A 57,671-nucleotide genomic window follows, 5' to 3' on the forward strand; every position below is an offset into this window, starting at 1 on the left:
CAACCTCGCCAATGCCGCGGTGAAATATGACGACCCAGCAGTGAAGAACAAGATCACCCTGGGCAACGCCGGCACGCCGGTGACGATTACCAATGTCGCCAATGGCGCCTTGACGGCAGCTTCGACCGATGCCGTCAATGGCTCGCAGCTCCTCGCCGTGCAGCAGACGGCCAACAAGGGTTGGAACCTCTCCACCAACAAGGGGGCGACGACCAGCAACATCGCGCCGGGCGGCACGGTCGACCTCAACAATTCCGACGGCAATGTCGTCATCGCCCAGAGTGGCCCGAACGCGACCTTCAACCTGGCGAGCAATCTCAATATCGCCAGCAGCATCACCGTCGGCAATTCCAAGCTCGACACCACCGGCCTGACGATCACGGGCGGGCCAAGCGTGACGACTGCCGGCATCAATGCCGCCAGCAAGGCAATCACCAATGTCGCCGCCGGTACCAATGCCACCGATGCGATCAATCTGGGTCAGCTCAACACTGTCTCCACCTCGGTGACGAACCTGGGCAACAACGTCAACAATCTCGGCAATTCGACAGCCTCGACGATCGGCAGCGGCACCAAATATGATCCGGCGACCGGCACACTGTCCGGCTTCAGCCAGAACATCACCGCCGTCGACAACAAGGGCAACGCGGCGGCTGCACCGACGGCGACGACGACGGTGGGCGCTGCGCTGACGCAGCTCGACAAGAATACGAGCAATCTCGCCAATGCCGCGGTGAAGTATGACGATCCGCTGACGAAGAACAGCATCACCCTCGGCAATGCCGGCGCGCCCGTGACCATCGGCAACGTCGCCAATGGCATTGCCGCCAATGACGCGGTGAACGTCAGTCAGTTGACCGCCGTCAGCACCATTGCCAACAAGGGCTGGAACGCCAATACGGGCACCGTGGCGGGCAGCACCGGCACGGCTTCCGGCAGTGCCTCGACCAAGATCGCGCCCGGCGACACCGTAACCTATCAGGCCGGCAACAACATCGCGATCACCCAGACCGGCAACACCATCGCCATCGCCACTTCGATGACGCCGACCTTCACCAGTGTGACAGCGGGCGGCAACAAGCTCGATGCCGGCGGTTTGACGGTCGGTAACACCACGGTGACGACGACCGGCCTGACCATCACCGGCGGTCCGAGCGTAACCACGGCCGGCATCAACGCTGCCAGCAAGGCGATCACCAATGTGGCTGCCGGCACCAATGCCACCGACGCGGTCAATCTGAGCCAGCTCAACACTGTCTCGACCTCGGTGACGAACCTGGGCAACAACGTCAATAATCTCGGCAATTCGACGGCCTCGACCATTGGCGGCGGCACGACGTTCAACACCTCGACCGGCACGTTGTCTGGCTTCAGCCAGGGCATCAAGGCTGTTGATGCCAAAGGCAATGCGGCGGCGGCTGCCACCAACTTCACCACGGTGGCCGGCGCGTTGACGCAGCTCGACGCCAACACCACCAATCTTTCAAACGCCGCGGTGAAGTATGACGACCCGGCGACCAAGACCAAGATCACCCTGGGCAATGCCGGCACCCCGGTAACCATCGGCAATGTCGCCAATGGCGTGGCGGCCAATGACGCCGTCAATGTCAGCCAGTTGCAGGCGGTTGGCAACAACGCCAATGCCGGCTGGAATCTGTCGACCAATGGCGCTACGGGCGCCAAGAGCAATGTCGGCCCTGGCGGGACGGTCGATCTGAGCAACAATGACGGCAATGTCGTCATCGCCCATAGCGGCCCGAACGCGACCTTCAACCTGGCGAGCAATCTCAATATCGCCAGCAGCATCACCGTCGGCAATTCCAAGCTCGACACCACCGGCCTGACCATCACGGGCGGTCCAAGCGTGACGACGGCCGGCATCAATGCCGCGAGCAAGGCGATCACCAATGTCGCCGCCGGCACCAATGCTACCGACGCAGTCAATCTCAGCCAGCTCAACACCGTCTCCACCTCGGTGACGAACCTGGGCAACAACGTCAACAATCTCGGCAATTCGACAGCCAGCAATCTCGGCGGTGGCTCGACCTACAATTCGACGACGGGCACGGTAAGCGCGCCGAGCTACAATATCGGCGGCACCACCTACAACAATGTCGGCAACGCCTTCAACGCGGTGAATACCAGCGTGACCGCGCTGCAGACGGACGCCTTGCAGTGGAACAAAACGCTCGGCGCCTATGATGCCAGCCATGGCAGCGGCTCGCCGCAGAAGATCACCAATGTCGCCAATGGCGCGGTGACGTCGACATCCACCGATGCGGTCAACGGCCAGCAGCTTTTCGACGTGCAACAGACGGCCAACAAGGGCTGGAACGCCAATACCGGAGCGGTTGCCGGCAGTACGGGCACGGCTTCGGGCAGCGCGTCGACCAAGATCGCCCCCGGCGACACCGTAACCTACCAGGCCGGCAACAACATCGCGATCACCCAGACCGGCAACACCATCGCCATCGCCACTTCGATGACGCCCACCTTCACCAGTGTGACGGCGGGCGGCAACAAGCTCGATGCCAGCGGTTTGACGGTCGGTAACACCACGGTGACGACGACCGGCCTGACCATCACGGGTGGTCCGAGCGTGACCACGGCCGGCATCAACGCTGCGAGCAAGGCGATCACCAATGTGGCTGCCGGCACCAATGCCACCGACGCGGTCAATCTGAGCCAGCTCAACACTGTCTCGACCTCGGTGACGAACCTGGGCAACAACGTCAACAATCTCGGCAACTCGACGGCCTTGACCATCGGCAGCGGCACCAAATATGATCCGGCGACCGGTACACTGTCGGGCTTCAGTCAGAACATCACCGCCGTCGACAACAAGGGCAACGCGGCGGCTGCACCGACGGCGACGACGACGGTAGGCGCTGCGCTGACGCAACTCGACACCAACACGACCAACCTTGCCAATGCCGCGGTCAAGTATGACGACCCGGCGACCAAGTCCAAGATCACGCTCGGCGGGGCCGGCGGCACCACCATCGGCAATCTCGCTAATGGCATTGCCGCCAATGACGCTGTGAATGTCAGCCAGTTGCAGGCGGTTGGCAACAACGCCAATGCCGGCTGGAACCTGTCGACCAATGGCGCGACAGGCGCCAAGAGCAATGTCGGCCCCGGCGGCACGGTGGATTTCAGCAACACCGACGGCAACATCGTCATCGCCCATAACGGCCCGAACGCAACTTTCGATCTCGCCTCCAATTTGAAGATCGCCAGCAGCCTGTCGGTCGGCGCCGTCACCATCAACACCTCAAGCGTGGTGGTGGGCGCCTCCAAGCTCGACGCGGCCGGCTTGAGCATCACGGGCGGTCCGAGCGTAACCACCGCTGGCGTCGATGCGGGCGGCAAGAAGGTCACCAATGTTGCCAATGGCGATGTGACGGCAACCTCGACCGATGCGATCAATGGTTCGCAATTGTTCGGTGTCGTCAGCAACGCTACCGCCAACGCGGTGCAATATGACGATGCGACCAAGACCAAGATCACCCTCGGCGGTGTCGGTGCGACCCAGCCGACCCAGATCACCAACCTTGCCAATGGTGCGGTGGTCGCGGGTTCTACCGACGCGGTCAATGGCTCGCAGCTCTATGACGTGCAGCAGACCGCCAACAAGGGCTGGAACCTGACTGCCAATGGCGCCGATTCTTCCAACGTCGCGCCCGGCGGCACGGTCGACCTCAACAATATCGACGGCAATCTCGCTATCACCAAGACCGGCAACGCCGTCACCTTCAACCTGTCCAAGGACGTCACGGTCGACACCCTGACGGCGGGTAATTCCAAGCTCGATACCAACGGCCTGACCATCACCGGCGGCCCGAGTGTGACTTCGGCCGGCATCAATGCTGCCAGCAAGGCGATCACCAATGTGGCCGCCGGCACCAACGCCACCGACGCGGTCAATCTGGGGCAGCTGAACACCGTCTCCACCTCGGTGACCAACCTGGGCAACAACGTCAACAATCTGGGCAATTCGACCGCCTCGACCCTTGGCGGCGGCACGACCTATGATCCCAATACGGGTACATTGACGGGCTTCAATCAGAACATCACGGCGGTCGACGGTAAGGGCAATGCGGCCGGTGCGCCGACCAAGTACACCGCGGTGTCCAACGCGCTGACGCAGCTCGACACCAACACGACCAATCTCGCCAATGCCGCGGTGAAGTATGACGACCCCACGAGCAAGACCAAGATCACGCTGGGCGGCATCGGGGCTGGCGATCTCACCCTGATCACCAACCTCGCCAAGGGCAATATCAGCGCGACCTCGACCGACGCGGTGAACGGCAGCCAGCTTTACGGCGTGTCGAATTCGGTCGCCAACAATTTCGGTGGTGGCTCGGTAGTGAATCCGGACGGCACGGTGAGCGCGCCGAGCTATAATATCTCGGGCAACACCTACAACAATGTCGGTAACGCACTTTCGGCCCTGGATACTACGGCGAACAAGGGGTGGAATGCCAATACCGGCACGGTAGCCGGCAGCACCGGTACGGCCACGGGAAGCGGCTCGACCAAGATCGCTCCCGGCGATACGGTGACCTACCAGGCCGGCAACAACATCGCGCTGACCCAGACCGGGAACACCATCGCCATCGCCACTTCGATGACGCCAACCTTCGACAGCGTCACGGCGGGCGGCAACAAGCTGGACTCCTCCGGTCTGACGGTCGGCAACACCACGGTGACCACCAATGGGCTGACCATCGCGGGCGGGCCAAGCGTGACCACGGCCGGCGTTGATGCGGGGAGCAAGGCGATCACCAATGTGGCCGCCGGCACGAATGCGACGGACGCGGTCAATCTGGGCCAGCTCAACACCGTCTCCACCTCGGTGACCAACCTGGGCAACAACGTCAACAATCTGGGCAATTCGAGCGCCTCTACCATTGGCAGCGGCACGACCTACGATCCCAACACCGGCACGCTGTCCGGCTTCAGCCAGAATGTCACGGCCGTCGACAACAAGGGTGACGCTGCCGGAGCACCAACCAACTACACCACGGTCGGCGGCGCGCTGACGCAGCTCGACACCAACACGACCAATCTCGCCAATGCCGCGGTGAAGTACGACGACCCGGCAGTGAAGGACAGGATCACCCTGGGCAATGCCGGCACGCCGGTGACCATCGGCAACGTCGCGAACGGCGTGGCCGCCAGTGATGCGGTCAATGTCAGCCAGCTGCAGGCGGTGGGCAACAATGCCAATGCCGGCTGGAACCTGTCGACGGGCGGCGATACGGCGGGCAAGAGCAATGTCGGGCCCGGTGGCACGGTGGATCTGAGCAACACCGACGGCAATATCGTCATCGCCCATAACGGCCCGAACGCGACCTTCGATCTCGCCAAGAGCATCACCCTGGACAGCATTACGGCAGGCGGCAACACGCTCGACGCCACTGGCCTCACGGTGGGCGGCACCACGGTAACAACCACGGGGCTGACCATCGCGGGCGGTCCGAGCGTGACCGTCAATGGTGTGGACGCCGGCAACAAGGCGATCACCAATGTCGCAGCAGGCACCAACGTCACCGATGCGGTGAATGTCGGCCAGTTGCAGACGGTCAGCAACGCCGCCAACAATCTGGGCAATTCGGTCGCCAGCAATCTCGGCGGCGGCTCGACCTATGACCCGACCACCGGCACGGTGAGTGCGCCGAGCTACACTATTGGCGGCACGGACTACAACAATGTCGGCAATGCCTTCAACGCGGTGAACACCTCAGTGACGGCCTTGCAGACAGATGCCCTGCAATGGAACTCGGCACTGGGTGCCTATGACGCTAGCCATGGCAGTGGCTCGCCGCAGAAGATCTCCAATGTCGCCAACGGCGTCGCTCCGAACGATGTGGTGAACGTCAGCCAGCTGGATGCTGTAAACCAGACCGCCAACAAGGGCTGGAACCTCACCGCCAACGGCGCCAATTCGTCCAATGTCGCTCCGGGCGATACGGTGGACCTCAACAACACCGACGGCAATATCGCCATCACCAAGTCGGGCAACGCGGTTACCTTCAACCTTGCCAGCGATGTCACCATCGCCAACAGCCTGACGATCGGGGCCGCCAAGATCGACACGACCGGCCTTGTCATTGATGGCGGCCCGAGCGTGACCACCAGTGGCATCGATGCCGGCGGCAAGAAGATCACCAATGTCGCCAAGGGCGACGTGTCGACGACCTCCACCGATGCGGTCAACGGCTCGCAAATCTTCAGCCTGGGCAATTCGGTGGCGAGCGGCCTCGGCGGTGGCTCGAGCTTCGATCCCGGCAGCGGCACGGTGATCACCAGCCTGAACTATGGCGGCAGCACCTTCACCTCGGTGCAGAGCGTGCTCGACAAGATCGGCGGCTCCATCAATGGCGGCGGCATCAAATATTTCCATGCCAATTCGACGGGGCCGGATTCCGTCGCGTCCGGCACGGATTCGGTTGGTATCGGTCCGCGTTCCGTGGCGAGCGGCGACAGTTCCGTTGCCATGGGCAATGGCGCTCAGTCGAGCGGCAAGAATGCGATCGCTACCGGTACCCTAGCCAGCGCAAGCGCGGACAATGCAATCGCCACCGGCAATGCCGCCGAGGCGAGCGGAGCATCCTCGGTTGCCACGGGTAATGGTGCGAAGTCGAGTGGCGAGAGCTCGATTGCGACCGGCACCGGGGCAGAGGCCAGCGGCAACAATTCGATGGCATCGGGTACCGGCGCGAAGGCCAGTGCCGATGGTGCGATAGCGAGCGGCAATGGGGCCGAGGCCAGTGGCACGGATTCCATCGCGACCGGCACGGGCAGCAAGGCGACGCAGGCCAACTCGGTCGCCATGGGTACGGGCGCCGATACTTCCGGCGGGCAGGCCGGCGACGTGGCGCTGGGTGCGGGCTCGAAAACCTCGACCGTGGTGCAGACGAAGAGCGGCACGGTCAACGGGACGACCTATGATTATGCGGGCGGTTCGCCGACCAGTACCGTCAGCGTCGGCTCGGCGGGCAATGAGCGTACGGTGACCAATGTGGCCGCAGGCCAGGTGACCGCGACCTCGACCGATGCCGTCAACGGTTCGCAGCTCTATGCCACCAATCAGGAGATCGGCAAGGTCGGTCAACAGGTTGCCAATCTGGCCGAGAATGCCGTGCAATATGATGCGGGTACCGACAAGGGCAGCATCACCTTAGGTGGCAAGAACGGTACGACTATCACCAATGTCGCAAACGGGGCGGTAAACGCAGGATCCTCGGATGCGGTGAATGGCTCGCAGCTCTACGACGTGCAGCAGACTGCCAATAAGGGCTGGAATCTGAGCACAGCTGGCGACACGGCGAATGCAAGCAAGGTTGCGCCAGGAGCGACGGTCGATTTCAGTTCCGACAACAACATGGTGGTCACCAAGACGGTTACCCAGACCGGCGACGTCAACGTGCAATATGCTTTGGCCAAAGACATCAAGGTGGACAGTGTCACGGCGGGCGGGAACACGCTAGACAAGACCGGCCTGACGGTTGGTGGCACGACGGTGACCTCGAATGGTGTCAGCATCGCGAATGGCCCGAGCATGACCGTAGACGGCATAAATGCTGCCGGCAAGAAAATCACCAACGTTGCCGCAGGTACGGCTGCAACAGATGCTGTGAACTTTGGCCAGTTGACGAGTTCCGCGCAATCCGTTGCGGATGCTCTGGGCGGTGGTTCCACGGTCAACCCGGATGGGACGGTCAAGTTACCCAACTATACGGTCGGCGGAAACAGCTACACTAATGTCGGCGGCGCTATCACTGCCCTCGACAAGCGTATCGACAGCATCGGCGGCAACATCGCCAATCTGCAGAGCCAGGTGTCCAACAATCTCAAGGAAGCCCGGCAGGGCATTGCCTCTGCCATGGCGGCCTCGGCCCTGCGCTATGACGACAGGCCGGGCAAGGTCTCGGTTGCCGGTGGCATGGCGGTCTATCATCGTCAGGTCGGCATGGCGGCGGGCCTGGGCTGGACTTCGGAGGATGCCAAGTGGCGCGCCAATGTCGCCGGCACCTATTCGCCCGGTGGACGCAAGCCTGATTTCGGCGTGATGGGCGGCCTGTCCTACACCTTCAACTGAGGCGACAGACATCGGACGTCTCTGACCGAGGCCCTGGGCAACCGGGGCCTTTGTCGTGTCATGGGTCAACCGAGAGCGGCGAGATCCTGCCTCAGGCGGATGGCGTGGCCGTCGGGCATCCCGGCCTCGAGGCGGGCATGGCTGTCCTGCCAGATCGGTATGGCCCGGGCGAGGAGCTGCTTTCCAGCCTGCGTCAGCGCCAGCAGGCGCGAACGCCGGTCCACGGGATCGCGCATCACCTGCACCAGGCCACGGGCTTCGAGCCGCTTGAGCGCGGCGGTGAGGGTGGTGCGATCCATGGCCAGAAGTGCCGCCACAGGGCCCATCGGTGGGGGGGAGGGGCGGTTGAGCGCCATCAGCAGCGAAAACTGGCTGTTGGTCAGCCCCAGCGGCCGCAAGGCATCGTCGAAGCGGCGCGCCAGCGTTCGCGCTGCCCGCTGCACATGCAGGCATAGGCAGGTATCGCGCACGATCAGGGTCGTTGCAAAAGCAACCAGAGGTTGCGGCTCGCAGTCCGAAGCGGGAGGCTCTTCGGCATCGAGCCCTATCTTGGAGGAGAACCGCTCATGGGAAAGGTGTTTTGACATGATCTAATAATGTTGATATCAACCTATTTAGTCAAGCAATACAAATCCGAGCGAGGGAGGTCGACATGCCGGCCCATTCAGTCGTGTCCCGGGAAGAGTGGCTGACGGCGCGCAAGGCGCTTCTGATCAAGGAAAAGGAGGCGACGCGGGCGCGCGATCGCCTCAATGCCGAGCGCATGGCTCTACCCTGGGTCAAACTCGACAAGGCCTATCTGTTCGACACGCCCGAGGGGCGGCGCACGCTGGCGGAGTTGTTCGACGGGCGCAGCCAGTTGATCGTCTATCATTTCATGCTGGGCCCCGATTGGAAGGCTGGCTGCCCCGGCTGCTCCTTCCTGGCGGATCATCTCGACGGCGCCCTGGCTCATCTCAACCATCACGACGTCACGCTCACGGCCGTCTCGCGCGCGCCGCTGGAGAAGATCGAGGCCTATAAGGCGCGCATGGGGTGGCGTTTCCCCTGGGCTTCGGCCTTCGGCAGCGATTTCAACTTCGACTATCACGTCTCCTTCAGCCGGGAGGACCTGGCGGGCGAAGAGATCACCTATAATTTCACCAGCCAGCCGAGTGCCCAGGGCCATGACGAACTGCCCGGGCTGAGCGCCTTCTACAAGGATGAGCAGGGCAAGGTGTTTCACACCTATTCGAGCTATGCCCGTGGTCCGGAGGAACTGATCGGCACCCTGATGATCCTCGACCGGGCGCCCAAGGGGCGCAACGAGGCGACCACCATGGATTTCGTGCGCCGGCACGACGAATACCAGGACTAAAGCGTTTTGCGATGAGACGGCGTCACCAAGAATTGCAAAGACGCTCCAGCCAATCCGTTGGATTGGCTTGGAAACAAAGAGCTGGAGCAAAGCGTGTTCAGTCATGAATGCGCTTTGCTCCAGGTTGCCGCGGTCGAGGCGGTTGCATTCATGAGCAGCGGAGGCCTGTCGCCAGGCCGCCCTGTCGTTCGCCTATCGTTTCTTCCAAGAACAGAAATCCGGCATCGGGGAGCCGGCATCCAAGGGAGCCTGTCATGGCGGTCACACACGGAGACTTCGTCTGGTATGAATTGATGACCACGGATGTGAAGGGGGCCGCGGCCTTCTATGCCGCCGTGCTGGGTTGGGAGGCGGCGGATTCCGGCATGCCGGGCCCGGCCTATATGCTGTTTTCCAACAAGGGCGCGCTGGTCGCCGGCCTCATGGACATTCCGCCCGATGCCGCCGCCCGCAACACCCCGCCGAACTGGAGCGGTTTCGTCGCAGCCGACGACGTTGACGCTTCGGCGGCCGAGGTGACCAGGCTCGGAGGCAAGATCTACCGCGCTCCGGACGATATTCCGGGCATCGGCCGTTTCGCCATTGCGGCCGATCCCGACGGTGCCGTGTTCGGCTTGTTCAAGGGGCAGGGCGAGGCGCCGGAGATGCCGGGCCTGGGCACGCCCGGCCATATCGCCTGGCGTGAGCTGCATGCCGGCGACGCGGCGGGCGCTTTTGCATTCTATTCCAAGCTGTTCGGCTGGGAGAAGCGCGAGGGCCTCGATATGGGGCCGATGGGCGTCTATCAGCTCTATGGCAAGAAGGGCGCCGACTATGGTGGCATGATGACCCGGACTGAGGACATGTGCGGACCGATGTGGGTCTACTATGTCCAGGTCGAGGACATCGACGAGACGGCCCGGCGCGTTGCCGCCAATGGCGGCACGATCACGCTGGAGCCGATGGAAGTGCCCGGCGAGATGTGGGTGATCCAGGCCCGCGATCCTCAGGGTGCGCTGACCGCCATGGTCGGACCCCGACCCCGGTCCTGATCACGACACCCGATTGGGGATGATGAAGGCTCCGCAGGAAGTGGCTGCGGAGCCTTCGTCATACACCAGGTCCCATCGCAAACGCTCTCGCTCAATTTGTAAGACAAGAGCTTGCCTCGCTCTGGCAAAGGCCTTATCGCTACAAGGAGAAACGGCGGATTCGAGCCGTCCTTCGGGCCCGCAACGGGCATCATGAGACAAAAGGTGCGACGCGATGCGCGGGGCTTCGGCTGACGGTTTTCGGTCGCGGGGAAATGACGAGGCGAGGCGATGAAAGTCCTGATTCTGGGTGCGGCCGGCATGGTTGGCCGCAAATTGCTGGAGAGCATGAGCCGCGACGGCAAGCTTGGCGGCAAGCCCGTAAGCGAAGCCCTGCTCAGCGACGTCGTGCTGCCCGAGGTCCCCGCCGGCTTGCCCTTCGCCTGCAGCGCCAGCCAGGACGACCTGCCCGTGCCCGGCACGGTCGAGCGCCTGATCGATACCCGCCCGGATGTGATCGTCCATCTCGCCGCCATCGTATCGGGTGAAGCCGAGGCCGATTTCGAAAAGGGCTATCGTATCAATCTGGAAGGCACCCAGCGCCTGTTCGACGCGATCCGTCAGGCCCATGGCGATGCCAGGCCGGGCGAGGGCTATTATCCACGCGTGATTTTTTCCTCTTCGATTGCGGTGTTCGGCGCGCCCTTCCCGGAGCGTATCGGCGACGAGTTCTTCAACACGCCTCTGACTTCCTATGGCACGCAGAAGGCAATCGGCGAATTGCTGCTGGCCGACTACAGCCGCCGCGGCTTCTTCGACGGCATCGGCATCCGCCTGCCGACCATCGCGGTGCGTCCGGGCAAGCCCAACAAGGCGGCCTCCGGCTTCTTCTCGGGCATTCTGCGCGAGCCGCTGAACGGGCAGGAGGCGATCCTGCCTGTCTCGGACGACGTGCGCCATTGGTTCGCCAGCCCGCGCTCGGCGGTCGGTTTCCTGCACCATTCCGCGGCGATCGACACGGCCCGCCTGGGCGCTCGGCGCAATCTTTCCATGCCCGGCCTTTCCGCAACGGTGGCCGAGGAGATCGAGGCCCTGCGTAGGGCGGCCGGCGACAAGGCGGTGGCGCTGATCAAACATCAGCCCGATCCCGTGATCGAGAAGATCGTGGCGGGTTGGCCGCGCGATTTCGATACGGCACGTGCCCTCGAACTCGGCTTCATCGCGGACCGCGACATGGATGCCATCGTGCAGGCTCACATCGAGGACGAACTCGGCGGCAAGCTGACAGCTCTCTGACCGAGGCGTGTTTGGGCAAAACGCCTCCTTGCGGCTGGCGACTTCACCAAACCGCAAAACGTTTTGGAGCGCCGGGCCGAAAAATAGATGCTGATTTTCGGCAAAAACCACGCGGCAACAACAACCTGCAGCATCAGGCCCAATTCCGGAATCGGACCTGATGCTGTAGGCGTTGGCAGCGCCCTTCGATCAATTCCGTTCCGCGAGAGTATTCCGGCATGTCCGCACCCGATCTTCTGATGCCCAAGCCCATGCTTGCCCAAACGGTCGAGGCCCTTGACCAGGCCTTCACCGTGCACAAGCTCTGGCTGGCCGAAGATCCCGAGGCCATGCTGGCCGGAATTGCGGACCGGGTGCGTTTCCTCGCTGCCGGCGGTCACGCCCATGTCGACGAGGCGCTGCTCGCGGCCCTGCCCAAGCTCGAAATCATTGCCAATTTCGGCGTCGGCTATGATTCCGTCGATGCCGCGGCAGCCGCGAGGCATGGTGTCATCGTCACCAATACGCCCGAAGTCCTCAATGAGGATGTCGCCGATCTCGCCATGGCCTTGCTGCTGGCGACCATCCGCGAAATACCGCAGGCGGATCGCTTCCTGCGGCAGGGCAAATGGTTGAGCGAGAACTATCCGCTGACGAAGGCAACGCTGCGCGGGCGCACGTTGGGTATCGTGGGCCTGGGCCGGATCGGCAAGGCGATCGCTCGCCGCGCCGAGGCCTTTGGCCTGAAGATCGCCTATTACGGACGCAGCCGCCAGGCGGATGTGGCCTATGCCTATCATGCCAGCGTGCGGGCGCTGGCGGAGGCGGTGGATACGCTGATGATCATCGTCCCCGGCGGGGCGGAAACGCGCAATCTGGTCGATGCCGATGTGCTCAAGGCACTTGGCCCCGAAGGCGTGCTGATCAATGTCGCCCGCGGTTCGGTGGTCGATGAGAACGCCCTCATCGAGGCATTGCGCAATCGCACCATTCTCGCGGCAGGGCTCGACGTCTTCGCCGACGAGCCGCGCGTGCCCGAGGGGCTGGCGGCGCTCGACAATGCGGTGTTGTTGCCGCATGTTGGCTCGGCCACCATTCATACCCGCCGAGCCATGGGCCAGTTGGTGGTCGACAATCTCGTTTCCTGGCGCGATGGCAAGGGCCCGCTGACGCCGGTGGCTGAAACGCCCTGGCCGCGAAAGACGACCTGAGGGCCGGCGGCTGCATCTGCGTACACGACTGTCGAGTCCCGCCGGACCCCTGGTCCGGCGTAGGTGTGCTCGTGCCTGATCCAGGAGGAGCTCTCCATCTCGTTGCATGGCAACCGTGCCTGCAAGCAAAACGCGATGCCGGATAGGCATTTTTGCGAACTCGTTCCGGCGTCCCTACGCGTCGGCAGCGGACCTGCAAGTCTTATATTACCACACGGAAAATGATTTGCCCGTGGTGGGAGTCGTATTTCGACTTTTGCCTGATGGGTAGAGATAATATGTGTTTATTTAATATGTTCCAATTATAAAACACCAATATAGACTTACAATATGCAGATTTATAAATTATACATACCGAAATCGGTAGTAATTTATTCAGCGGAAGCTCGTGTATCCGGGTTGTGTCTTTTGAGTGACACATATTCGCCAAAATGTTTTCTGTCGGTTCCGAGACGTGGGAATTCTATTGTAGCATTTTCTAGAATATCGCACCCTTACTGCGACGATTCACGTGGCGGCCAAATGCTTCTCAAGCATGCGCCAAGTTCGGTCGGCTGTTGCGAGTGGGGTGTCATGTCAAGAAGTCCCCTCGTGCAAGTAAAATAATGTCCCGGAGGGGGTTCTGATGACGATGAAATCCGCACTTCTCGGCGCTGCTGCAGGCATTGCCGCCATTGGCGCCGCGCAGGCTGCCGACCTGCCCATGACCAAGGGCGAAGCCGTTGAATATGTGAAGGTCTGCTCGGCCTTCGGGCCTGGCTTTTTCTACATTCCCGGCAGCGACACCTGCCTCAAGATCGGCGGAGAGATCCGCGCCGATTATCGTGTGTTCGGCGGCGACCGGGTAGGCATCAATTCAGCTCCGACATCACTTAACAATGTCTTGACCAATGTCGGGCAGAACCGGAACGATGATCGCTCGGCCTTCAACACTCAGGCCCGTATCTGGTTCGACGCCCGCACCGAGACCGATTGGGGCTTGCTGCGCTCCTATTTCCAGATCAATGCCGACTCGCATCCGATTTCGGCTCAAGGCCGTGGCGGCATCTACAACGGCAACACCTTCACGATCGACAAGGCCTTCATCCAGTTCGGTGGCCTGACGGCTGGTTACGCCCATTCGTTCTTCGGCTTCTACGATAACGAGTATGGCGATACGATCTGGGCGCCCTATTACGCAGAAACCAGCACGGTGAACCTGCTCGCCTACACTGCTCAGTTTGGCGGTGGCTTCAGCGCCACGCTATCGATCGAAGATGGCCGCGACCACCGTGTCAACGACGTGGGCATCAGTGGCACGATCACCGGCTTGGGTCCTGCCGGCGTGGACATCAATCTGCAGGGCGGGCAGCAAATCCCGGATGTCGTTGGTCAATTGCGTTATGACTCGAGTTGGGGATCCTTGGCCCTCCAAGGAGCTCTCCACCAGTTGCGCGCACCCGAGACTGTCGACGGGACGCTGACGTTGGGCGGCACCAACATCCCCTTTTCGATCCCTACGACTCATGACAACAAATATGGCTACGCCATCGGTGGTACTGCCCTCATTAAAATACCGGTTATCGATGGCGGGCATTTTATCGTTGAAGGTCAGTATGCTGATGGCGCCACCGAATATCTCGGTGTCAAGAACAGCCTCGGCACGCTCATCGGCTTGTCGGACCTCTTCCCCTCGTCGATCGGGCCAGGAGGTATTTCGGGCTATGGCAGAACCAAGGGCTGGTCGATCGTGGCCGAACTCGGTGGCAATATCACGCCGCAGCTCAACGCCAATCTTGTGGGTAGCTACATCGACGTGAAGGCCGACGGCATCCTGCGCAACGTTGTCCCGGGTATCGATATCTCGCTCAAGGAATACTCCATCGCGGGCAATCTGACCTATATGATCGTCAAGGGCCTCTCAGTGGCTGGCGAAGTATCCTATACCCACACCAAGCAGGAAGTTGGCATCGGGCCGTTGGGGTCTCTGGATGGCTCCGCCAACTCCTGGCAGGGCGGTGTTCGCCTGAAGCGCACCTTCTGATCCGAACTGGACGATCTGAAAGCGGGGCCCGGCGTGAGCCGGGCCCCGCTTGGCCTATTGTGCTTGTTGCCACGAAGTTGTGCTGTGCGTTTTTGCAGTGCCCTCAAGAAAATGTGATGTTACGTTTTTTAGATGTAACGCTAAATGTATTTCGATATGGTAACGTATATTGGAATACCTTACGTATAGCTGTTGAAGTGCAGTGCATTTTGCGGAGTCTTCCCAGTCCTGGGGAAGTCGCGATGGAATATTTCAAAGTGTTTGCTGAAAGAGTGTCAGGCAATGTAGCGCGATCGAACCGGGCGTGAAGTGAGTGAAGAAATGCAGGAAAGAGCGAGCCGTCCCTTCCAGAAGAACGCCACATCGCTACAGATCGATTGGAAGCGATTTGGCGACGATTTGCGGAGTGTGCGCGCAACGCGCGGGCTGACCTATCGGCAATTCGGTGCGCTCACGGGCGTGACCTTCAGCACGCTGGCGCGCCTTGAATCCTCCTATCTGCCTTGCAATGCCGAAACTTTCGTGACTCTCGCGGTAGAGATGGGCCGAGATCCGCTGACTTATGCGATCCGCGGCAGTGCTGGTGTGAGCGGCGTGCTCGCTCAGGAAACCGACGCGGCTTGATCGCCGGCGCGGTTGACACGCTGGGCAAGGAGGGGCAGGCGCGCCTGTTGCTCCGGCGGTAAAGCTGATAGGGTCCTTTGGTCCCCTTTGCCGATTTGCCCGCTCCCTTCATGCTTGATCGCTCCACGCCGGTTCCCCTCTATTTCCAACTCGCCGAGACCTTGAGAGATGGAATTTCGCAGGGCCTCTACGCAGCGGGCGGGAGGCTTCCTTCCGAACATGAGCTCTGCGCCCGCTACGACGTCTCGCGCAGCGTCGTTCGCCAGGCACTGCAGTCGCTGGCGCTGCAGGGGCTGATCGAAACCGAGCGGGGCCGCGGTGCCTTCGTGCGCGAGCGCAAGGTGCCGATCAATCTAAGCCAACGCCTTGACCCGTTGCGCGAGGATCTGGCGCGGGCCGGCTTCAAACTGAGCACAAAAATCCTGGCGCAACGCCTGATCGACACCCCCGTGGCCATCGCCGAGCGTATCGGCGACACCAAGGCCGTGTTGATCGAACGCCTGCGCTATGCCGATGGCGAGGTGCTGCTGCTGGTGCGCAACTACCTGCCCTATGGCCGGGTGCCGGGATTGCTGACCCATCCGGGGCTCGAGCAGGTCTCGCTCTACGAATGCCTCGAACGGGATTTCGGCGTGATCGTTTCCAGCGGCCAGCGCACTGTGGAAATCGGCACGGCCGATGCGGAGATTGCCGGCCATCTCGGGCTCGATCCCGGATCGCATGTGCTCTTCAACCGTGAACTTACCTATGATCAGGAAGGGAGGCCGGTGGAATATTACGAATCCTGGCACCACCCCGATCGTACGCGCCTGACCATCGAATTGCATCGGGCGCGCTGAAGGACGGTTCTTAAGAAGTTGCCGGGAGCAAAGCTCTCGCTTTTGCCGCGATCGCTTCGGGCGTGAGGCCGAAATGCCGGTAAAGTTGCGGGCCGGGCGCACTCTCGCCGAAGGCGTCGATGCCAACAACCGCGCCGGGACCGCGCAGGAATTGGTACCAGTAGATCGACGAGGCAGCCTCGACGAACAAAGTGGGCGTGCCGGGCGCCAGCACCGCGTCGCGATAGGCCGCGGGCTGGCTGGCAAAAATATTGGCGTTTGGGATCGATACCACCCGCGTGCGGATGCCCTCTGCTGCGAGATGCGCTGCGGCTTCGGCGACGAGTCCCAGCTCGGAGCCGGTTCCGGCAAGGACGAGATCAGGGTGCTCAGCCGGTTCGGAAAGCACATAGCCGCCACGCCGGATCGCCTGCCGGTGTTCAGGGACATGGGCAATCGCCGGAGCGTCCTGGCGGGCCGCGACGATGACGCTGGGGCCCTCACGGCCCACTGCCGCTTCCCAGGCAAGAAGCGCTTCGAGTTCGCTCCCGGGGCGCCATAGCGACAGGCCGGGAATGGCGCGCAAGGCGAGGAGTTGTTCGGCGGGCTGGTGAGTCGGCCCGTCCTCACCGACGCCGATGGAATCATGCGTGTAGAGGAAGATCGCCTTGAGTTTCATCAGGGCGGCGAGGCGCACGGCGTTGCGGGCATAGTCGCTGAAGACCAGATAGGTCGAGCCGAAGGGGATCAGACCGCCGTGAGCAGCCATGCCGTTCATCACGGCGGACATGCCGAATTCGCGCACGCCGTAGTGGATGAAATTGCCGGCGAAATCCCCGGGCAGGATTGATTTGGAAGCCGGCGTCCAGGCCAGAGTGGACTGGCTGAGATCGGCCGAGCCGCCGATCAGCTCCGGCAGCATCGCGGTGAAACGGGCAAGCACCTTGCTGGAGGCCTTGCGCAGAGGCTGGCGGGCCGGCGGCTCCCTCACCAGGGCATCGGCATAATCGGCCACGGCCGTGGCGAAAGCTGCGGGCGCTTCGCCGGCCATGCGACGCTGCAATTCCGCGGCAAGATCTGGATAGGCTGCCTGATAGCGGGTGAACAGCGCCTCCCAGGCCGCCTGGCTGTCAGCTCCACGACCGTGCGCATCCCAGCCGGCGCGGATGGAGGGCGGCACCTCATGCGGCGGATAGGGCCAGCCCAGTGTCTCGCGGGTCGCGGCGGCCTCGGTGGCACCCAGCGGGGCGCCGTGGACTTCTTCCTTGCCCTGCTTGTTGGGGGCGCCGAAACCGATGATGGTGCGGCAGCAGATCAGGCTCGGCCTGTCATGCACGGCGCGCGCCTCCTCGATCGCCGCCTGCACGGTGCCTGCATCATGGCCGTCGACATCGGCGACCACGTGCCAGCCCAGCGCCCGGAAGCGCGCCGGCGTGTCGTCCGCGAACCACGCCTTGACCTCGCCGTCGATCGAGATGCCGTTGTCGTCATAGAAGGCGATCAGCCTGCCGAGGCCAAGCGCGCCGGCGAACGAAGCAGCCTCCTGCGCCACGCCCTCCATCAGGCAGCCGTCACCGAGGAAGACATAGGTGTGGTGATCGATGACAGGAAAGCCATCGCGGTTGAATTCGGCCGCCAGCTTGCGCTCGGCAAGCGCCATGCCGACGGCATTGGCGAAACCTTGGCCGAGCGGGCCGGTGGTCGTCTCGACCCCCGGCGTCATGCCATGTTCGGGATGGCCCGGCGTCTTGGATCCAGGCTTGCGATGGGCCTTCAAATCTTCCAGCGAGAGATCATAGCCTGACAGATGCAGCAGGGAATAGATCAGCATCGCGCCATGGCCGTTCGACTGTACGAAGCGGTCGCGATCGATCCAGGCCGGGTCGGCCGGATTGTGCTTGAGGAAGCGGTTCCACAGCACCTCGGCGATATCGGCCATGCCCATGGCGGTGCCGGGATGACCTGTCCCAGCCGCCTCGATGGTATCGACGGTCAGGAAGCGGATGGCGTTGGCGAGGTCGCGCGGGGAGAGGGCGGGGCGTTCGTCGAAGCTCATGGCGTTTCCCAGATGGTTCGTATCTTGTAATCCTGTCCGTACAAGTAGGACGCATAAGTTATGCTGTCAAATGCCGCGGTTTCCTGGCCTGGATTGCCTCGCTCAGCGCGCAATGACGAAAGCAGGAACTGGCCCGGTCGAAGCCGCCCTAGCCCTTCACATAGCGCCGCCAGGGATGTTCCTCCCGGAAGCCCAGGAGCTCGCGAGCCTTCTTGTTGGAAAGCAGCGTCTCATATTCGCCGAGCGTGCCTTTCACCGGCACATCGGGATAGAAGCGCCGGAGCAGTTCGGCGGTCGGCAGATTGGACGAGGTGTCGTCGTTGACGGCATTGAAGACCTGGAAGCCGAGGCCGTCCTTCTCAATGGCGAGCCGGGTGATCTGGCCGAGGTCGCGCGCATCGATATAGCTCCAAGCGATGCGCTTGCGGAAGCCTGGATCGGCGAACCATTTGGGGAAGTTTTCGGTGTAGTCTTCGGGGATGAGGACGTTGCCGATGCGGAGCGCATAGATGTCGGTGGCTTCGCGCAGCGCGAAGGCGCGAGCCGTCTTCTCGTTGACGACCTTGGAGAGGGCGTAGCTGTCCATCGGGTCGACGTCATAGTCCTCGTCGAGGGGAAAATAGGCGGGACTGCGATGTTCATGGGCGAAGACGACGCCATAGGTCGTCTCGCTCGAGGCAATCACGACCTTGCGGATGCCGAGCTTGGTCGCTGCCTCGATGACGTTGTAGGTACCGAGCGCATTGACGCGGAACACCTCGTTGTCAGGCACGATCATGATGCGCGGAATGGCGGCGAAATGAACGACGGCATCGACCTTCTGCGGGCGCAAGGAGGCGTCGAACTCGTGGGTGCCCATATAGCTCGACAGCGCATTGAAGACCTGGCCGGCATCTGTGATGTCGGCGATCAGCGTGCGTACGCGCGGATCGTCCAATGGCCGGGTGTCGATATTGAGCACCTGGTAGCCGTGATCGAGGAGATCCTTCACCACATGGCGCCCGGCCTTGCCGCTGCCGCCGGTGAACATGATGCGCTTGGCCATGCTCGCTGTCTCCCACTATTGTCATGTTATTTTGTATGACAATAGTGGGAGAGCGCCGAAGTGCAAGAGCAAGATTCTGCCCTGGCGATATGCCTCGACAGGGGAAGAACTCACCCCTTCTTGATGATCACATAGCCGAGCACCAGCGAGATCGCAGTGGCGATGTAGATCGACAGCGACTGCTCCAGAAAGCGCATCCAGAACAGATGGATGGCGATCAGCAACACCACGGCGATGAAGCCGCGGTCGAAGCCGTTGGTGTGGATCGGCAGGAAGCCCGTCTTCTCGGCGACTTTCTTGGCCTCTTCGTTCTGTTCGTCGAGATTCGTAAACTGGTTCATGGCCTCATCCCTTCACGGCGCCGAAGGTCAGGCCGGCGACGATATGGCGCTGCACGACACCGAGGATCACCAGGGCCGGGATCAGCGTCAGCATGGCGGTGGCGGCGAGTTGGCCCCAATTGGTACCGGTGACCGAGACATATTCGGCGAGCAGCGTGGTGATGGTGCGTGCCTCCACGCTGGTGAGGGTGGCTGCCAGCAGATACTCGTTCCAGGCGAAGATCCAGGTGAGGATCATGGTGACGGCGAGGCCCGGGCGGGCCAGCGGATAGATCACCTTGGTCAGAAGCTGGAAGGTGGAGGCGCCATCGATGGTGGCAGCCTCGTCGAGTTCCTGCGGAATGGCGTCGAGCACCGGGCGCAGCGTCCACACCGCGAAGGGCAGATTGAACACGCAATAGAGCAGGATGAGGCCGATGCGGGTATCGTACAGCTTCCAGTCGCCGATGGCGAAGACCTGCGTATAGAGCAGGAACAAGGGCAGCAGGAATACCGCCGGTGGCGCCATGCGGTTGGTGATGGTCCAGAAGAAGACGTTTTCCTTGCCGACCAGCTTGTAGCGCGTCAGCGCATAGGTGGCCAGGAAGCCGAGCAGGGTCACCAGCAGCGCGTTGGAGGTGGCGACGATGACCGAATTCAGCATGTATTTCTGCAGGTTCGGATCCGTCAGGGCGTTGGCGTAATTGTCCGGAAAGAACGAGGTCAACAGGAAGCTCGGCCTGCCGAACAGCTCGACACGGCTTTTGGCTGAGACGACGAACAGCCAGTAGATCGGCGCCAGCGTGATCAGGCTGAGCACGATCCAGAGCAGCAGGCTTACGAAGACATTGGGCTTGCGCATCACTCGGGCCTCCTGAGGTCGCGCCGGGCTACCAGGGCCGAATAGAGCAGCCAGCACATCACGATGGTGAGGTAGAGCACGAGCACGGACATGGCGCCGCCATAGCCGTAATCCTTCTTGGGAAACACCACGCGGTAGATGTAGAGGCCGACGAAGCGGGTGGCGTCGCCCGGGCCGCCGCTGGTCAGCATGAAGATCTCGTCGAAGGTGCGCAAAGCGTCCATCAGGCGGATGAACACGGTGGCGAGGATGGCTGGCTTCAGCATCGGCAGGGTGATGTGCCAGAAGATCTGGAAGCGGCTGGCCCCGTCGATCTGCGCCTGCTCGAAAGGATCCTTGGGCAGGGAAGAAAGGGCCGCGAGCAGGGTCAGCGTCACCAGCGGCGTCCAGTGCCAGATGTCCATGATCACCACGGCCGCGAAGGCCTGGTCCGAGAAGCGGCTGATATTGAGGTCGTAGCCGAACCAACTGCGCAGATAGCTCGGCACCGGGCCGAGACCCGGCGTGAGCAGCAGGCGCCAGATCGCGCCCACGGCAATGGGCGCGATCACCAGCGGAAGGGTATGGATGGTGCGGAAGAAGCCCTTGCCCGGAAAGTCGCGCATGAAGAGCTGGGCGAGAAAATAGCCGAGCACGATCTCGCTGACCACGGCAAAGAAGCCGAATTTCAACGTCCCCCAGATCGACTTGAGGAAGTCGGTGTCGAAGACCAGGGCGCGGAAATTGTCGAGCCCGTTGAAATGCATGGCCGGATCGGCGGCGAAGCTGTTCCACTGCGTGAAGGAGACCACCATCACGTAGATGAACGGCACGATACCGAATAGAGCGAGGATGAACAGCGTGGGTGCCAGCAGCAGCCAGCCGGTTGTCGACGATCGCATGGGGATTCCTTCACCCGCGAGGCAGTAAAGGACAGCGGCGCGGCTCCTGCTAAGCCAGGGGCCCCGCCGCTATTTCCGGTAAATCGGAACCGCCCTGGGCGGCTCCGGCAGGCCCGCTATTTGCGATAGCCCAGCTTCTTGAGTTCAGCCTCCGTCGTGGCCGCCATCTGATCGAGGGCGTCGGACGCCGAGAGATCGCCCGTGATCGCCTTGTAGAAGATAGAGGCGGTCGCTTCGCGCACCTGGGCATGGAAGGGGTAGGGCGGTGCGCCGGCGAAGAGCTTGCCGTCCTTCTTCATCAGCGAATAATAGCCGTTGGTCTTCTCGTCCTGCGCCTTCACCTTGGGATCGTCATAGGTCGAGTTATGGGTGATGCGCGAGCCGGCGACGGCCCAATCGGCTTGGACGCTCTCCTGGGCGATATATTGCAGGAAGAGCAGGGCCGCCTCCTTGTTCTTGGAGGCATAGGAGATGCCGAAGGCGCCGCCGTCATAATAGCCGATATAGCCCTTGCCGGCTTCGGCGGCCTCGATCACCCCCGGAGAGGTCGGAGGCAGGGCGACGCCGACCTTGCCCACCACCTTGGACTTGCCGGCATCGGTGGCGATCCAGGCGGCATTCTCGCCATAGACGAGGCCCTGTGCGGCGCGGCCGGCGGCGAAGGTGGCCGCAACTTCGTCCCAGGTGCTGGCGGTGGATTCGGGCGGAGCGTCCGGCAGCAGGCTCAACCAGTATTCCAGCGCCTTCTTGGCCTCTGGGCTGTTCATCGAGCCGCCATTGGCGACGGTGGCGGCATAGTTCTTGGAGGCGTCGATGCCCCAATTATAGACGCCGAAGGTCGGTGCGACGCTTTCGAAGAATTCGTACCAGGAGGCGGGATGCCCGGTATTGGCCTGCACCGTCGAGCCCCACAATTCCTCGCCCTTGTCCTTGCCCCATTCGGTGAAGAAATCGGCGATGGCCTTGTAGTCCTCGTGGGTCTTGGCGGGGGCGAGATCCTTGCCGGTCTTCTTCTTGTAGGCTTCCTTCACCGCCGGATCATCGAACAGATCCTTGCGATAGAGATAGATCTTGATGAAGGCCTCCATCGGCACGCCGTAGAGGTCACCCTTGTCGTCCTTGAAGTAGTTGGCGAAGGTGGTGAACTTGGCGGGATCGTAGTCCGGTGCCTTCAGCGCCGGCTTGTCGGCGAGCGTCTTGGTGATGTCGACCAGGAAGTTGCGGGCCAGATAGCTGTAGATGATGTCCTGCTCGATATAGACGAAGTCATAGACGCCGGTCTTGGCCTCCATGTCCTTGATCGCCTTGTCGTACATCTGGTCCCAGGAGGTGGCTTCGAACTCCACCTTGATGCCGGTGGCCTTGGTGAAAGCCGGGCCCAGCACGTTCTTCACATAGTTGGAGGGCGGCGTGCTCTCCGAGATGCCGTGGATGGTGACGCCCTGGAGGTCCTTGGAGGCGTCGGACCAGAAATCGGCATAGGCGGAGGTGGTGGCGAGCAGGACGCTGACCGTCAGTGCGGCGAGGCCGGCTCCTATCTTCCTGTACATCTGGTTTCTCCCTGGAAATGGCTTGTTTCTTTTTGCCCGCGTGGCGACGGGATAGGCGCCCGAGCCACATCATGGGGGCGCCCTTCATTTTGTTGCGCATTTCCACAAACTGAGTCAATGGGCAAGGTCACGCGCAAGGTGAAGTTGTATGAAGAATCTTGCGCAAAGTCATCCCTAAAATATGACGAACCTTCTCCAGGTGATGAAGAAGGTTCGTCGACGACTGTTTGCCTGGGAGAATGAATGCCGCGACCAGCCTCAATCCGGTAGAGGAATATGTTCGGCGCGATCATCCGGGGGCAGATCGAACAGGCCCTGGCCCCACTTCTGCGCCTGCCACTGGGTCTTGGCTTCCTCGATGCGCTCCTTGGAGGAGGCGACGAAGTTCCACCAGATATAGCGCGGCCCGCCGAGGGTGGCGCCGCCCAGGATCATCAGGCGGGCCCCCTGGTCGCCGGCCGCCACGGTGATGGCATCGCCGGGGCGGAAGACCATCATCTGCCCGGCCGCGAAATCCTGGCCGGCGATGGTGACGGAGCCTTGCGTGATATAGAGGCCGCGATCCTCGTGCTCGTCCGGCAGCGGCAGTCTGGCACGGGGGGCCAGCACGACGTCGCCATAGAAGGTTTCCGAGAACAATGTCGCCGGCGCCTTCTCGCCATAGGCATTGCCGAGGATGAGTTTCACGCTGACGCCGTCGCTCTCGATCACCGGCAGGGTCTCCTTGCCGTGATGCTCGAACATCGGCGCCATGTCCTCATGCGTTTCAGGCAGGGCGATCCAGGTCTGGATGCCGAACAGGCTGTTGGGACCCTGGCGGGCTTCCGCAGAGGTTCGTTCGGAATGGGTGACGCCGCGCCCGGCCACCATCCAGTTCAGGGCGCCGGGCTGGATGACCTGGTCGGTGCCCAGACTGTCGCGATGGTGGAAATCGCCGCGATAGAGATAGGTGACGGTGCCCAGGCCGATATGGGGGTGCGGGCGTACGTCGACACCCTGGCCGGTCAGGAATTCGGCGGGGCCGGCCTGGTCGAAGAAGATGAAGGGCCCCACCATCTGGCGCTTGGGGGCGGGCAAGGCGCGGCGCACTTCGAAGCCGCCGAGATCGCGCGAACGCGGCACGATCAAGGTTTCGATCGCGTCGATGCCGATCGCATCGGGGCAGCCGGGTGTCAGGGCGGGGTTCCAGCTCATTCGATCCTCCGGGAGGTTGTCGGCCGTATCCGGCCCATGGCTCAGCATAAACAGGGAGCTGTTCGCCCAAAACCTTTTTGCCGTTCGTCAATCGAGAACGCCGAATTCGGCATCAGTGGCTTGGACGGATGGAAACGATCATGCGAGGTTTGCCAAATCACCAGCGGGGAAGACGAGGCGAGCTCATGACGGCAATTGCCGCGAACGGTATCCATCACGTCACCTTGATGACGCGCAACGTGCAGGCGAATGTCGACTTTTATGTCGGCTTCCTCGGCTTGCGCCTGATCAAGCGCACGGGTGGTTACGAAGATGCCCAGCAGCTCCATCTCTTCTATGGCGATCGTCTCGGCTCGCCCGGCTCCATCGTCACCTTCCTCGTTTGGGAGGACGGTGCCCCGGGCCGTGTCGGCAATGGCCAGGTTTCCGAGATCGCCTTTGCCGTGCCTTCGGCCAGCATCGGCGATTGGATGACGAGGGCCCTGAGCCATGGCGTGCCCATGACGGGGCCGTCGCAGGAATTTGGTGAATCCGTCCTCAGGCTGAAGGATCCCGACGGTGTCATCGTCAAGCTCGTCGGCGCCGACCTACCGGCGGCCGCGCCCTGGGGCGACGAAGCGATCGCGCCAAGGCGCTTGCGCGCCGTGACCCTGCTGACCGACCAGCCTGAGGAAACGGCGGCCTTCATCGCGCGGTTCGGCTACCGGCCAGGGCCGCGCGAGGGCAATCTCCAGCGCATGTTGTCGGACACGGATGTCGTCGACGTCCGCGATGCCTCCGGCTATGTGCCGGGTATTCCCGGCACAGGCACGGCCGACCATGTCGCCTTTCGCGCGGCGGATGTAGCCGAGGTGCGCAAGCATGAGGCTGCGCTGTTGCGTCTCAATTCGTCGCCGACCAATTTCCACGATCGCAACTACTTCACCTCGCTCTATGTGCGCGAGCCGGGCGGCACATTGATCGAAGTGGCGACGGATGGCCCAGGTTTTGCCATCGACGAGGCAGCCGATCATCTTGGCGAACGCCTGTTCGTGCCGCCGGGCGATGCCGAGCGGGCGGACGACCTGAAGGCGATGCTGCCGCAATTCTCCCTGCCAGGAGAGCCGCGCCTGCCGCGCCGGGATCTGCCCTTCGTGCATCGCTTCCATACGCCGGACCAGCCCGACGGCAGCACATTGGTCCTATTGCACGGCACCGGCGGGAACGAGGCCGATTTGATGCCGCTCGCTCGGCAGATCGCACCCCATGCGACCTTGCTCGGCGTGCGTGGGCGGAGCCATGAGGAAGGCGTGCTGCGTTGGTTCCGGCGCATTGGGATGACGAAGTTCGATCAGGCCGACATCGCCTTCGAGGCGAAGGCCTTCGCGGCTTTCGCCGAGGGGGCCATGGCGGGCTATGGGCTCGACCACCACCGCCTGACCTTTCTGGGCTATTCCAATGGTGCCAATTTCATTGCCGCCGTGATGGGGCTGCATCCCGGCATCATCACGCGCGCCATTCTCCTGCGGGCGATGCCGGTGCTCGAGACCTTGCCCGATGCCGATCTTGCCGGGACATCGGCCCTGATCTTGACCGGGGCACGCGATCCCTTCGGACAGGAGGCGCCCCGGCTCGAAACCTGGCTGCGGCATCAGGGCGCTGACGTCGCCGCCCACAGCATCGAGGCCGGCCACGAATTGTCATCCGCCGATCTGTCGGCGGCGCGTCATTGGTATGAAGAAAACAGTGAGGGAGGCCGGAATGGCTGACATCGATATTCGTCGCGAAGAGCTTGCCGAGCCGCGCGGGCGCTATGTCGCGCGCATCGACGGCGTGGAAGGGGAGGCCGAGATCGTCTTCACCAGGCGCGATCCCGCCCTGATCAGTGCCGACCACACCGGCGCGCCCGAGACGATGCGCGGCACCGGTGCTGCCGCCGCGCTGGTGGCTTACATGGTGGAGGATGCCCGCAGGGACGGATTTCGCATCCTGCCGCTCTGCCCCTATGTGCGGGCGCAATACCGCAAGCATCCCGACTGGGCCGACGTGATGACGCTGGCGCCGGGTGAGGATCCGCCGGCGACGGCGTAGCTCCACGGCTTCTCTTCTTGGCGAAAGATCTAACGGAACTGCTCAAGCTGGGGCGATCGGATCTGGCCTGATTGCCTCCCGAGCACAGTTGCGGCACCGTGCGGGGATCGAACCTCGAGGTCGTCATGCAGTCTCCCGAGACAATCGCTACGCACGCCTATTTCCGACAGGTCACGGCGGACGGGTGGGATCTCATCTTCCATCCGCCTGACAATCGCTCCGACGTCGCCTACAGGGCGGCGTATATGTGCCATCCGACGCGTGAGCATTACGAGGCGCTCTTACTGCGCCTGCCGGCCTTCGAAGCCTTCTGCCGCAATCTGGAAGAGAATGACCGGCGCGTTCGCGATCATTTTCGTTCCTGGCCACCCTCCGTGGGGGCATTCGAACTCATCTGCGCCATGATGGGCGGCGGCGATGAATTGCTTCCATCCTCGCTCACGCCTTACCCCTATGAACAGCGGCCCTTCGCCTTGCAATATCGCGCGCTTGACCAAGCTGCCTGGGAGTTTGCCGGCGTCACCTGGTGGCCGCCGGTTTTTGCCGCTCTCTTCGATGTGGCCGGAAATTTCTCGGGTATCGAGTACCAGGTCGAACAGGCGATGCGCGACCTGCCGGATTCAATCGCACCATCACGGTGGGAGGCGGGATATCGCCATCCCTATTTCGGGCGACGCAAGCTGTCGGATTTTTCGCGCCTGACAACGTCGACCGTTGCGGGGCGCAAGATTCCGCTCAATCTCTTCATGACCAAGAAAACCATGGCTGCCTTCGAGCCGGAGCATCTGGATCCGTTCGTACCCCTGGTCGAGAAACTGGACAGGCTGGATGCCGGCGTGCGGTTGGGCTTTCCCGAGGCAATGCGCTTGGAATGGCTGGAGGAGCGTTTCACATATGGTACCCCGACCCTGCGCCGGGCTCTCGATCAGATCTTTCCCGATGCAACGGATCCTGGTGCCGTCTCTCCACAGGCCTTTGCCGCGGCGCTCGTTCTCAAGCGCGGATGCTTTTCGTTTTCGCCCGAGAAAAGCGGCGGCGCGGCGCTGACCCTCGACTATGCGATCCTGCCGGCCCGTAACGACAACGAATTGTTTGCAGCCAAGTTTTCTCTCGGTGGCGAGTTGCTTGACGTGGTGGTCGAGAGTTGAGGCAGAGTGCGCTGCGATCTCAGGCCCAGACGTCGTTTTGGGCGGTGCGCTCGCCGCCTTTATGGCCGGTGTTGAGGGTGCCGCGTGGTTCGATCAGCAGGAGATGGACCTCGCTTTCCGCATAGGGCTTGTGCTCCAGCCCCTTGGGCACCACGGCCATCTCGCCAGGGCCGATGACAACGGCGCCATGGCGAAAATCGATGCGCAGGCGGCCGCTGAGGACGATGAATGTCTCGTCCGTCTCGGGATGGTCGTGCCAGATGAAATCACCCTCGATGCGCACCAGCTTGAACTGGTAGTCGTTCATTTCGGCGATGACGCGAGGCTGCCAGAGATCGTTGATCCTTGAGATTTTCTCGGCGAAGTTGATCGCTTTGGGTGTCGTTTCCATGCTGCTTTGCTCCATTCTCGAATGGCGCAATCTATGGGGCCTTCAGCGGCAGCGATCTTGAACGATTGTGCGTTTCCGTTGTGGCGTGGCTTCGAGGCCTGCCCTCAGCAAAAAACCAGCGCCGGGGCATGCCCCGGCGCTGGCTGTAGATTTGCTGATTGTCGCCGTCCTGGTGCTTCTACAGAGGCTGCAGGCCGGCTTCGATGGCGGCGCGGCGGCCTTCGAGGAAGGGCGGCAGCGACAGGCGTTCGCCGAGGGTCTCCAGCGGCTCGTCGACGGCGAAACCGGGGCCATCGGTGGCGATCTCGAAGAGATTGCCGCCGGGCTCGCGGAAATAGAGCGAGCGGAAGTAGTAGCGTTCCACTTCGCCCGAGCTCGGAATGCCGAACTGGCCGAGCCGTTCGGTCCAGGCATGGATCCCCGCCACGTCGGGGGTGCGGAAGGCGACGTGATGCACGGCGCCGGCACCCTGCCGGGCAGTGCCGAGCCCTGGCTGCACCGCGACATGCAACTCGGCGGCCGCACCGCCTTCGCCCATGCGGTAGACATGCACCCGGCCCTCGCCGTCGGGCGAAGCGTAGTCGCGCTCCTCCTTCATGTTGAGCACGCGGGTGAGTATGGCATCGGTGGGCTCCTTCTTCGGCACCGAGATGGTGATCGGACCAAGGCCCCGGATCTGGTGTTCCGACGGCACGGGGCTGCGGCTCCAGGGGTGCAGCGTACCGTTGCCGCCATCGTCCACCAGGCGGAAACGCTGGCCCTCCGGATCCTCGAATTCGAGGCTGGCGCGGCCGTCGATCAGGCCGACGTCACCGGCGGCAGCGCCCAAATCCTTGAGACGGGCGGCCCAGTAGTTCAGGCTATCCTCGCCGGACACACGCAGGCCCGTGCGGCTGATCGAATGGGTACCGCGGCGCTCTGGCGCCACCGGCCAGTCGAAGAAGGTGAGGTCGCTGCCGGGCGTGGCCTCGCCGTCGGCGTAGAACAGGTGATAGGCGCTGGTGTCGTCCTGGTTGACGGTCTTCTTGACCAGCCTCAGGCCGAGCGTATCGGTGTAGAAGCGCTTGTTGCCGGGGGCGTTCGCGGTGATTGCGGTGAGATGATGAATGCCGGTGAGCTGCATGGCAGGCTCCTATGTGTTGCGTTGTCCGTAATATCGCCGCGAACGGTTGGGCCGTGTAGCGTGATCTCTGCACACGCTGCGTTCGAAAATTTCGAACGGCTGGGCTTGGAAAGGCAGGGCTGACGGGGTAGGCAGAGGTGGGACCGGCCCACCGATTTGGACGCTCGCCATGAAATGGACCATCGACGAGATCAAGACCTTCCTGGATGTGATGGAGGCCGGCACGGTCTCCGGCGCGGCGGCACGGGCGAACCTGTCGAAATCGGTGGTCAGCAAGCGCATCACCGATCTGGAGCTGGCCTTGGGTGCGCCGCTGTTCCAGCGCCATGCCGGGCGCATCCTGCCCAATGAGACGGCGGCCGAACTGGCCGTGAGGCTGCGGCCGGCTCTGGCCGAGATGACCAATGCGGTCGAGAGCGTGGCCTGGGGCATGTCGGGCCTGCGCGGTTCGCTCGCCATCTCGGCGCCGATGAGTTTCGGCATTCGCCATCTCAGCCCGTTGCTGGCAGCCTTCGCCCTGCGCCACCCCGATCTGGAACTGGTGGTCGATTACGAGGATCGCTTCGTCGATCTGGTGCGCGGCGGCTTCGACCTCGCCGTGCGCATCGGCCAGATGTCGGATTCCGGCCTGATCGCCCGCAAATTGTGCGACGATCCGCGGGTGGTGTGTGCCAGCCCCGACTATCTGGAACGGCGAGGGACACCGAAGGATCTTGCCGGCCTGCCCGATCATCCCGCGATCGGCTATCGCAACCTGCAGGCCACCCAGGTCTGGCAGTTGGCCGATGGCTCTGGCGGTGTCGTCAGCGTCCCGATGCGCGGGCGCATCGCCGCCAATAATGGCGAGGTGATGCGGGACATGGCGATTGCCGGCCTGGGACTGGCCCTGCTGCCGATGTTCATCGCCCATGAGGCGCTGGCCGATGGCCGGCTGGTTGCCCTGCTGCCCGACCATCCGCCGCTGCCCCTGCCGATCGCCGCGGTCTGGCCGCCGGTCAAGCCGATGCCGCGCAAGCTGCGGGCCATTGTCGATCACCTGGTCGAGGGTTTCGGCGAGGTCCCGGACTGGCTGCGCGGACCCGTGTGATGCCCGATCCCTGCCTGCGGATGTGTCGATGCCGATAGAACGATATGAGGAGCCGCGCGAGGCCTTGCTGGCGCTGTTCGCTCTGGCCGATGATTCACCCGTTCAGGTCGCCACCTATATCGGACTGGGCGATGTGCTGGTAGCCCGCCAGGGGGAGGCCATCATCGGCCATGCCCAGATCCTCGCCACCGACGAGTCCGGCGTGCTCGAGCTCAAGAGCCTGGCGGTGCTGGCCGAGCATCGGGGCGTGGGTATCGGGCGAGAACTGGTCGAGGCGGCCATCGCCTTCTGCCGGGAGCGCTGCGCGCACTCGCTGGTCGTCTCGACGGCAACGGCCGATATTGCCAATCTGCGCTTCTATCAGCGCCGGGGCTTTCGCATGACCCGAATCGTGCCGGATGCCTTCCGGCCGGAGACGGGCTATCCCGAGGGGATACTGATTGATGGTATATTCTTACGCGATCAGGTGTTTTTCGAGTTGAAACTCGACTGATGAGACACCGAGGGCCTTATTTCCTTTGTGAAAAAGCGACGTGATCTGGAATAATGCAGCGTTGCTTTCGCGAGGAAGCCGTCATGGATCAGCAACTGGTCGATCGGATCTACGAATGTGCCTTCGTGCCGGAGCAATGGCCGGGCACGCTGGACGCGCTTTCGGACATGACGTCGGGCGCTGGCGGCAGCCTCTATGTCTTCGGCAAGGACGCCACCATGCTCACGGCGTCGTCCGGCGCCCGGGAGCGGGCCAAGGCGGCGCTGGCCGGCGGTTTCGCGCAGCGCGGCCATGGGCTGAACCGGGTGCTGGCGTCCTCGCGAGCGGGCTTCATCACCGAGCGGGACATCATGACGGAGATCGAGCTCGAGCAGGAGCCGCTCTATCGGGATTTCTGGCGCCCCTCCGGCATCGGCTCGATGATCGTGACCACGGTGGAATTGCCGACCCGGGAAATGCTGCTGCTCTTGTTCACGCGCTGGCTCGCCCAGGGGCCGGCCGAGCGCGCCCTTGTCGATCGTTTCGACACGCTGCGCCCCCACCTTGCCCGCAGTGCGCTGATGACCGCCCGCCTGCAGCTCGAGCGCGCCCGCGTCGCCAGCCAGACCCTGGCCGCGCTCGGTCTGCCGGCGCTGGTGCTCGACCGGCTGGGCAAGGTGCTGGCCGCCAACGACCTGATCGAGGATCTCGGCGATTTCGTGCATTGGCGCGCCTTCGATGGCGTCTCCTTCGTCGACAAGGCGGCTGACAAGCTCCTGCGCGATGCCATCATCACCATCGATCAGCCGCATGGCGCGAGCGTACGATCCTTCCCGGTACGGGGTGAACCGGAGGCCATGGTTGCCCATATCGTGCCGATCCGCCTGAGCGCGCGCGATATTTTCGTGAGCAGCGCGGCGACCCTGATCCTGACGCCGGTGACGGCGCCGCAGGCACCGCCGGTGGAGCTGGTGCAGTCCCTTTTCGATCTCACGCCGGCGGAGGCCCGTGTCGCCCGCAGCCTCGCCACGGGCGACAGCGTGGAGGACATTGCCCAGCATAGCGGGGTAACGTCGAATACGGTGCGCACCCAGGTGCGCGGTGTGCTGGAGAAGACCGGTTGCAGGCGCCAGGCCGAAGTGGTCGCCCTGCTCGCCGGGCTGGCGCCGCTGCCGCGCATGGCGTGAAGCCGGCTGGATCTTCCCTTCAATCGCTCGAAGGGCGTCGTGGTCGTGGCAAAACCGGCTTTCTCTCATCTGTTTTGGTGATGTTTCATTCGCAATAATAGCGAAACTGGACCTGCGGCTGAGACAGTCGGAGGCTTCCTGCAAATCCTCCTGCGCTTTCTCGGCGGCACCAGATCAGATGGAGCAGGGGCAAACCCCGCCCGGACCCACTGCCGAGAGAGTAGAGACATGGATCAGGAGCTGACATACAGGCTCGGCGAATCCGTTCTGGATCTCAGCCGAGGTACATTGCGCAAGGCCGGTGCTCGCGTGCCGGTGCGTTCCAGAACCTTCAAATTGCTGAGCTACCTTGCCCGCAATGCCGGGAGGGTCGTCCGCAAGGACGAATTGTTCGCGGCGGTCTGGCCGCGCGCGGTGGTCACGGAAGCAGCCCTGCTGCGCTGCATTCGCGATGCGCGGCAGAGTGTCGGAGACGAGCGGCATCGCATCATCCATACCGTACCGGGCCGGGGCTACATGTACATGCCGTCCGGCGGCCTCACCGATTCGCCGGAGGCACTGGAGCAGGCGCCCGACGACGTTGACTTAGATGGTGGTGCGGCGGAGGCCAAAGTGGCGGTGATGCCATTCAGCCTGCGTGGAGTGGATGGCGCGATGAAGCTTGCCTTCGACACCATCGTGCAGGAAATCAGGGGGGCGATCGCCAATTCGCGCGTGATCCTGGTGCAGCCGCCGGCGCGGCGCAAGACATCGTCCAGATCCGTCGCCGGTATCGACTATCTGGTCGAAGGCCAGGTCGTGGCCGGCGTGCCCCACCTCAATGTCATCGTGACCCTGTCCGATGCCCGATCGGGCCATCGCCTGCTGACGCAATCCTTCTTCATCAAGGCCGAGAGCGTCATGGCCTTCCACCAGAACGTCGCCAGGCAGGTCGTCAGCGCGCTCATCTTCAATATCGAGACGGCCTCCTGGTGCGGTACGGCGCAGGGCACGACCTCCCTGCATATGTGGTAATGGCCTTGAGCAAAGCGCGGTCATGACTGAACGCTGGTTTGCTTCGCCTCCTTGTTTCCAAGCCAATCCGACGGATCGGCTTGGGCGCCTTTGCGATTCCAGGTGAAACCGTCAAATCGCAAAACGCTATGGAAACAGGCCTTCATCGCTCGACAATACGTACATCGAAGCGCTTTTCGCCTGCCGGTGGCTTGCTATTGTGGGTTGTAGTCACACATGAAGATGTGGGGATCTCGCAACGGGCGGGAGGCGGCTTTTGTCCAACAATGGCGATCCGGACAAATCCGGACTGTTTTCCTTCGTCTGGCGCCATAGCAGGCGGCATCAGCTTTTGTTGCTTGCCGCGACCGTGGCCTCCTTTCCGGTCCTCTATCTATCGCTGGAGCTGCCCAAATACATCCTGAACGGGGCGCTTCAGGGGCATGCCACGCCGCTCAACCGCCTGGGTCTTCATCTCGATCAGACCACGCTCCTCGTGGTGCTGTGCGTTGCCTTCCTGATCTGCACCTTGGCCAATGGCGTCATCAAGATGCAGCTCAGCATCTACAGGGGCGTCATCGGCGAACGCATGATCCGGCGGCTGCGCTACAAGCTGATCGCCCAGGTGCTGCGCTTTCCCCTGCAGCGCTTCGATACTGTCTCGCAGGGAGAGGTCGTTTCGATGGTCACCGCCGAGGCGGAGCCGTTGAGCGGAGTGATGGGCGATGCCTTCGCCCAGCCGGTGTTCCAGTTCGGCCAGATCCTGACCATCGTCGCCTTCCTTTTTCTCCAGAATGTCTGGCTCGGCGTTGCCGGTATCGGCCTCATCCCGGTCCAGGCCTACCTGATCCCACGTATGCAGCGCTATGTGAACAGGCTTCATCATCAGCGCGTCGGCAGGGTGCGCGCCCTGTCGGAGCGCATTGGGGAAAGCGTCGCCGGCGTCGCCGATCTACGCCAGAATGGCGGTTTGCGCTACCGGCTTGCCGAATTCAGCAAGCAGCTGGGTGAGCTCTATACGATCCGGTTGCTCATTTTCGAGCGTAAATTCCTGATCAAGTTCGTCAACAATTCGATCACCCAGCTCACCCCCTTCCTGTTCTTCCTGATCGGCGGCTATCTGGTCATCCATGGCCAACTCAGCGTCGGCGCCCTGATCGCGGCGCTCTCCGCGTCCCGCGACATTGCCGATCCCTGGCGCGAATTGCTGACCTACTGGAACCAGGCCCAGGAGGCATCCTCGCGCTATGACAGCCTGCTGGAGCAGTTCGAAGTGCCGGAGGCGCTGGCTCCCGTGGTGGCGGATGCCGACGCCCCCCGCCTGAACGGGGCGATCCATTTGCGCGACGTCACCATGCCGGGCCTTGGCGGCGTGCCTCTGCTCGACCAGGTCGATCTTGTCATACCCGGCGGGTCGCTCGTTGCCATTCAGAGCGCGGACATGCTGGTACGACGGGCCCTGTGCGATCTGCTCTCTGGTGCTTCGATGCCCAGCGCTGGGCAGGTGACCATATCCGGCCTCGATCTCGCCGGCGCCAGCCCGACTATGCTGGCCGCGCGTATCGGCGTCGCCAACAGCACGCCCTATCTGTTTCGTGGCACCATCGCTCAGAATACCCGGCTGCCGCTTTATCTAGAGCCGGAGTCTTCCGGCGAACCGTCGGGCGAAGCGGCCAAGGCCCTGGTCGAAGCGACGGAGACCGCCAACAGTACCGATCGCCTCGATGTTTCCTGGAGGGATGGCGGGCTCGTCGGTTTCAAGAACGACAGCGAGGTCGACGCCTGGTGGCTCGATGTCATCGAGGTGATCGGCCGTTCGGAAATGCTGCTCGATCGCGCCCTCGACGGCTATCTTGTCGCGGGCCAGCATGACGATCTCGCTGGCCGCGTCCGCGCCCTGCGGGAAGAGGTGACGCTGCGCCTCCAGGCCGAAGGGCTGGCCGAGCAGATCGACCGTTTCGACCCCGGTTCCATCAATCCCGGCCTGACCATCGGTGAGAATCTGCTCTACGCCGTACACCATCACAGCGAGACTGAATCAAGCCATCCGGGTGAAGCTCTCCTGGCTGACATCGCGGGACTCGACATCGCCGAACAGCTCCTGGCCTTCTCGATCGATCTCGCTTCGACGTTGGTCAGGGCCTTCGGCGAAGTCGGGCCGCGGCATCCGCTGCTGCGTCGCTTCACCACCATCGGCCCCGAGCTGTTCGAACGCTTGAGGTCGGTCGCGTCCAAGGAGCAGGCCCATGATGTCGCCGGCATGAACGTCGCCGAGCGTGGCACGCTGCTGTCGTTGCTCTTCAACATCGCGCCGAGTGATCTGGGTACCGATTTTCCTGCCGAGCTTGCTGCGGCCATCCTGGCGGCGCGCGCCCGCCACGGCGCGCGCCTGAGGGAGCTGGCGGGCGGGACCTTCTCGCCGATTGAGGCCGGAACCTATAATTATGACCTGACCGTGCTGGAAAACCTGGTGTTCGGCCTGTCCGTGGCGCCGTCGGAGGCGACCCGCCGGCAGATTCATCATGTGCTGATGGAGGTGGTGGAGGCACAAGGGCTGGCCGGTGCCTTGCGCCTGCTGGTGGGAGACGTGCGCACCGCGATCGCCGGCACCAATCTCTCGCCGGCGGTGCGCGAGCGCATCGGCCTTGGCCGGGCCCTGATCCGCCGGCCCGATCTCGTCTTGCTCGATCATGCCATGGCGAGTGCCTCCGAGGCGGACCGCCGCGCCATCTGGCTCAGGCTGCGGGGCTTGCTGCCCGAGAGCACCATCATCGTGCTGGAGCCACAGATCGCTCAGAGCGAGGATTTCGATCTGGTGGTTACCATCCGCGATGGCCGCCCGATCAATGGGGCGAGCCGCCCACCGGTCCCAGCCTATCACGCTTCGATGTCGGGCGATCTGCAGGCCAAGGTCGAGGTGCTCTCGGCCGTGGAGAGCTTCCGCGGCCTGAAGCGTAGCCAGATCGAGCTGCTCGCCTATGCCTCACGCTGGATGTCGACCAAAGCCGGCGACTATGTCTTTCGAACCGGGGAGGTGCCCGATGGTGCCTATGTCGTCGCCTCCGGCAGTGCCGAGCTGCGCTGGATCAATGTGGTGGGTGAGGAGGAGTTGATCGACACCATCCTGCCGGGACGCCTGATTGGCGACCTCGCCGTCATCCTCGGCCAGACGCGCATGGTGTCGATGATCGCGATAGCCGATCTGACGGGCCTGCGCATCGGCACGCGCGAATTCCTGGATATCGTCGAGAGCGACATCACCGTCGCCCTGCATCTGTTGCGCACCGTCGGGCACCATCTGGTCGAGGTCGGCGAGGAGGTGATCACCAAGGGCCAGTATCGACCCAAACAGCCCGGCGAGGTTGCCGCCGATCAGCCGTGAGGCTTTCTTGGAGCGCGGACTTCTCAGCGACATGAAGACATGTCGCGATGTCCGCTTTTGCAAATGCCGCGCTTGCAGGATGGCAAGGGCGGACTGGAAGTCCGCGCTCCAAAGGAAGTGCGGGCCTCACTCGCCGTAGGGCACCCAGATGTTCTTCACCTGGGTGGCATGGCGCAGATAGTCGGCGCCCTGGGCCTGCGCGTCCTTGAGCCAGTCGAGGGGCCGGCCCTGATTGGTCCAGGTCGCCTTGAGGTTGCCGGCCGATGCCTTCTCGGCGGCCGCGGCGCCGCTCTTGGAGCCATGATACCAGAGGGCGTCGACGTCGTCGTGCTCGGCCAGGGTCTTGGCGAGTTCGTCGCGCGCGCCGGTGACGATGTTAACAACGCCAGCTGGTACGTCCGAGGTCTCCAGGATCTGGTAGAAGTCGGTCGCTGCCAGCGGGAAGGCCGGCGACGGCACCGCGACGACGCGGTTGCCCATGGCGATCGCCGGCAGCACCAGCGAGACGAATCCGAGCAGCGGCGCCTCATCCGGGCAGAGAATGCCGACCACGCCGAAGGGCTCGTTCATCGCCAGCGTCACGTTGCGCGAACGGGTGGAATGCACGCGGCCGTCATATTTGTCGGCCTGGGCGGCGTAGTAGAAGATGCGCCGGATCGCCTTCTCGACTTCCGCCTTGGCCGCCTTGGAGCTGTGGCCGTAGCTTACCAGGCGCTGCTCGAACTCGGCGGCACGGGCCGACAGGTTCTCGGCGATGTAGTAGAGCACCTGCGCGCGGTTATGCGCCGTGGCGGCGCCCCAGCCGCTTGCCTTGGTCGCCGCCTCTACCGCATTGCGGATGTCCTTGCGATTGCCGAGGCCGGCCTGGCCGAGCGTGGCGCCGGCCGTGCTCTTGACCGTATAGCTGTAGCCGGAATCAGGGCGGGCCTGCTTGCCGCCCACGAACAGCTTGGCGGTGCGGTCGATGCTGGGCAGGGCGGTACCTGCAGGCGCCTCGGCTGGCGTGACGCCAAGGGCGCCAGCCTTGTTGTCCTCGGCCGCGGGCAGGGATTTCTCCCAGTCGGGCTTGAGATATTCATAGAGGCCTTCACGGCCGCCCTCGCGGCCGAAGCCGCTCTCGCGATAGCCGCCGAAGCCGGCAGCGGCGTCGAACAGATTGGTCGAGTTGACCCAGACCACGCCGGCCTTCATGCGGGCGGCGGTATCGAGGGCGCGATTGATGTTCTCCGACCAGATCGAGGCGGCGAGGCCATAGCGCGTGTGGTTGGCAAGCTGGATGGCTTCGTCGGGCGTGCGGAAGGTCATCGCCACGGCAACCGGCCCGAAAATCTCGACCTCCGAGACCGTGGAGGATGGTTCCACATCGACGAATATCGAGGGCGGGAAGAAGCTGCCCTTGGCCGGCAGGGCGCAATCGGCCTGCCAGAGCGTGCCGCCCTCCTGCTCGCCCTTCTTGACGAGGTCCTGGATGCGCTGGAGCTGCACCGGCGCGACGATGGCTCCCATGTCGACCGACTTGTCGAGGGGATCGCCGACGCGCAGCGTCTCCATGCGACGGCGCAGCTTGCCGAGAAAGCGTTCGGCGATGCCTTCCTGGATCAGCAGGCGCGAACCGGCGCAGCAGACCTGGCCCTGGTTGAACCAGATGGCATCGACCACGCCTTCCACGGCGCCGTCGAGATCGGCATCCTCATAGACGATGAAGGGCGACTTGCCGCCGAGTTCGAGCGAAAGCTTCTTGCCCGAGCCCGCCGTGGCCTGGCGGATGAGCCGGCCGACCTCGGTGGAGCCGGTGAAGGCGATCTTGTCGACATCGGGATGAGCGACGAGGGCCGCACCCGTGGCGCCATCGCCGGTGACGATGTTGACCACGCCATCCGGCAGCCCGGCTTCGCGGCAGATCTCGGCGAAGGCGAGTGCCGTCAGCGGGGTGAACTCGGCGGGCTTGAGCACCACCGTGTTGCCGGCCGCGAGCGCCGGCGCGATCTTCCAGGCCAACATCAGCAGCGGGAAGTTCCAGGGAATGATCTGCCCGCAAACCCCGACGGGGCCGTAGCCGGCGAATTCGGTCTCGACCAGTTCGGCCCAACCGGCATGGTGATAGAAATGTCGGGCGACCAGGGGAATGTCGATGTCGCGGCTCTCGCGGATCGGCTTGCCATTGTCCAGCGTCTCCAGCACCGAGAGGAAACGCTCGCGCTTCTGGATGTGGCGGGCGATGGCGTAGAGATAGCGGGCGCGTTCATGGCCAGGCAGCGCCGACCAGGCGGGGAAAGCCTTGCGCGCGGCCTTGACGGCGGCATCGACATCCTCGGATGTGCCGGCGGCGACCTTGGCGAGCAGGGTATCGCGAGCGGGGTTCACAACCTCGAAGGTTTCCTTGCCCTTGGAGGCGACAAAGGCTCCGCCGATGAAGTGCTTGAAGCCCTTTTCATGGCTCGCGAGCCAGGCCGTGACGTGATTGTCGGCTTCTGGGGCAGGACCATAGTCCATGGTTTGCAGAATTTCCTTGACGGTGGGCATCGGGGGCCTCCTGGGCATAGGTTTCGGCGTGCCTTTTCCCTAGCGGAGGGAGGTGCGCCTGGCCTTCTCCACGAAGTGGGGAAGATGTCATTGCCAAGCAATGACGGATGGGGTGTGGGCCGCTAGCGCTTTCAGTCCGAAGAGGGTGCCACTAGCGGGCTGCACCCCATCCGACCCGACTTCGTCGGGCTACCTTCCCCACTTCGTGGAGAAGGTTCTCGCGTTGCGTTTCCTATGCCAGAGCGTGGTGAGTCAGCGCCGAATAGCGCCCGGTCACGAAATGCTCGAGCTGGCGCTCGATGTCGGCGAGCATCGATGAGGCTCCGATGCGGAAAAGATTGGGTTCCAGCCAGGGGCGGCCGAGCTCTTCCTTCATCAAAGCGAGCCAGGCCAGGGCGTCCTTCGCCGTCCTGAGGCCGCCGGCCGGCTTGAAGCCCACCGCCTCGCCGGTGAACTCGCCATAGTCGCGCAGGGCACGGAGCATGGTGAGGCTGACGGGGAGGGTAGCATTGACGTCCTCCTTGCCGGTGGAGGTCTTGATGAAGTCGGAGCCCGCCATCATCGCGACCATGCTGGCCTTGTAGACATTGCGCAGCGTCTTGAGGTCACCGGTGGCGAGAATGGCCTTGAGATGGGCCTCGCCGCAGGCCTCGCGCATGGCGCGGATCTCATCATAGAGGGCGTTCCAGTCCTGCGTCAGCACCTGGGCGCGGTTGATGACGATGTCGATCTCCTGGGCGCCCTGGTCGACGGCATAGCGGATTTCGGCAAGGCGCTGCGGCAGCGGGGTGAGGCCGGCGGGAAAGCCCGTCGCCACCGAGGCGACGGGAATGCCGGAACCGGCGAGCGCCTTGACGGCGGGGCCGACCATGGTGGGATAGACGCAGACGGCGCCCACCGTGGGCGGGGCATCGGCGAGGCCGAGGGCTGTAACGATGTCCTCGCGGATTGGGCGGCGCGCCTTCAGGGCGAGGCGATGCACGCGGCCGGGCGTGTCGTCTCCCGCCAGGGTGGTGAGGTCGATGCATTGCACCGCCTTTACCAGCCAGGCGGCCTGGTATTCCTTCTTCACCGTGCGGCGCCCGCCGAGGGTCGCGGCCCGGCGTTCGGTGGCGCTGAGATTGACCTCGATCGCCTCGAACCATTCGGGCTTGAGGGCCGTGCCGGGATTGCGGGCATGGGCGCCCTGGCCTGATACGATCAGGGCGGAGCCGGTGGGCACCACGCTAAGGGCCGGAGCGGCTTGAGCAGAGGAGACTTGGCCCGGCTTCTTGGAGGCAGCCGGCGTGCCTTTATCGGTCTTATCCATGGTGGGTTTCATCCAGGAGGAAGCGTGCTGTCTGCTCGTCGGTGACGAGCACGTTGAGATAGCCGGCCCTGAGGCAGGCAAGGGTTATGGCTTGTTTCGACTTGCCGGCGGCGACGCCGATCGAGAATTTCCGCTCCCGACAAAAACGCAGATCCAGGCCGATGGTTCGGGCATCGATGTCCGCGTCCACGATATTGCCATGGGCATCGACATAGCGGCTGAGAATATCGCCGACGGCGCCTTTCGCCTTGAGGGCCGCCGTTTCCGCTTCGGTGACGAAGCCCGATTGCACCAGCACGGAATCGGGGCTGATCGTGCCCATGCCGAAGCAGATCACCGGCGCTTTGCGGGCAAGCTCCAGCACGCTGGCGATAGTGGGATCCTGTTCCAGCGCCACGCGGGTGGCGGCATGGCCCAGAATGGCCGGCACCGGCAGCAAGGTCGCCGTACCATTGGCCGAGCGGGCGAAGAGTTCGGCGGTGTTGTTGGTGCGGATAGAGGGCGATCGGATGTTCATGGCCCCATTGAGCAGCACCACTTCCACGCCCTCGTTCCAGAAGGGCGGCAGGCGGTGCGCAACCGCGCTCATGGTGCGGCCCCAGGAGACGCCGATCAGCGGCACCTTGCCGAGGCCGGCGAGCATGCGTGCGGCAGCCTGCGCCACGGCATCGAGCAGGAGGCCCTCGTCCTCCTCGCCATTGTTGGGGACGACGACGGCTTCCTTCAGGTTCCAGCGGCGCTGCAGCCTGGACTCGATGTCAGGAGAGCGCGGCGCCCGCGGCACGATCTCGATGCGCACGATGCCGGCCTCGCGCGCCTCGGTCAGCAGGCGGCTGGCCTGCCAGCGCGTGAGGTTGAGCTCCTTGGCAAGGTCGCCCATGGTCATGTCGAGCTCGTAATAGCGCTTGGCGACCTGGATCATCAGGAGTTCGCGCTGCTCGCCGGACATGGTCCTGAACTGGACGTCATGGTCGAGATTGCCGACACTCATCAACGCGATCCCTCAAGCTGTCTTGATGCCAGCTTGCGCGAGAGTGGCGCAAGAAGCTCGGTCGCTTCAAGATAATCCTGCAGCAATTCACCATAGCGGGCATGGGCGGCGAGGTCGGGCTCGACCAGCGTGACCGGCTGGGCCACCGCATCCGCCGCGGCAAAGAGGTCGCCAAACAGGCCGGCGCCGGTAGCGGCGCAGGCGGCCGTGCCGACAAGGGTGAGATTGGTTTGGCTGAGGAGTTCGACGGGCATGCCCATGGCGTCGACCGTGGCCCGCAGCCACAGCGGGTTCTTGGCATAGCCGCCCGAAGAGACGATGCGGTTGCAGGCAATGCCGAGTTCCTGGATGCGGCGGAACACGTTTGCCGAACCCAGCGCCACCGCTTCGACGGCGGAGCGATAGAGGTCCGCCCTGGAATGGCTGAGCGACAGGCCGAGTACGGCGCCGCGCAGCAGGGGATCGCGATAGGGCGTCCGGTTGCCCATGAAATAATCGAGTGTGAGCAGACCGGTGCCGCCGACCGGCAAAGCGCTCGCTTCCTGCACCAGGGCGGCGCGCTCCTGCTGGTCGAGCCCGAACATATCGCGCGCATACCAAGACATCACGGAGCCGGCCGAAACCTGGCCTGCTTCCACCAGCCAATAATCATCGACCAGGGCATGGGGATATGGCCCCCAGAAGCCGGTGACCGGTGCCTGCGCCGCGAGCTGGAAGAGATGGACGATCGAGGTGCCGCCGATCAGCAGATGTTCGCCCGGCCGCAGCGTGCCTGCGCCCGCGATGCCGGTATGCGCATCGATGCCGCCCTGGGCCAGCATGGGCCTGTTAACGAGGCCGAGATGCTCGGCCGCCGCGGCGCTGACCGGCGCGATCGGTGCGCCCACTGCCTTGATATCATCTGGCAGTTTGGTGGCGAGGTCGGGAATGCCGAATTCGGCGTAGAGCTCGTCAGGGAAGCGGCGGGTGACGGAATCGTAGTTCCATTTGCAGGTCGCGTTCATGCGCGAGCCGACCCACAGGCCCGTCAGCTTGAAATTGATGTAGTCGAGGCACTCGCAGATGATGTCGGCCCCGGCATAGACGTCCGGCTCGTGGCGCGAGAGCCACATCGCCTTGGGCACCAGCCATTCGGCCGCATCGCCGCCGCCGGCATAGGCCAGCACGGGGTGCTGCGAGAGCGCGGTCCGGGCCGCTTCTTCGGCAGCCCGGCAGTCCATCCACAGGAGGGAGGGGCGCAGGGGCGTGCCATCCCGTTTGCAGGCGACCACGGTCGAGGCCGTGGTGGCGGCGCAGACGCCATCGATATGAGGCGAGCCGAGGTCGCGCATCAGGCCGCGGCTGGCCTGTCCGAGCGCGTCCCACCAGTCGATCGGCGACTGCTCCGCCCAGCCCGGATGCGGGTGGCGGGTGGGGTACTGGACCTCCCGCTCACCAAGCATCGCACGGCTTTCAAGGTCGAACACGCCGACCCTGATGCCGCCGGTGCCGAAATCCAGGCCGAGAAGACGTGGCATGAGTGGTTCTCCGGGAGCGCGGACATCTTGTCCGCTTCACCCTCCCCTGGAGGGGGAGGGTCGACACGCAGTGTCGGGGTGGGGTGACTCTCTAGTCGAAACTACCGCCAGATTATCAAAGCCGGTGCTCTTTCACCCCACCCCGGCCTTTCAGGCCGACCCTCCCCCTCCAGGGGAGGGTAAGGATCGACGTGCTTTTGTGTCGATTTTACAGTTTACGGCCTGAACATCACCTTGGAGAAGAACTCGTTCTTGCGCTTGAAGCTCTCGAACATGCCGGGCAGTTCCTCGAGCGTGAGTTCATGGGTGATCATGAACTCCCATTTGAGCTTGCCGGTGGCGAGAGCCTCGAGCGACACCGTCCACTGCTTTCCGGGGAACGGGGCGCCGAAGGAGTTCCAGGCTCCGTGCAGCGACACTTCCTGGCGCAGGAAGTGCTGGAAGGTCTGGTTCTCCAGCGCGACCTCGCCGACAGGGATTCCGATGAACACGACATGACCGCCGGGGCCGGCCAGCTTGGCGGCGAAGTTGATCGAGGAGGGATGGCCGGCGGCCTCGACGATGAGGTCGCAGTTCAGCCCAGCCGGCAACGGATCGGTGATCAACTGGGTGTGGGTCGCACCGGCCTCGCGCGCCTGTTCGAGCTTCTGCTCGGAGACGTCGACGGCGACGACTTCCGTGCAGCCCATCAGTTTCATCCACTGGATGGCGAACAGCCCGATCGGGCCGCAGCCGATGACGCCGCCGCGCTGACCAACGGTGGGCGGGGCCTTCCAGACGGCGTGGAGGGCGATCGAGGCCGGGTCGGTCATGGCGATGGCGCGGGGATCGGCATCCGCCGGGGCCTTGAGCAGATTGCCCACCGGCACCGAGACGAATTCGGTATAGGCACCGTCGCGCCGGCTGCCGAAATAGTCATAGTTGCGGCAGCGCGAGAAATTGCCGGTCGCGCATTGATCGCAGACCCGGCAGGGGATGAGCGGGGCGACGCCGACGAGTTCGCCCTTCTCGAAACCGGTCACGCCCGACCCGATCTCCGAAATATGGCCCGAGAATTCATGCCCGCAGATGATCGGCATGCGATGGGCGCCCTTGGTCAGCATGCGAGGAAGGTCTGAGCCGCATACCCCGACAGCCGCAACACGCAATAGCACCTCTCCGGTTGCCGCGACCGGCTTGGGAACGTCCTCGAGGCGGATGTCACCCGGCGAATACATGACGGCTGCGCGCATGATCAAAGTCCTTGAATATGGAGGAGGTGTTGGGGAAGGGGGAGCAGGGGCCGTCAAACGGTCTGCCGCTCCGCGCCGAAGAGTGAGGAAGTGAAGGCGTCCAGGGCGATGATGGCATCGCGGACGATTTCCACCGACAAGGGCACCGCGACCCGCCAGGTGATCGACCCCTCCTTGAGGGCCGCCTTGGCGACGCGCTCGATGTCGGCGGCTGTGGCCTTGCCGAGCCTGAGGTCGGCAAGGGTGGTCGGCAGGCCCACCGCTTTGCAGAAGCGGGCGGTTTCTTCGATCTCGGCGAGCGGACGCCCTTCCAGCATCAGGAGGCAGAGCACGCCGAAGGCGACCTTCTCGCCGTGGAAAAAGCCATGGCTTTCCTCCAGAGCCGTCAGGCCGTCATGGATGCCGTGGGCGGCGGAAACAGCGCAATTCTCAAAACCCAGGCCGCTGAGCAGCGTATTGGCCTCGATGATGTTCTCGACGGCTGGCGTCAGCGCGCCCTTCTCGACCGCGAGCTTGGCTGCCAGCGCATCGCGCATCAGCACTTCATGGCAGGCCTTGGCGATGGCAATGCCAGCCAGCGGGGCCGGATAGCCGCCGGCGATGAAGTTGTCGGAGCGCGATTCCAGGTTGGAGCGGGCTTCGAACCAGGTGGAGAGGGCATCGCCGATGCCGGCCACCAGGAAGCGGGCGGGGGCCTTGGCGATCAGGGCGCTGTCAACCACCACCACGTCCGGATTGCGTGGCAGCATGAAGGATTCCTTGAACACGCCCTGCGGCGTGTAGGTCACCGCGATGGCGCTGGTCGGTGCGTCCGTGGAGGCGATGGTGGGCACGATGGCGATGCGGGCATCGTTGGCGATCGCGGCCAGCTTGGCGGTGTCGGCCGTTTTGCCGCCGCCGATGCCGACGACGATATCCGCGTTGGCCTGGGAGACCAGGGATGTCACCCGGTCGATCTCCTCGCGGCAGCATTCGCCGTTGAACTTCTCCATGGTGAGGCCGAGGCCGCTGCCTTCGAGCGAGGCGAGGATGGGGGCGCCGAGCTTTTCGAAGACGAAGCCGTCGACGAGCAGGAAGGCCTGCTTGCCGAGAGGGCGCAAATGATCGGCGAGGCGGCCGATTTCGCCGGCCCGCTGGATGTATTTGAGCGGACCACCGAAGGCCCGGCCCTGTGCGCTGTGCCACCCGCGAGATTCAGCCATTGGAAGAATTCCCTGTGTCGCATCGCCTGGTGGCGATGAATGATCAATATTCACATTTGTGAAATAAGATCATTTATGTGAAAATTTAGACAGAAAAATACGCGCTGTCAACGGAGTCGGCAGCGCGTTGGGTTGTCGTCTATCGCTTCAGAGTGCCGGTTGCGTATTGCAGCAGCATCGCGACCACGATGATCAGGCCGGTATAGAGCTGCTGGCTGTAGCCGGGCACCCCGGCGAGGTTCATGATGTTGGCGATGATGCCCATCACCAGCGTGCCCAGCAGCGTGTTGACCACGTCGCCGCGCCCGCCCATCAGGCTGGCGCCGCCGATCACCACGGCTGCGATGACGTTGAGCTCCATGCCGACGCCGACCTGGGCCGAGCCGATGGTGGTGCGACTGGCGGAAATCACGCCGGCAAGGCCGGCCAGAGCCCCGGAGATCACATAGACGGCCAGGACATAGCGCGGCACCGCAATGCCGGACAGCCGCACCGCTTCCTCGTTGGAGCCGATGGCGGTGATGATGCGGCCGAAGCGCGTGAAGGAGAGCACGATGCCGCCGACGATGAACACCGCGAACATCAGGATGACGGGCTGGGGTATGCCGAGCCAGTAGCCGGCACCGAAATCGGCCAGGGCCTGGCCGCCGTCACCGATCGAGATCGGCCGCCCTTCCGAGATCATGAAGGAGAGCGAGCGGGCGATCGCCATCATGGCCAGCGACATCACGAAGGAGGGCAGGCGCATATAGGCGACGAAGAAGCCGACGGCGAGGCCGCAGGCGGCGCCGCACAAGATCACCAGCGCGATGCTGACGCCGACGCCATAGCCGAGCTTGGCGATGAAATAGGCGGTGAGCACGCAGCCCAGCGCCAGCACCGAACCGACCGAAAGGTCGATGCCGCGGGTGAGGATGACGAAAAGCATGCCAACCGACATGATGCCAGCGCCGGAGGCGACCTGGCGGAGCACGTTCAGGATGTTGTTCTTGGTCAGGAAGCTGTCGGTCCACACGGAGGCGACGATGACCAGGACCAGGAAGATGCCGAGGGTCGCGAAACGCTGCACCAGGGCGCCGAGATCATAGCCGCGCTTGCCGTCGCCGCGGTTCTCGCTGAGAGCTGTCATTGTCCTATACCATTCGCCGCTTGAATTGCTTTGCCGGGTTGCCCGCCTTCGCTCATGGCCAGGGAAAGCAGGTTTTCCTCGCTGTAATCGCCCGGGCTGAGTTCGCCGCGGATCTCGCCCTCGCGCATCACCAGCACGCGGTCGCACAAGCCGAAGAGCTCCTGATGTTCGGAAGAGATTACCAGGACGGCCTTGCCGGCTTCCGCCAGGCGGTTGACGAGCGTGTAGATCTCGGTCTTCGCGCCGACGTCGACGCCACGGGTCGGCTCGTCGAGGATGATGAGATCGCCGTCGGCATGGAACCACTTGGCCAGCACCACCTTCTGCTGGTTGCCGCCCGACAGGCTCGATACGGGCGCGTCGACGCTGGCGGCCTTGAGGCGCAGGCTCTGGCCGAGTTCGCCAACGGTGCGCCGTTCCAGGCCCCGGCGCAGGAAGCCGAGCGCAGTGGTGACCGACGACATCCGAGCCATGGTGGCGTTCACCCGGATGGGCTTGTCGAGGATGACGCCCTGATGCTTGCGATCCTCGGGGACCAGCCCGACGCCCGCCGCGACGGCGTCGCGCGGCGAGCGGAAATGCACCGGCTTGCCTTTGAACTTGATGGCGCCGCTATCGGGCCTGTCGGCACCGAAGATCAGGCGGGCGACCTCGGTACGTCCGGAGCCGACCAGGCCGCCGAGGCCGACGATCTCGCCGGCGCGCACGGCGAGGCTGACATTGCGGACCTTGCGGCCGGCATGGAGCGCGGACACGCTGATCACTTCCTCGCCGATCCTGCGCTCCCCCTTCTCGGGAAAGAGGGCGGAGAGCGGCCGGCCGACCATCATCCGGATGATGTCGTCGATGGTCACGTCCTTGGCGGCGACGGTGCCGACGAGTTGGCCGTCCTTCATCACCGTCATGCGATCGGAGATCCGCATCACCTCCTCGAGGCGATGGGAGATATAGACGACACCGACGCCATGGCTGCGCAGATCGGCGATGACCTTGTGCAGACGCCCGGCATCCCGATCCGACAGCACGGCGGTCGGCTCGTCGAAAATGATGATCTTGACCTCGCGCGACAGCGCCTTGGCGATCTCGACCACCTGCTGATGGGCGACGGCGAGATTGCCGACGCGCTCGCCGGGATCGATGTCGAAGCCGAGCCGCTTGATCAATTCGCCGGCGCGCTTTCTCAGCCCCGGCCCTGCGAAGACCCCGGGCAGTTCGCCCAGAAAGATGTTCTCCGCCACCGACAAATCGGGGGCAAGGGCCAATTCCTGATGGATCACGGCAATACCGAGTGCCCTGGCCAGGCGCGGATCGCGGAAGTCGACGTGACGTCCGACGACCGTCACCTCACCACTGCTGGGGTGCAGTTCGCCGCCCAGCACACGCATCAGCGTCGACTTGCCGGCGCCGTTCTCGCCGAGCAAGGCATGAACCTCGCCACTCTGGACATCGAAGTCGACGCCCTTGAGGGCGTGTACGCCGCCGAAGGACTTGGTGATGGCGGTGAGCCTGGCGAGTTCGGACATGATGCCTCGCTGGTTTGGATATCGCAGGGCGACTATTGCCTTCTCCCCGTGTGGGAGCAGGTGGCGCGAAGCGCCGGATGAGGGGTTGACGAAACCTCTCTGTTCTTGGTGCTTGTCCCTGAAGTCTTTTCGGATGGGGTACGAGACCCCTCATCCGCCCCTTCGGGGCACCTTCTCCCACAAGGGGAGAAGGCACATGACGCCGAAGCCGCCGCTTAGAACACCGCGTCCTTCTTGTAGAACTTGTCGACGTTCTCCTGGGTGATCACCGCCGGCGTGGTGAGTTCGAGCTTGGGCGTGTCGGGGGAGAGCTCGCCCTTGAGCGCCTTCAGGCCGATATCGACAGCGGTACGCGCCACCAGATCCGGATCGTTGAGGCCGGTCGCGCCATATTTGCCGTCCTTGATGAGAGCGAGCGCTTCCTTCTGGCCATCGGCGGCGGCGAGCACCAGCACGTCGGTCTTGCCGGCGGCCTGCAGCGCCTTCATGCCGCCCAGCGCCATCGAATCGTTCTCTGCGAGCAGCACGGTGACGTCAGGATGGGCCTGCAGCAGGTCCTCGGCGGCCTTGAGGCCGTCCTCGGTCGCCCAATTGCCCCAGCCCTGGCCGAGCACCTCGAAGCTGGCCTTGCCGTCATTGACGAGCTGGCCTTCTACAAGGCCGCGGAAGACGCCGAGGCGGCGGTCGCGGCCCACTTCATTGCCCTGGGAGCCGGAGAGCAGGATGATCTTGACGGGCTTGCCCTGCATCTTCTTGGCCAGCCACTGGCCGACGAGGAAGCCGTTCTGGTCGTTGGAGGAGCGCACCTGGGTGACGATCTTGGCCTTGGTGTTGATCGATGAATCCATCACCACCACCTTCACGCCAGCCGCGGTGGCGGCATTGGCTGCCCCGACGAGGCCTTCCGGATCGCGCGGGTTGAGAATCAGGAGGTTGACGCCCTTGGCGACCATGTCCTCGACGTCGGAGATCTGCTTGCCCATGTCGTTCTGGCCATCGGAGGTGGTGACCTCGCAACCGGCCTTCTTGCCCTGATCGATGGCGGCGGCCTGCTGGGCGGCGAAATAGGGGGCGCTCAGCGTGTACATCGCCACGCCGATCTTGCAGTCGGCGGCGCTCGCCATGCCCATCGTGCCGGCCAGCAATGCTGCGGCCAGGCTGCCGCCCAAAAGGGTTTTCTTCATTGGCTCTCTCCTCCACGTCGTCCGTCAGGGCGTTTTTCCTGGCCCTGTTCTGTAGCATAAGTACATTTTTTGACAGGGGTCAAGCGATCCAAATTTTAAAAAATTGAAACAAAATCACATACGTGAAATATTGCAACGCAATATTGTCTAAATTAGCTTAAAATGAGTTAAAATAGTGCGCCGAGGGTTGTCGGGGTGCTGATAAAAATGTAGTGATGCTACCGAATGGCGAGCTTCCAAGAGCGCCGCAATCAAAAGAAAGGTTGGTTGATATGCCCATGCGCGAGCCGGGTCTGTGCGTCGTCGATGTCGAGAACGGGGAATTGCGGGGGGCAACCAACCGCTACACCAAGACGATGGGCGATCTTGCCGGCCTCTATGAAGACGAGGCTGCCTATCGAACCGTCCTCGCCGAACTCGGCGACAAGGTGGTTTACGAGGTGACGGATTACAAACCCTCGGCGGATGCCGGCGACATGATCATCGGGGTCACCCGCATGATTCCAGGCAAGGTGGGGCGGGAATATTTCCTCACGCGCGGCCACATCCACGCCAATCCCAATCGTCCGGAAATGTATTACGGCGAGAGCGGACACGGCATCATGCTGCTAGAATCGCCGGCCGGAGAAATCCGCAGCGTCGAGATCGGGCCGCGCAGCCTGTGCTATGTGCCGCCCTACTGGATCCACCGCTCGGTCAATGTCGGCTCGACCGATCTGGTGATGACCTTCGCCTATCCCGCCGACTCAGGCCAGGACTATGACATCATCGCCAAGGCCGGCGGCATGCGCAGCCGTATCGTCGATGACGGCAAGGGCGGATGGGCGGCCGTCGACAATGCTGGCTACCAGTTCCGGGCTAAGGAGTTGGTCGAGGCCATCATGGCGAGGTGAGGTGCGCGACTTCCCTTCTCCCCTTGCGGGAGAAGGTGCCCTGAAGGGGCGGATGAGGGGTCTCCCGACTCATCCAATTCGAATCGGAGGCGGGCGTTGAGCCACGAAGAACGGTAAGGTTGCAAAACCCCTCATCCGGCGCTTCGCGCCACCTTCTCCCGCAAGGGGAGAAGGCTTGGCGCCCTCAAGCCTCGTCGGCGTCGCCCTCGTCGTCATCATCGGCGTCGATCTCGCCGCCGAGCGCGTGCTTGAAGCCTTTCTCGACTCGCTTGAGCAATTTGCGCAGGCGCTTGCGGTCCTTGTTGTCGAGATGGCTGGTGGCTTCCGCCTCGATGTCGAGCGCCAGGGCCGCGATAGCCGCGGCCTTTTCCTTGCCGTCCGCGCTCAGGCCCACGCGCACGACGCGCCCATCACCGTCGGTCGCCTTGCGCTCGATCAGGCCGGCGGCCGACAGGCGCGCAATCGTCTTGGAGGCTGTCGGGGGCCTGACGCGCAGGATTTCCGCCAATTCGCTCATCGACAGGGCTTCTCGCCCGGCAAGGGCTTCGAGCACCTGTTCCTGGCCCGGGAACAGGCCAAGTCCTTCGAGGAGTTTGGCGGTGCGGGCCCGATGCAGGCGGGCCACGTGGATCAACTGATAACCAAGTGTCTTGGAGGCCGGATGTCGCATGGTAATGATCCGCCGGCTGATGATTTGCTGTAGCCGGCTTCAGATACAGTTTCTCACAGAAAATGTCGAGGATTTCGTCGGCTTTAGCCTGAAATCCGGTAAATATTTCCTGTCCGACGTAGGCTCTAAACCTTGGCCAGTGCCTTCTCCACTCTGGTCAGGAAGGCAGCGCGCGAGTGGTCGGTCGACAGGTTCATCGAGTAATGGGCGAGGTATTGAAAGCGCGCGAAGGGCTTCACCACCGCCCGCAGCATGCGCGTGACCACGCGGCGGGGCGGATCGCTCATCAGCAGGGCCTTCAGATGCGAGCCGCCATAGGTGGTGACGGCCACCACCTTGGTGATGTTGTGCAAATTGCCCTGGACCTTGCCGTCGACCAGGGTGAAGGACACGCCGGGCAGGAAGACCCGGTCGAAAAACCCCTTGAGGATGGCCGGAAAGCCGTAGTTCCAGATCGGCGTGACGATCACCAGCGCCTGCGCCCGTTGCAGGCGTTCGACATAATCAGCCACGCCATCGCGGTTTTTTGCGGTGTCGTGATAGGTGCGCCGTTCGGCGGCCGTGAGCACGGGCTGGAACCCTTCGGCATAGAGGTCGCAGTCGTCGACCTCATGGCCGGCCTTGCGCAAGGTCTCCACGGCGCAGGTATGCAGCGCCGCGCCGAAGGATTCCTCGCAAGGGTGCGAGAAGAGGACGAGGACCCGCATCAGCCCTTCATCTCGACCTCGACGAAGGCCATGTGGGACTGGCCGCCGTTGAAGACATTGTGCTCGACGCCGGCCGGGCGCGAGTAGGAGGTGCCGGCAGCGAGTGGAACCAGCTTCTCGCCTTGCGTGTCGACGATACGCAGCGTGCCGTCGACCAATGGCACCACGGCATAGGGATATTCATGGCGGTGCCAGCCCGTCTCCTGGCCGGGCTCGAAATCGTAGCGGGTGATGCGCACCCGCTCATCGTCGACCTGGAGCGTTCCGGTCGCCAGATTGGTGTTGTCGCTGTTGTGTGCTCCACACATGGCAGGGCCTTTCATAGCTATGGTTTGGTGTTGCACCTCGCCATTTCGTGGCGAGGTGCATTTGGCAGACGAGTGTGTCCGATATCCTGGCAAGCCGATCAGGCTTCCATTTGCATGCCCCGGAAAAGATAGGTCCGGTTCGAGGAATAGTCATAATCGGGATCGTCCCAGGCGATCATCTTGCCGGGATTGAGCAGGCCCTTGGGATCGGCTTCGCGCTTGAAGGCGAGCTGCATCTCGTCGGTCTGCTTCATGCCGCCTTCCTCCAGCGTGTAGCGGTGCGGGTTGAACACCGGCGCACCCATGTCCTCGTGGATGCGGATGATCTCGTCGAGGCGCTCCGCGGTGGTGAACTTGACGAGCGGCAGGCCGAAGCAGGTGATCTTGCCGTCGAAGCGCACGAATTCGAGATGGGCCACCACTTCGTCGCCGAAGACGGCATGGATCTTGGAGACGAGTTCGAGCTGGTTGGGGAAGGGGTAGAGCGTCTGAAGATAGGTGATGGTGGGATCGAGCTTGAGGGCACGCAGCGTGGTGTGGTTCCAGCCGAGTTCGTAGATGTCGGGCAGGCCCTTGCGGTCCGCCTCGCTCATGCCCGACGTCGAGAACAACAGTTCTGCGCCCTTGCGCCGGCGGGTGATGGTGAGGAAGGCATCGTAGTTCTGCGGGGCGATCATGGCGCAGACGATATGCTTGTCGCGCGGGATCCAACGCCGGTGCCGGTTGAAATAGTCATGCGCGGCCGGCGCGGCCACCACCGCGAGCTGCTTCTTGAGGATGCCGTCAGCCTCGCCGGTCTCGTTGGCGAAGGCGGCCGCCTCGGCGAGCGTATCGAAGCCGACGATGACGTCGATCCACTTGAAGGCCGATGTCAGTGGCATCTCGACTTCCGTGATGATGCCGTTGGTGCCGTAGGCATGGCTGACCTTGTGCAGATCCTCGCCGGTGAGATCGAGGATGCGTGGGCTTGCCTCCATCGTCACTACCTTGAGGCGGGTGATATTGCCCCAGTCGCGCAGGCCGCCCCAGGTGATCGAGCCGACGCCGCCCGAGCCGCCGGCGACGAAGCCGCCGATGGTGGCCGTCTTCGCGGTGGAGGGATGCAGACGCAATTCCTGGCCGGAATGGGCTTGCGTCTGTTTGTCGATCTCGGCCATCACCGCGCCGGCTTCGGCAACCAGCACGCCCGGCTCGATCGAGATGATCTTGTCCATGAAGGACAGATCGAGCACGGCCCCCCGCGACAGCGGCATCGCCTGGCCGTAATTGCCGGTGCCGGTGCCGCGGGGCGTCACCGGAATGTCGAGCGCGTAGCAGGCGGCGAGCGTGGCGACGACGTCGTCCGTGGATTTGGCGAAGATGATGCAATCGCCGGTGATGTGGTCGAGCTCGCGCTTGAGCACCGGCGAATACCAGAAGAAGTCGCGGCTCTTCTGCCGCACCAAGGTCGGGTGATCCTCGATGCGGATGTCGGGCAGGCGGGCCTTGAGGGCGGCGATGTCGGTCATGGGCGGATCTCGGAGTGCCGATCTCCAGATCGGCATTCTTGGAAGCGAAGCGTTCCGTCGAAGAAAAATGCCGATCTGGAGATCGGCACACCATGTCTGGTGCGTCAAGTCTGGTTGATTGAGCGCCTAGGGGCCGCTGGCCTGCGATCGCCGGACCAAACCTTCGGTTCGGTCTGACAGCACCGCATCGAGTTCCTCATAGTCCGGCAAAGCGGTGTCGATGGCCCGGCCCTTGCGCACCACGATGCGATCGGCCTGCGGGCGGGACAGCAGCTCCGTCCAGCTCCTGGCCTTGAACAGCACGAAATCGGCCGGCCCACCGACACGCAGCCGCCCGGCGTCGATGCCCATCACCGAGGCCGGCGTCGCCGTAACCACCTTTGGCCAGTCGCCGAAAGGATGGTCGAGATGGGCCACGCGCGTCGCCTCGCGGAAGACTTCGAGGGCATCGAGATCGCCATAGGCATAGAAGGGGTCGCGCGTATTGTCGGAGGAGACCGCGACCGGCACGCCCGCCGCCTTCAATTCGTGCAGCAGCGTCACCCCGCGCGAGCGGGGGGTGCGGCCGGGCACGCGGTCCTGCAGATAGAGATTGCACATTGGCAGCGAGACCACGGCGATGCCGGCCTGCGCCACCTTGTCGATGGTGGCCTTGATCTCGTCCTCCTCCTGCCGGGCGAGGGAACAGCAATGGCCGACCGTGACCTGGCCGGCGAAGCGATGCCGCAGGGCCGCCTCGGCGATATGGCTTAGTGTGCGGGCTTCGGGGTCCTGGGTCTCGTCGACATGGAAATCGAGATCGAAGCCGTTGTCGGCGGCGAGGCGGAACAGCGTGTCCAGGCCCTGGTCGAGCTCGGGCACCATATAGGTGACGCCGCCCAGGATACCGTCATGCGCGCGTAGGGCGGCGGTGATGTCGGACATGTGGGCGCGATCGGCCACATGCTCGATGGAAAACAGCGCGACGGCCTGCAATTCGATGCGGCCGGCCCATTTTTCGCGCATTTCGGCAAGAACAGGCCAGGAGATGCCGATCTGCTTGCCGATCGAATCGAGATGGGTGCGGATGGCGGAGGTGCCGTGCGCATAGGCGCAGCGTAGTGAGAAATCCATGCGGGCGGCGACATCGGCGGCCGACCAATGAGCCTCGCGATCCAGGGTCACGTTGTCGAGAGCCCCGAAGAAGGTGCCGTCGGGATTGCGGCGGCGCGGCCAGATATGGCCCTTGTCGAGATGGGTGTGCAGTTCCACGAAGCTCGGGAAGACCATGCCTGCGCTGAGTGTACCGGAGGGACCTGTCACGGCCTCGATCGCCTCGATGCGCCCGTCCGCGACGGTCAGGCAGATGCGTGCCAGGCCATCCTGGTCGGCGCCGGCCAGTGGTTGCGACACCAGGCAGGCCGGTACGCTGGCCTCGACCGACCATCGGCCATCGGTGGGAACTGCGAGGGGCTTGGACACGGTCAGTTTTCCCGCTTAAGCGCGCTCTCATGCCATTTGTACAGCAGGAGATGCGACAGATAGGACAGGGCGAGGAAGATGGCGATGCCCGTCAGCGACAGCAGCACCAGCGCGGCATAGGCCCGCGGATAGGCAAAATAGCGTGGCGCGAGATAGATGATATAGCCAAGACCCCCGCGCGCGCCACCCGCACCGGTGGCGAGTTCCGACACCACGGCGCCGATCAGGGAAAGACCGCCGGCGATGCGCACGCCACCGAGGAAATAGGGCAGGGCCGCACGCAGGCGCAGCAGCCACAATTTCTGCCAGGAAGAGGCGCGGTAGAGCTCGAAGAGGTTGAGCAGATTGTGGTCGGTCGAGCGCAGGCCGATCAGCGTGTTGGCGAGCACCGGGAAGAAGGCGACGAGCCATACGCAGATCAAGAGCACGGTGGCCTGCGAGAAGATCACCAGCAAGAGCGGCGCCAGGGCGAGCACCGGCGTGACCTGCAGGATGATGGCATAGGGATAGAGCGTATATTCGACCAGCCGCGACAGCGAGAACAGAATGGCGAGCGAAACGCCGCCCACCACCGCGAGCACGAAGCCTTTCAACGTCACTTCCAGGGTGAAGAGCCAGGCCGGCCCCAGTGTTTCCCATTCGCGGAAGAAGGCAGCCCAGATCTCGCTGGGGGCGGGCACCACCTTCATCGGGGTAAGGCCGGCGGCCACGCAATATTCCCAGGCCCCCAGCACGACCACCAGAAAGGCGAGCGGCAGCAGCCATTTCAGGAGTGCCGACGGGTTCCGGCGAGTTGTGACGGGAGGAGTGGCGGCATCGCCCGCCGAACTGATCACGCTCATCCTGTTTCTGCCCCCCGGTCCAAATTCTTGGCGATCAATGTCCGTCGACGCTCTCGACCGCCTTGCCGATGGCCGAGGTCAGCGTGGCGGAGGCCTGGCGGCAATAGTCGACGTAAACGGGCGTGGTGCGGAAGGCCGCGCCGCGCGGGCGCTCGGCGTCGACGGCGATCTCGGCGAAAGCGCGTCCCGGCCGAGCCGCCATCACCACGATGCGATCGGAAATATAAACGCTTTCGAATACCGAATGGGTGACGAACACCACCGTCCAGCCAAGCTCTGCCTGCAGGCGCATCAGATCGTCGTTGAGCTTCTGGCGCGTGATCTCGTCGAGCGCCGCGAAGGGCTCGTCCATGAGGAGGAGCTTCGGGCGGGTCACCATGGCCCGGGCGATGGAGACGCGCATGCGCATGCCGCCGGAGAGTTCGCGCGGATAGGCCTGCGCAAAGGCGGTGAGGCCGACGCTGTCGAGGGCCTGCATCACCTTGTCCCGGACAGCCTTTCGCGATACGCCCTTGAGCCGCGACGGCAGCCAGACATTGTCGAACACGCTGGCCCAAGGCATCAGCGTCGGTTCCTGGAAGACGAAACCCACGTCGCGGGAATGGTCGGTGTCGCCATCGGCCCAGACCACGCTGCCGCTTGAGGCCTCGCCCAGCCCGGCGATGATGCGCAGTGCCGTCGATTTGCCGCAGCCCGAGGGACCCAGCAAAGAGAGGATCTCACCCTGGCGGATGTCGAGATCGAGATGCTGGAGCGCGGTGGTGCCCGAGGAGAAGGTCTTGCCCACGTCGCGCAGCGAGACGACGGTCGGGCGGCTGGAGGGGGGCGTCAAGGCATAGCTCCCGCGGAGAGGGGCTGTTCCTGGGAGTGCGGACGTCGCAGCGACATGCGTGGCATGTCGCGATGTCCGCTCTTCCTTTCTGCATTCTCGGCGTTTCCAAGAGCGGACATGGACGTCCGCGCTCCCGGGAAATGCACTTTATTGACCATGCTCACTTCTTGATCAGGTCGGAACCGACATTCTTGTTCACGAATTTCAGCGTATAAGCCTTCTTGAAGTCGAAATCGGGCTTGTAGAGGCCGACGGTGACCATCTTGTCGAAAAAGGACTTCATGTGCTCGTCGGTCATGGCGCCGATGCCGTTTTTCTCGGCGTCACCTGACATGACGATGCCATAGGCCTTCATCTGCTTGACGGCGAAGGCGAGGTTCTCGTCGGTCATGTCGGGATTGTCCTTCTGGATCGCCGCATTGCCGAGCTTGTTGTCGCCGTAGAGATAGGTGGCCCAGCCGATCGCCGAGGCGTCGACGAATTTCTGCACGACGTCAGGCTTGGCATCGATAATGTCCTGGCGGGTGACGATCAGGGTCGAATAGGTGTTCCAGCCCTGGTCGGCGATCAGGAAGACATTGGGCTTGAAGCCGCCGCCCTTTTCCACCTGGAGAGGCTCGGACGCCACATAACCCTGCTGCACAGATTGTTTGTCGGCGATGAAGGGCCCGGGATTGAAGTCATAGGGCTTGACCACCTCGTCGGTAAAGCCGAAAGCCGCCTTCATCCAGGCATAGCCGGTGGCCTGGAAATCGGGGCCGATGAAGATGGTCTTGGCCTTCTTCAGGTCATCCCAGCTATCGAGGCCGACGCCGGGATGCGTCATCAGGATCTGCGGGTCCTTCTGGAAGGTCGCAGCCACCGCGACGAGGGGAACGCCCTCCTTGGCCGCCGAGAAGACCTCGACGAGATTGCCGCCCATATAGAAGTCGTTCTTGCCAGCAACCAGGGCAGTGGCGTTGTTGGCGGTCGGGCCACCCTGCACGATCTCGACGTCGAGGCCGAACTTCTTGTAGGTGCCGTCGGCCACGGCCTGGTAGTAGCCGCCATGCTCACCCTGCGCCAGCCAGTTGGTGCCGAAGCGCACTTTCACCAGTTCCTCGGCATAGGCGCCGTTCAAGCCGGCAAAAACCACGGCCGTTGCTACAAGCACGGCGGTCTTGAGCATGCTGTTCATTCCTGTCGCCTCTGTTCGGTTCGTCTTGCGAGTTTCTGGTATCGGATTGCCGCAACGCCGACGCACGATTGTTAGCGCCAATTCAAGCTTGCACAAGTCGTGATCACGATTAATTTTGCGCCGGCCAGATTTTCGGAGACCCGTCATGCTTCGCGCCATCACGCCGTCCTCGCTGCGTGCGCCCTTCGCCCGCTACAGCCATGCTGTGGAGGTGCCGGCCGGCGCCCGCATGGTGTTTTGTTCCGGCCAGCTCGGCATCGGCCCGGACGAGTCGATTCCGGAGGGTGCGGAAGCGCAGGCCAGGCTGATCTTCACGGCGATCGAAGCGATACTGGCCGAGGCCGGCATGGCGCTCGCCGACATCGTCAGGATCAATGCCTATGTCACCGGCCGCGAGCACATGGCCGGCTATATGAAGGCCCGCGATGCGGTGGTCGCCGATCCGCCGCCTGCCTCCACCCTGATGATCGTCTC

The 57,671-nt window shown here is 63.4% G+C and carries 45 protein-coding genes (2 of these 45 only partly in view); 18 read left to right on the forward strand and 27 right to left on the reverse strand.

Features of this window, described 5'->3' with window-relative positions:
• Nucleotides 1-8,110, forward strand: the 3' portion of a protein-coding gene (locus tag ACZYTC_RS27505; RefSeq protein ID WP_488991037.1) for a hypothetical protein. 2,084 nt of this gene lie to the left of the window's left edge; 8,110 of the gene's 10,194 nt are visible here — the last part of the coding sequence; the start codon falls outside the window, past its left edge; it ends in the stop codon at nucleotides 8,108-8,110.
• Between the two features lie 65 nt (nucleotides 8,111-8,175).
• Here ACZYTC_RS27505 and ACZYTC_RS27510 read toward each other — a convergent pair whose 3' ends face one another.
• Entirely contained in the window at nucleotides 8,176-8,697 is a 522-nt protein-coding gene (locus ACZYTC_RS27510; protein ID WP_441771319.1) for a MarR family winged helix-turn-helix transcriptional regulator, read from the reverse strand.
• Nucleotides 8,698-8,762: 65 nt separating this feature from the next.
• Between ACZYTC_RS27510 and ACZYTC_RS27515 the strand changes: the two genes are divergently transcribed.
• The 7 genes from ACZYTC_RS27515 (at nucleotide 8,763) to ACZYTC_RS27545 (ending at nucleotide 16,449) form a co-directional block, all read left to right on the forward strand.
• A complete protein-coding gene (locus ACZYTC_RS27515; protein ID WP_441771318.1) occupies nucleotides 8,763-9,467 on the forward strand; it encodes a DUF899 domain-containing protein in 705 nt (234 codons plus the stop codon).
• A 254-nt stretch (nucleotides 9,468-9,721) separates the two neighbouring features.
• Nucleotides 9,722-10,498 carry a VOC family protein gene (locus tag ACZYTC_RS27520; RefSeq protein WP_488991038.1) on the forward strand — a complete coding sequence of 259 codons (777 nt, stop codon included), beginning with the start codon at nucleotides 9,722-9,724 and terminating at the stop codon, nucleotides 10,496-10,498.
• A gap of 270 nt (nucleotides 10,499-10,768) precedes the next feature.
• Nucleotides 10,769-11,773 carry a D-erythronate dehydrogenase gene (gene denD, locus ACZYTC_RS27525; protein WP_454812692.1) on the forward strand — a complete coding sequence of 335 codons (1,005 nt, stop codon included), beginning with the start codon at nucleotides 10,769-10,771 and terminating at the stop codon, nucleotides 11,771-11,773.
• A 218-nt stretch (nucleotides 11,774-11,991) separates the two neighbouring features.
• Nucleotides 11,992-12,963, forward strand: a complete 972-nt coding sequence (locus ACZYTC_RS27530) for a 2-hydroxyacid dehydrogenase (protein ID WP_434955053.1) — start codon at nucleotides 11,992-11,994, stop codon at nucleotides 12,961-12,963.
• A 625-nt stretch (nucleotides 12,964-13,588) separates the two neighbouring features.
• On the forward strand, nucleotides 13,589-14,986 hold the full coding sequence (locus ACZYTC_RS27535; protein WP_488991039.1) for a porin: 1,398 nt from the start codon (nucleotides 13,589-13,591) through the stop codon (nucleotides 14,984-14,986).
• A 321-nt stretch (nucleotides 14,987-15,307) separates the two neighbouring features.
• The gene (locus ACZYTC_RS27540) at nucleotides 15,308-15,610 is read left to right on the forward strand and encodes a helix-turn-helix domain-containing protein (RefSeq protein ID WP_454812694.1); all 303 of its coding nucleotides are present in this window, start codon (nucleotides 15,308-15,310) and stop codon (nucleotides 15,608-15,610) included.
• 110 nt (nucleotides 15,611-15,720) lie between these two features.
• Nucleotides 15,721-16,449, forward strand: a complete 729-nt coding sequence (locus tag ACZYTC_RS27545; protein ID WP_434955056.1) for a GntR family transcriptional regulator — start codon at nucleotides 15,721-15,723, stop codon at nucleotides 16,447-16,449.
• Between the two features lie 10 nt (nucleotides 16,450-16,459).
• Here ACZYTC_RS27545 and tkt read toward each other — a convergent pair whose 3' ends face one another.
• From tkt to ACZYTC_RS27580, 7 genes are all read right to left on the reverse strand, one after another.
• Nucleotides 16,460-18,484, reverse strand: coding sequence for a transketolase (gene tkt / locus ACZYTC_RS27550; protein ID WP_434955057.1), 2,025 nt, complete (start codon nucleotides 18,482-18,484; stop codon nucleotides 16,460-16,462).
• Between the two features lie 148 nt (nucleotides 18,485-18,632).
• The gene (locus ACZYTC_RS27555; protein ID WP_434955058.1) at nucleotides 18,633-19,529 is read right to left on the reverse strand and encodes an NAD-dependent epimerase/dehydratase family protein; all 897 of its coding nucleotides are present in this window, start codon (nucleotides 19,527-19,529) and stop codon (nucleotides 18,633-18,635) included.
• Nucleotides 19,530-19,639: 110 nt separating this feature from the next.
• Nucleotides 19,640-19,870 (reverse strand): DUF2160 family membrane protein, encoded by a 231-nt coding sequence (locus ACZYTC_RS27560; RefSeq protein ID WP_441771311.1) that lies wholly within the window; start codon nucleotides 19,868-19,870, stop codon nucleotides 19,640-19,642.
• A 4-nt stretch (nucleotides 19,871-19,874) separates the two neighbouring features.
• Complete coding sequence (locus ACZYTC_RS27565; RefSeq protein ID WP_434955060.1) at nucleotides 19,875-20,711, reverse strand: carbohydrate ABC transporter permease; 837 nt, start codon at nucleotides 20,709-20,711, stop codon at nucleotides 19,875-19,877.
• The gene (locus ACZYTC_RS27570) at nucleotides 20,711-21,592 is read right to left on the reverse strand and encodes a carbohydrate ABC transporter permease (RefSeq protein WP_434955061.1); all 882 of its coding nucleotides are present in this window, start codon (nucleotides 21,590-21,592) and stop codon (nucleotides 20,711-20,713) included. The genes ACZYTC_RS27565 and ACZYTC_RS27570 overlap by 1 nt, the downstream gene beginning before the upstream one ends.
• A gap of 116 nt (nucleotides 21,593-21,708) precedes the next feature.
• Nucleotides 21,709-23,142, reverse strand: a complete 1,434-nt coding sequence (locus ACZYTC_RS27575; protein WP_434955062.1) for an ABC transporter substrate-binding protein — start codon at nucleotides 23,140-23,142, stop codon at nucleotides 21,709-21,711.
• Between the two features lie 258 nt (nucleotides 23,143-23,400).
• Complete coding sequence (locus ACZYTC_RS27580) at nucleotides 23,401-24,336, reverse strand: pirin family protein (RefSeq protein ID WP_488991040.1); 936 nt, start codon at nucleotides 24,334-24,336, stop codon at nucleotides 23,401-23,403.
• A 185-nt stretch (nucleotides 24,337-24,521) separates the two neighbouring features.
• On the opposite strand from ACZYTC_RS27580, the gene ACZYTC_RS27585 reads away from it, so the two are divergent.
• From ACZYTC_RS27585 to ACZYTC_RS27595, 3 genes are all read left to right on the forward strand, one after another.
• On the forward strand, nucleotides 24,522-26,084 hold the full coding sequence (locus ACZYTC_RS27585; RefSeq protein WP_488991041.1) for a VOC family protein: 1,563 nt from the start codon (nucleotides 24,522-24,524) through the stop codon (nucleotides 26,082-26,084).
• Nucleotides 26,077-26,406: a GNAT family N-acetyltransferase gene (locus ACZYTC_RS27590; RefSeq protein ID WP_441771308.1), complete on the forward strand. Its 330-nt coding sequence runs from the start codon at nucleotides 26,077-26,079 to the stop codon at nucleotides 26,404-26,406. The genes ACZYTC_RS27585 and ACZYTC_RS27590 overlap by 8 nt, the downstream gene beginning before the upstream one ends.
• Before the next feature lie 125 nt (nucleotides 26,407-26,531).
• Nucleotides 26,532-27,554: a hypothetical protein gene (locus ACZYTC_RS27595; RefSeq protein WP_488991042.1), complete on the forward strand. Its 1,023-nt coding sequence runs from the start codon at nucleotides 26,532-26,534 to the stop codon at nucleotides 27,552-27,554.
• Nucleotides 27,555-27,573: 19 nt separating this feature from the next.
• Here ACZYTC_RS27595 and ACZYTC_RS27600 read toward each other — a convergent pair whose 3' ends face one another.
• On the reverse strand, nucleotides 27,574-27,945 hold the full coding sequence (locus ACZYTC_RS27600) for a cupin domain-containing protein (RefSeq protein WP_434955067.1): 372 nt from the start codon (nucleotides 27,943-27,945) through the stop codon (nucleotides 27,574-27,576).
• Between the two features lie 178 nt (nucleotides 27,946-28,123).
• Nucleotides 28,124-29,068: a ring-cleaving dioxygenase gene (locus ACZYTC_RS27605; RefSeq protein ID WP_488991043.1), complete on the reverse strand. Its 945-nt coding sequence runs from the start codon at nucleotides 29,066-29,068 to the stop codon at nucleotides 28,124-28,126.
• Between the two features lie 169 nt (nucleotides 29,069-29,237).
• Between ACZYTC_RS27605 and ACZYTC_RS27610 the strand changes: the two genes are divergently transcribed.
• The 5 genes from ACZYTC_RS27610 (at nucleotide 29,238) to ACZYTC_RS27630 (ending at nucleotide 36,189) form a co-directional block, all read left to right on the forward strand.
• Entirely contained in the window at nucleotides 29,238-30,155 is a 918-nt protein-coding gene (locus tag ACZYTC_RS27610) for a LysR family transcriptional regulator (RefSeq protein ID WP_434955069.1), read from the forward strand.
• Between the two features lie 28 nt (nucleotides 30,156-30,183).
• Entirely contained in the window at nucleotides 30,184-30,648 is a 465-nt protein-coding gene (locus tag ACZYTC_RS27615; protein ID WP_434955070.1) for a GNAT family N-acetyltransferase, read from the forward strand.
• 83 nt (nucleotides 30,649-30,731) lie between these two features.
• Nucleotides 30,732-31,814 carry a helix-turn-helix transcriptional regulator gene (locus ACZYTC_RS27620; protein WP_434955071.1) on the forward strand — a complete coding sequence of 361 codons (1,083 nt, stop codon included), beginning with the start codon at nucleotides 30,732-30,734 and terminating at the stop codon, nucleotides 31,812-31,814.
• A gap of 228 nt (nucleotides 31,815-32,042) precedes the next feature.
• Nucleotides 32,043-32,828, forward strand: coding sequence for a winged helix-turn-helix domain-containing protein (locus ACZYTC_RS27625; protein WP_488991044.1), 786 nt, complete (start codon nucleotides 32,043-32,045; stop codon nucleotides 32,826-32,828).
• Nucleotides 32,829-33,084: 256 nt separating this feature from the next.
• Nucleotides 33,085-36,189, forward strand: a complete 3,105-nt coding sequence (locus tag ACZYTC_RS27630; RefSeq protein ID WP_488991045.1) for an ABC transporter transmembrane domain-containing protein — start codon at nucleotides 33,085-33,087, stop codon at nucleotides 36,187-36,189.
• A gap of 126 nt (nucleotides 36,190-36,315) precedes the next feature.
• On the opposite strand, the gene ACZYTC_RS27635 is transcribed toward ACZYTC_RS27630, so the two are convergent.
• The 9 genes from ACZYTC_RS27635 to ACZYTC_RS27675 form a co-directional block, all read right to left on the reverse strand.
• Nucleotides 36,316-38,712, reverse strand: a complete 2,397-nt coding sequence (locus tag ACZYTC_RS27635; protein ID WP_441771300.1) for an aldehyde dehydrogenase family protein — start codon at nucleotides 38,710-38,712, stop codon at nucleotides 36,316-36,318.
• Between the two features lie 232 nt (nucleotides 38,713-38,944).
• Entirely contained in the window at nucleotides 38,945-40,021 is a 1,077-nt protein-coding gene (gene deoC, locus ACZYTC_RS27640) for a deoxyribose-phosphate aldolase (protein ID WP_434955075.1), read from the reverse strand.
• The gene (locus tag ACZYTC_RS27645; protein ID WP_434955076.1) at nucleotides 40,014-41,012 is read right to left on the reverse strand and encodes a sugar-binding transcriptional regulator; all 999 of its coding nucleotides are present in this window, start codon (nucleotides 41,010-41,012) and stop codon (nucleotides 40,014-40,016) included. The genes deoC and ACZYTC_RS27645 overlap by 8 nt, the downstream gene beginning before the upstream one ends.
• Nucleotides 41,012-42,529, reverse strand: coding sequence for an FGGY-family carbohydrate kinase (locus tag ACZYTC_RS27650; protein ID WP_481273790.1), 1,518 nt, complete (start codon nucleotides 42,527-42,529; stop codon nucleotides 41,012-41,014). Before ACZYTC_RS27650 ends, ACZYTC_RS27645 begins: the two co-directional genes overlap by 1 nt.
• A 215-nt stretch (nucleotides 42,530-42,744) precedes the next feature.
• Nucleotides 42,745-43,761 carry a galactitol-1-phosphate 5-dehydrogenase gene (locus ACZYTC_RS27655; protein ID WP_441771298.1) on the reverse strand — a complete coding sequence of 339 codons (1,017 nt, stop codon included), beginning with the start codon at nucleotides 43,759-43,761 and terminating at the stop codon, nucleotides 42,745-42,747.
• Nucleotides 43,762-43,814: 53 nt separating this feature from the next.
• The gene (locus ACZYTC_RS27660; RefSeq protein WP_488991046.1) at nucleotides 43,815-44,963 is read right to left on the reverse strand and encodes a glycerol dehydrogenase; all 1,149 of its coding nucleotides are present in this window, start codon (nucleotides 44,961-44,963) and stop codon (nucleotides 43,815-43,817) included.
• Between the two features lie 139 nt (nucleotides 44,964-45,102).
• Complete coding sequence (locus tag ACZYTC_RS27665) at nucleotides 45,103-46,092, reverse strand: ABC transporter permease (protein ID WP_149252057.1); 990 nt, start codon at nucleotides 46,090-46,092, stop codon at nucleotides 45,103-45,105.
• Entirely contained in the window at nucleotides 46,089-47,615 is a 1,527-nt protein-coding gene (locus tag ACZYTC_RS27670) for a sugar ABC transporter ATP-binding protein (protein ID WP_488991047.1), read from the reverse strand. The genes ACZYTC_RS27665 and ACZYTC_RS27670 overlap by 4 nt, the downstream gene beginning before the upstream one ends.
• Nucleotides 47,616-47,830: 215 nt before the next feature.
• Nucleotides 47,831-48,799 (reverse strand): substrate-binding domain-containing protein, encoded by a 969-nt coding sequence (locus ACZYTC_RS27675; protein ID WP_434955081.1) that lies wholly within the window; start codon nucleotides 48,797-48,799, stop codon nucleotides 47,831-47,833.
• A 272-nt stretch (nucleotides 48,800-49,071) separates the two neighbouring features.
• Here ACZYTC_RS27675 and ACZYTC_RS27680 point away from each other — a divergent pair, with 272 nt between their 5' ends.
• Nucleotides 49,072-49,692 (forward strand): glucose-6-phosphate isomerase, encoded by a 621-nt coding sequence (locus ACZYTC_RS27680; protein WP_434955082.1) that lies wholly within the window; start codon nucleotides 49,072-49,074, stop codon nucleotides 49,690-49,692.
• 184 nt (nucleotides 49,693-49,876) lie between these two features.
• Here the strand turns inward: ACZYTC_RS27680 and ACZYTC_RS27685 are convergent, their stop codons facing one another.
• The 8 genes from ACZYTC_RS27685 to ACZYTC_RS27720 all read right to left on the reverse strand — a co-directional run bounded on the left by ACZYTC_RS27685 (nucleotide 49,877) and on the right by ACZYTC_RS27720 (nucleotide 57,197).
• Complete coding sequence (locus ACZYTC_RS27685) at nucleotides 49,877-50,362, reverse strand: MarR family winged helix-turn-helix transcriptional regulator (RefSeq protein WP_149252054.1); 486 nt, start codon at nucleotides 50,360-50,362, stop codon at nucleotides 49,877-49,879.
• A 125-nt stretch (nucleotides 50,363-50,487) separates the two neighbouring features.
• Nucleotides 50,488-51,069, reverse strand: coding sequence for an NAD(P)H-dependent oxidoreductase (locus ACZYTC_RS27690; protein WP_441771295.1), 582 nt, complete (start codon nucleotides 51,067-51,069; stop codon nucleotides 50,488-50,490).
• A complete protein-coding gene (locus ACZYTC_RS27695) occupies nucleotides 51,069-51,377 on the reverse strand; it encodes a cupin domain-containing protein (protein WP_434955085.1) in 309 nt (102 codons plus the stop codon). Before ACZYTC_RS27695 ends, ACZYTC_RS27690 begins: the two co-directional genes overlap by 1 nt.
• Nucleotides 51,378-51,475: 98 nt before the next feature.
• A complete protein-coding gene (locus ACZYTC_RS27700) occupies nucleotides 51,476-52,885 on the reverse strand; it encodes an FAD-binding oxidoreductase (RefSeq protein WP_488991048.1) in 1,410 nt (469 codons plus the stop codon).
• 126 nt (nucleotides 52,886-53,011) lie between these two features.
• Nucleotides 53,012-54,346 carry a cytosine deaminase gene (locus tag ACZYTC_RS27705; RefSeq protein ID WP_488991049.1) on the reverse strand — a complete coding sequence of 445 codons (1,335 nt, stop codon included), beginning with the start codon at nucleotides 54,344-54,346 and terminating at the stop codon, nucleotides 53,012-53,014.
• 2 nt (nucleotides 54,347-54,348) lie between these two features.
• A complete protein-coding gene (locus ACZYTC_RS27710) occupies nucleotides 54,349-55,188 on the reverse strand; it encodes an ABC transporter permease (RefSeq protein WP_441771292.1) in 840 nt (279 codons plus the stop codon).
• Nucleotides 55,189-55,222: 34 nt separating this feature from the next.
• Nucleotides 55,223-56,020, reverse strand: coding sequence for an ABC transporter ATP-binding protein (locus ACZYTC_RS27715; RefSeq protein ID WP_488991050.1), 798 nt, complete (start codon nucleotides 56,018-56,020; stop codon nucleotides 55,223-55,225).
• A 160-nt stretch (nucleotides 56,021-56,180) separates the two neighbouring features.
• On the reverse strand, nucleotides 56,181-57,197 hold the full coding sequence (locus ACZYTC_RS27720; protein WP_488991051.1) for an ABC transporter substrate-binding protein: 1,017 nt from the start codon (nucleotides 57,195-57,197) through the stop codon (nucleotides 56,181-56,183).
• Nucleotides 57,198-57,342: 145 nt separating this feature from the next.
• Here ACZYTC_RS27720 and ACZYTC_RS27725 point away from each other — a divergent pair, with 145 nt between their 5' ends.
• Nucleotides 57,343-57,671, forward strand: partial view of a RidA family protein gene (locus ACZYTC_RS27725; RefSeq protein ID WP_434955091.1) — the 5' portion only. 58 nt of this gene lie beyond the right edge of the window; 329 of the gene's 387 nt are visible here — the first part of the coding sequence; its start codon is at nucleotides 57,343-57,345; its stop codon lies off the right edge, out of view.

This window comes from Labrys sp. F242, assembly GCF_057813875.1.

What these genes read in the sequence shown, in the direction of transcription:
- ACZYTC_RS27625 (WP_488991044.1), top strand. Translation starts at nt 32,043, where the DNA reads ATGGATCAGGAGCTGACATACAGGCTCGGCGAATCCGTTCTGGATCTC.
- ACZYTC_RS27615 (WP_434955070.1), top strand. Translation starts at nt 30,184, where the DNA reads ATGCCGATAGAACGATATGAGGAGCCGCGCGAGGCCTTGCTGGCGCTG.
- deoC (WP_434955075.1), bottom strand. Translation starts at nt 40,021, where the DNA reads ATGGATAAGACCGATAAAGGCACGCCGGCTGCCTCCAAGAAGCCGGGC.
- ACZYTC_RS27580 (WP_488991040.1), bottom strand. Translation starts at nt 24,336, where the DNA reads ATGAGCTGGAACCCCGCCCTGACACCCGGCTGCCCCGATGCGATCGGC.
- ACZYTC_RS27600 (WP_434955067.1), bottom strand. Translation starts at nt 27,945, where the DNA reads ATGGAAACGACACCCAAAGCGATCAACTTCGCCGAGAAAATCTCAAGG.
- ACZYTC_RS27680 (WP_434955082.1), top strand. Translation starts at nt 49,072, where the DNA reads ATGCCCATGCGCGAGCCGGGTCTGTGCGTCGTCGATGTCGAGAACGGG.
- ACZYTC_RS27690 (WP_441771295.1), bottom strand. Translation starts at nt 51,069, where the DNA reads ATGCGGGTCCTCGTCCTCTTCTCGCACCCTTGCGAGGAATCCTTCGGC.
- ACZYTC_RS27590 (WP_441771308.1), top strand. Translation starts at nt 26,077, where the DNA reads ATGGCTGACATCGATATTCGTCGCGAAGAGCTTGCCGAGCCGCGCGGG.
- ACZYTC_RS27560 (WP_441771311.1), bottom strand. Translation starts at nt 19,870, where the DNA reads ATGAACCAGTTTACGAATCTCGACGAACAGAACGAAGAGGCCAAGAAA.
- ACZYTC_RS27620 (WP_434955071.1), top strand. Translation starts at nt 30,732, where the DNA reads ATGGATCAGCAACTGGTCGATCGGATCTACGAATGTGCCTTCGTGCCG.
- ACZYTC_RS27520 (WP_488991038.1), top strand. Translation starts at nt 9,722, where the DNA reads ATGGCGGTCACACACGGAGACTTCGTCTGGTATGAATTGATGACCACG.
- ACZYTC_RS27545 (WP_434955056.1), top strand. Translation starts at nt 15,721, where the DNA reads ATGCTTGATCGCTCCACGCCGGTTCCCCTCTATTTCCAACTCGCCGAG.
- ACZYTC_RS27575 (WP_434955062.1), bottom strand. Translation starts at nt 23,142, where the DNA reads ATGTACAGGAAGATAGGAGCCGGCCTCGCCGCACTGACGGTCAGCGTC.
- ACZYTC_RS27555 (WP_434955058.1), bottom strand. Translation starts at nt 19,529, where the DNA reads ATGGCCAAGCGCATCATGTTCACCGGCGGCAGCGGCAAGGCCGGGCGC.
- ACZYTC_RS27700 (WP_488991048.1), bottom strand. Translation starts at nt 52,885, where the DNA reads ATGACCGACATCGCCGCCCTCAAGGCCCGCCTGCCCGACATCCGCATC.
- ACZYTC_RS27650 (WP_481273790.1), bottom strand. Translation starts at nt 42,529, where the DNA reads ATGCCACGTCTTCTCGGCCTGGATTTCGGCACCGGCGGCATCAGGGTC.
- ACZYTC_RS27540 (WP_454812694.1), top strand. Translation starts at nt 15,308, where the DNA reads ATGCAGGAAAGAGCGAGCCGTCCCTTCCAGAAGAACGCCACATCGCTA.
- ACZYTC_RS27670 (WP_488991047.1), bottom strand. Translation starts at nt 47,615, where the DNA reads ATGTCCGAACTCGCCAGGCTCACCGCCATCACCAAGTCCTTCGGCGGC.
- ACZYTC_RS27660 (WP_488991046.1), bottom strand. Translation starts at nt 44,963, where the DNA reads ATGGCTGAATCTCGCGGGTGGCACAGCGCACAGGGCCGGGCCTTCGGT.
- ACZYTC_RS27685 (WP_149252054.1), bottom strand. Translation starts at nt 50,362, where the DNA reads ATGCGACATCCGGCCTCCAAGACACTTGGTTATCAGTTGATCCACGTG.
- ACZYTC_RS27655 (WP_441771298.1), bottom strand. Translation starts at nt 43,761, where the DNA reads ATGCGCGCAGCCGTCATGTATTCGCCGGGTGACATCCGCCTCGAGGAC.
- ACZYTC_RS27515 (WP_441771318.1), top strand. Translation starts at nt 8,763, where the DNA reads ATGCCGGCCCATTCAGTCGTGTCCCGGGAAGAGTGGCTGACGGCGCGC.
- ACZYTC_RS27605 (WP_488991043.1), bottom strand. Translation starts at nt 29,068, where the DNA reads ATGCAGCTCACCGGCATTCATCATCTCACCGCAATCACCGCGAACGCC.
- ACZYTC_RS27570 (WP_434955061.1), bottom strand. Translation starts at nt 21,592, where the DNA reads ATGCGATCGTCGACAACCGGCTGGCTGCTGCTGGCACCCACGCTGTTC.
- ACZYTC_RS27720 (WP_488991051.1), bottom strand. Translation starts at nt 57,197, where the DNA reads ATGAACAGCATGCTCAAGACCGCCGTGCTTGTAGCAACGGCCGTGGTT.
- ACZYTC_RS27610 (WP_434955069.1), top strand. Translation starts at nt 29,238, where the DNA reads ATGAAATGGACCATCGACGAGATCAAGACCTTCCTGGATGTGATGGAG.
- ACZYTC_RS27665 (WP_149252057.1), bottom strand. Translation starts at nt 46,092, where the DNA reads ATGACAGCTCTCAGCGAGAACCGCGGCGACGGCAAGCGCGGCTATGAT.
- ACZYTC_RS27595 (WP_488991042.1), top strand. Translation starts at nt 26,532, where the DNA reads ATGCAGTCTCCCGAGACAATCGCTACGCACGCCTATTTCCGACAGGTC.
- ACZYTC_RS27645 (WP_434955076.1), bottom strand. Translation starts at nt 41,012, where the DNA reads ATGAGTGTCGGCAATCTCGACCATGACGTCCAGTTCAGGACCATGTCC.
- tkt (WP_434955057.1), bottom strand. Translation starts at nt 18,484, where the DNA reads ATGAGCTTCGACGAACGCCCCGCCCTCTCCCCGCGCGACCTCGCCAAC.
- ACZYTC_RS27565 (WP_434955060.1), bottom strand. Translation starts at nt 20,711, where the DNA reads ATGCGCAAGCCCAATGTCTTCGTAAGCCTGCTGCTCTGGATCGTGCTC.
- ACZYTC_RS27710 (WP_441771292.1), bottom strand. Translation starts at nt 55,188, where the DNA reads ATGAGCGTGATCAGTTCGGCGGGCGATGCCGCCACTCCTCCCGTCACA.
- ACZYTC_RS27530 (WP_434955053.1), top strand. Translation starts at nt 11,992, where the DNA reads ATGTCCGCACCCGATCTTCTGATGCCCAAGCCCATGCTTGCCCAAACG.
- ACZYTC_RS27695 (WP_434955085.1), bottom strand. Translation starts at nt 51,377, where the DNA reads ATGTGTGGAGCACACAACAGCGACAACACCAATCTGGCGACCGGAACG.
- ACZYTC_RS27635 (WP_441771300.1), bottom strand. Translation starts at nt 38,712, where the DNA reads ATGCCCACCGTCAAGGAAATTCTGCAAACCATGGACTATGGTCCTGCC.
- ACZYTC_RS27510 (WP_441771319.1), bottom strand. Translation starts at nt 8,697, where the DNA reads ATGTCAAAACACCTTTCCCATGAGCGGTTCTCCTCCAAGATAGGGCTC.
- ACZYTC_RS27675 (WP_434955081.1), bottom strand. Translation starts at nt 48,799, where the DNA reads ATGAAGAAAACCCTTTTGGGCGGCAGCCTGGCCGCAGCATTGCTGGCC.
- ACZYTC_RS27585 (WP_488991041.1), top strand. Translation starts at nt 24,522, where the DNA reads ATGACGGCAATTGCCGCGAACGGTATCCATCACGTCACCTTGATGACG.
- ACZYTC_RS27535 (WP_488991039.1), top strand. Translation starts at nt 13,589, where the DNA reads ATGACGATGAAATCCGCACTTCTCGGCGCTGCTGCAGGCATTGCCGCC.
- denD (WP_454812692.1), top strand. Translation starts at nt 10,769, where the DNA reads ATGAAAGTCCTGATTCTGGGTGCGGCCGGCATGGTTGGCCGCAAATTG.